This is a genomic window from Nocardia pseudobrasiliensis NBRC 108224 (assembly GCF_001613105.1).
GTDB lineage: Bacteria > Actinomycetota > Actinomycetes > Mycobacteriales > Mycobacteriaceae > Nocardia > Nocardia pseudobrasiliensis.
Genome location: NZ_BDBS01000053.1, coordinates 1 through 55621, shown reverse-complemented (window position 1 = coordinate 55621; position 55621 = coordinate 1). Strand labels below are relative to the sequence as shown.

59 protein-coding genes, 1 tRNA gene and 2 pseudogenes (1 of these 62 cut by a window edge) are annotated in these 55621 nt (G+C 66.7%); 18 read left to right on the top strand and 44 right to left on the bottom strand.

Annotated features, from left to right (window positions below):
- Window positions 1-70 carry the 3' portion of a substrate-binding domain-containing protein gene (locus tag NP4_RS33915; protein ID WP_068006643.1) on the top strand. Its footprint begins 1001 nt before the window's first position, so 70 of the gene's 1071 nt are visible here — the last part of the coding sequence; its start codon lies beyond the left edge, outside the window; its stop codon occupies window positions 68-70.
- A gap of 19 nt (window positions 71-89) precedes the next feature.
- Here the strand turns inward: NP4_RS33915 and purQ are convergent, their stop codons facing one another.
- Window positions 90-767, bottom strand: a complete 678-nt coding sequence (gene purQ, locus NP4_RS33910) for a phosphoribosylformylglycinamidine synthase subunit PurQ (protein ID WP_068006642.1) — start codon at window positions 765-767, stop codon at window positions 90-92.
- A 76-nt stretch (window positions 768-843) separates the two neighbouring features.
- The gene (gene purS / locus NP4_RS33905) at window positions 844-1080 is read right to left on the bottom strand and encodes a phosphoribosylformylglycinamidine synthase subunit PurS (protein WP_068006640.1); all 237 of its coding nucleotides are present in this window, start codon (window positions 1078-1080) and stop codon (window positions 844-846) included.
- A gap of 89 nt (window positions 1081-1169) precedes the next feature.
- Between purS and NP4_RS33900 the strand changes: the two genes are divergently transcribed.
- Window positions 1170-1814: an MBL fold metallo-hydrolase gene (locus NP4_RS33900; RefSeq protein ID WP_068006639.1), complete on the top strand. Its 645-nt coding sequence runs from the start codon at window positions 1170-1172 to the stop codon at window positions 1812-1814.
- On the opposite strand, the gene NP4_RS33895 is transcribed toward NP4_RS33900, so the two are convergent.
- The 4 genes and pseudogenes from NP4_RS33895 to NP4_RS33885 all read right to left on the bottom strand — a co-directional run bounded on the left by NP4_RS33895 (window position 1811) and on the right by NP4_RS33885 (window position 4612).
- Window positions 1811-3181, bottom strand: a complete 1371-nt coding sequence (locus NP4_RS33895; protein ID WP_068006637.1) for a dipeptidase — start codon at window positions 3179-3181, stop codon at window positions 1811-1813. The two genes, NP4_RS33900 and NP4_RS33895, sit on opposite strands and share 4 nt — an antisense overlap.
- A gap of 6 nt (window positions 3182-3187) precedes the next feature.
- A complete protein-coding gene (locus tag NP4_RS41830; protein ID WP_068006635.1) occupies window positions 3188-3385 on the bottom strand; it encodes a hypothetical protein in 198 nt (65 codons plus the stop codon).
- 16 nt (window positions 3386-3401) lie between these two features.
- A pseudogene (locus NP4_RS40435) lies at window positions 3402-3635 on the bottom strand (amino acid permease); the annotation flags it as partial.
- 89 nt (window positions 3636-3724) lie between these two features.
- Window positions 3725-4612 (bottom strand): LysR family transcriptional regulator ArgP, encoded by an 888-nt coding sequence (locus NP4_RS33885; RefSeq protein WP_068006633.1) that lies wholly within the window; start codon window positions 4610-4612, stop codon window positions 3725-3727.
- Window positions 4613-4685: 73 nt separating this feature from the next.
- Between NP4_RS33885 and NP4_RS33880 the strand changes: the two genes are divergently transcribed.
- Window positions 4686-5303 carry a LysE/ArgO family amino acid transporter gene (locus NP4_RS33880; RefSeq protein ID WP_068006631.1) on the top strand — a complete coding sequence of 206 codons (618 nt, stop codon included), beginning with the start codon at window positions 4686-4688 and terminating at the stop codon, window positions 5301-5303.
- 3 nt (window positions 5304-5306) lie between these two features.
- Here NP4_RS33880 and NP4_RS33875 read toward each other — a convergent pair whose 3' ends face one another.
- On the bottom strand, window positions 5307-6008 hold the full coding sequence (locus NP4_RS33875; RefSeq protein ID WP_068006630.1) for a DUF2334 domain-containing protein: 702 nt from the start codon (window positions 6006-6008) through the stop codon (window positions 5307-5309).
- Window positions 6009-6127: 119 nt separating this feature from the next.
- Between NP4_RS33875 and NP4_RS33870 the strand changes: the two genes are divergently transcribed.
- On the top strand, window positions 6128-6424 hold the full coding sequence (locus tag NP4_RS33870) for a hypothetical protein (protein ID WP_068006628.1): 297 nt from the start codon (window positions 6128-6130) through the stop codon (window positions 6422-6424).
- On the opposite strand, the gene NP4_RS33865 is transcribed toward NP4_RS33870, so the two are convergent.
- The gene (locus NP4_RS33865; protein WP_068006626.1) at window positions 6421-8556 is read right to left on the bottom strand and encodes a S9 family peptidase; all 2136 of its coding nucleotides are present in this window, start codon (window positions 8554-8556) and stop codon (window positions 6421-6423) included. The two genes, NP4_RS33870 and NP4_RS33865, sit on opposite strands and share 4 nt — an antisense overlap.
- A 72-nt stretch (window positions 8557-8628) precedes the next feature.
- Window positions 8629-9255 (bottom strand): hypothetical protein, encoded by a 627-nt coding sequence (locus tag NP4_RS33860; protein ID WP_147287964.1) that lies wholly within the window; start codon window positions 9253-9255, stop codon window positions 8629-8631.
- A gap of 134 nt (window positions 9256-9389) precedes the next feature.
- Here NP4_RS33860 and NP4_RS33855 point away from each other — a divergent pair, with 134 nt between their 5' ends.
- Complete coding sequence (locus tag NP4_RS33855) at window positions 9390-9605, top strand: DUF397 domain-containing protein (protein WP_062507960.1); 216 nt, start codon at window positions 9390-9392, stop codon at window positions 9603-9605.
- 133 nt (window positions 9606-9738) lie between these two features.
- Here NP4_RS33855 and NP4_RS33850 read toward each other — a convergent pair whose 3' ends face one another.
- From NP4_RS33850 to NP4_RS33830, 5 genes are all read right to left on the bottom strand, one after another.
- Window positions 9739-10698 carry an alpha/beta hydrolase gene (locus NP4_RS33850; protein ID WP_068006623.1) on the bottom strand — a complete coding sequence of 320 codons (960 nt, stop codon included), beginning with the start codon at window positions 10696-10698 and terminating at the stop codon, window positions 9739-9741.
- A 135-nt stretch (window positions 10699-10833) separates the two neighbouring features.
- Window positions 10834-11265 carry an HIT family protein gene (locus NP4_RS33845; protein ID WP_068006620.1) on the bottom strand — a complete coding sequence of 144 codons (432 nt, stop codon included), beginning with the start codon at window positions 11263-11265 and terminating at the stop codon, window positions 10834-10836.
- Window positions 11266-11273: 8 nt separating this feature from the next.
- Window positions 11274-12695 carry an adenylosuccinate lyase gene (gene purB, locus NP4_RS33840; RefSeq protein ID WP_068006618.1) on the bottom strand — a complete coding sequence of 474 codons (1422 nt, stop codon included), beginning with the start codon at window positions 12693-12695 and terminating at the stop codon, window positions 11274-11276.
- An 11-nt stretch (window positions 12696-12706) separates the two neighbouring features.
- Window positions 12707-13351 carry a TetR/AcrR family transcriptional regulator gene (locus NP4_RS33835; protein ID WP_068006616.1) on the bottom strand — a complete coding sequence of 215 codons (645 nt, stop codon included), beginning with the start codon at window positions 13349-13351 and terminating at the stop codon, window positions 12707-12709.
- A 175-nt stretch (window positions 13352-13526) separates the two neighbouring features.
- Window positions 13527-14693, bottom strand: a complete 1167-nt coding sequence (locus NP4_RS33830) for a pyridoxal phosphate-dependent aminotransferase (RefSeq protein WP_211335870.1) — start codon at window positions 14691-14693, stop codon at window positions 13527-13529.
- Window positions 14694-14816: 123 nt separating this feature from the next.
- Between NP4_RS33830 and NP4_RS33825 the strand changes: the two genes are divergently transcribed.
- Entirely contained in the window at window positions 14817-15806 is a 990-nt protein-coding gene (locus tag NP4_RS33825; protein WP_068006611.1) for a M23 family metallopeptidase, read from the top strand.
- Window positions 15807-15821: 15 nt separating this feature from the next.
- Here the strand turns inward: NP4_RS33825 and purD are convergent, their stop codons facing one another.
- A complete protein-coding gene (gene purD / locus NP4_RS33820; protein WP_068006609.1) occupies window positions 15822-17099 on the bottom strand; it encodes a phosphoribosylamine--glycine ligase in 1278 nt (425 codons plus the stop codon).
- 145 nt (window positions 17100-17244) lie between these two features.
- On the opposite strand from purD, the gene NP4_RS33815 reads away from it, so the two are divergent.
- Entirely contained in the window at window positions 17245-17670 is a 426-nt protein-coding gene (locus tag NP4_RS33815) for an HIT family protein (protein WP_062507946.1), read from the top strand.
- Between the two features lie 29 nt (window positions 17671-17699).
- Here the strand turns inward: NP4_RS33815 and NP4_RS33810 are convergent, their stop codons facing one another.
- The 5 genes from NP4_RS33810 to NP4_RS33790 form a co-directional block, all read right to left on the bottom strand.
- Window positions 17700-19148 (bottom strand): sensor histidine kinase, encoded by a 1449-nt coding sequence (locus tag NP4_RS33810; protein WP_068006607.1) that lies wholly within the window; start codon window positions 19146-19148, stop codon window positions 17700-17702.
- Window positions 19145-19879 (bottom strand): response regulator transcription factor, encoded by a 735-nt coding sequence (locus NP4_RS33805; protein ID WP_169813845.1) that lies wholly within the window; start codon window positions 19877-19879, stop codon window positions 19145-19147. The genes NP4_RS33810 and NP4_RS33805 overlap by 4 nt, the downstream gene beginning before the upstream one ends.
- Window positions 19880-19961: 82 nt before the next feature.
- Window positions 19962-20036 (bottom strand) — tRNA-Thr (locus NP4_RS33800).
- A gap of 107 nt (window positions 20037-20143) precedes the next feature.
- Complete coding sequence (locus NP4_RS33795; protein WP_019931522.1) at window positions 20144-20386, bottom strand: MbtH family protein; 243 nt, start codon at window positions 20384-20386, stop codon at window positions 20144-20146.
- A gap of 111 nt (window positions 20387-20497) precedes the next feature.
- The gene (locus NP4_RS33790; RefSeq protein WP_068006605.1) at window positions 20498-21337 is read right to left on the bottom strand and encodes an alpha/beta fold hydrolase; all 840 of its coding nucleotides are present in this window, start codon (window positions 21335-21337) and stop codon (window positions 20498-20500) included.
- A gap of 194 nt (window positions 21338-21531) precedes the next feature.
- Between NP4_RS33790 and NP4_RS41825 the strand changes: the two genes are divergently transcribed.
- Both NP4_RS41825 and NP4_RS33785 read left to right on the top strand, forming a co-directional pair.
- Window positions 21532-21699: a hypothetical protein gene (locus NP4_RS41825; protein ID WP_169813844.1), complete on the top strand. Its 168-nt coding sequence runs from the start codon at window positions 21532-21534 to the stop codon at window positions 21697-21699.
- Window positions 21700-21790: 91 nt separating this feature from the next.
- Window positions 21791-23290, top strand: coding sequence for an alpha,alpha-trehalose-phosphate synthase (UDP-forming) (locus NP4_RS33785; protein ID WP_062507932.1), 1500 nt, complete (start codon window positions 21791-21793; stop codon window positions 23288-23290).
- Here NP4_RS33785 and NP4_RS33780 read toward each other — a convergent pair whose 3' ends face one another.
- The 13 genes from NP4_RS33780 to NP4_RS33720 all read right to left on the bottom strand — a co-directional run bounded on the left by NP4_RS33780 (window position 23291) and on the right by NP4_RS33720 (window position 36179).
- On the bottom strand, window positions 23291-24658 hold the full coding sequence (locus NP4_RS33780) for a DoxX family protein (protein ID WP_245997867.1): 1368 nt from the start codon (window positions 24656-24658) through the stop codon (window positions 23291-23293).
- Between the two features lie 91 nt (window positions 24659-24749).
- The gene (locus NP4_RS33775; RefSeq protein ID WP_068006603.1) at window positions 24750-25238 is read right to left on the bottom strand and encodes an Rv1363c family protein; all 489 of its coding nucleotides are present in this window, start codon (window positions 25236-25238) and stop codon (window positions 24750-24752) included.
- A complete protein-coding gene (locus NP4_RS33770; RefSeq protein ID WP_068006601.1) occupies window positions 25235-25957 on the bottom strand; it encodes an Rv1363c family protein in 723 nt (240 codons plus the stop codon). The genes NP4_RS33775 and NP4_RS33770 overlap by 4 nt, the downstream gene beginning before the upstream one ends.
- Window positions 25954-27357: an MCE family protein gene (locus NP4_RS33765; protein WP_068006599.1), complete on the bottom strand. Its 1404-nt coding sequence runs from the start codon at window positions 27355-27357 to the stop codon at window positions 25954-25956. The genes NP4_RS33770 and NP4_RS33765 overlap by 4 nt, the downstream gene beginning before the upstream one ends.
- Window positions 27354-28586, bottom strand: a complete 1233-nt coding sequence (locus tag NP4_RS33760) for an MCE family protein (protein WP_068006597.1) — start codon at window positions 28584-28586, stop codon at window positions 27354-27356. The genes NP4_RS33765 and NP4_RS33760 overlap by 4 nt, the downstream gene beginning before the upstream one ends.
- Window positions 28583-29821 carry an MCE family protein gene (locus NP4_RS33755; protein WP_082876458.1) on the bottom strand — a complete coding sequence of 413 codons (1239 nt, stop codon included), beginning with the start codon at window positions 29819-29821 and terminating at the stop codon, window positions 28583-28585. Before NP4_RS33755 ends, NP4_RS33760 begins: the two co-directional genes overlap by 4 nt.
- Before the next feature lie 14 nt (window positions 29822-29835).
- Window positions 29836-30894 carry an MCE family protein gene (locus tag NP4_RS33750; protein WP_068006593.1) on the bottom strand — a complete coding sequence of 353 codons (1059 nt, stop codon included), beginning with the start codon at window positions 30892-30894 and terminating at the stop codon, window positions 29836-29838.
- Window positions 30891-31922 carry an MCE family protein gene (locus tag NP4_RS33745; protein WP_068006591.1) on the bottom strand — a complete coding sequence of 344 codons (1032 nt, stop codon included), beginning with the start codon at window positions 31920-31922 and terminating at the stop codon, window positions 30891-30893. The genes NP4_RS33750 and NP4_RS33745 overlap by 4 nt, the downstream gene beginning before the upstream one ends.
- Entirely contained in the window at window positions 31919-33136 is a 1218-nt protein-coding gene (locus NP4_RS33740) for an MCE family protein (protein WP_082876457.1), read from the bottom strand. Before NP4_RS33740 ends, NP4_RS33745 begins: the two co-directional genes overlap by 4 nt.
- Window positions 33137-33141: 5 nt before the next feature.
- Entirely contained in the window at window positions 33142-33993 is an 852-nt protein-coding gene (locus NP4_RS33735) for an MlaE family ABC transporter permease (protein ID WP_068006589.1), read from the bottom strand.
- 4 nt (window positions 33994-33997) lie between these two features.
- The gene (locus tag NP4_RS33730) at window positions 33998-34762 is read right to left on the bottom strand and encodes an MlaE family ABC transporter permease (RefSeq protein WP_068006588.1); all 765 of its coding nucleotides are present in this window, start codon (window positions 34760-34762) and stop codon (window positions 33998-34000) included.
- Between the two features lie 278 nt (window positions 34763-35040).
- Window positions 35041-35946 carry a 3-oxoacyl-ACP reductase gene (locus tag NP4_RS33725; protein WP_068006586.1) on the bottom strand — a complete coding sequence of 302 codons (906 nt, stop codon included), beginning with the start codon at window positions 35944-35946 and terminating at the stop codon, window positions 35041-35043.
- Between the two features lie 44 nt (window positions 35947-35990).
- The gene (locus tag NP4_RS33720) at window positions 35991-36179 is read right to left on the bottom strand and encodes a ferredoxin (protein ID WP_068006583.1); all 189 of its coding nucleotides are present in this window, start codon (window positions 36177-36179) and stop codon (window positions 35991-35993) included.
- A 174-nt stretch (window positions 36180-36353) separates the two neighbouring features.
- On the opposite strand from NP4_RS33720, the gene NP4_RS33715 reads away from it, so the two are divergent.
- The gene (locus NP4_RS33715; protein ID WP_068006581.1) at window positions 36354-37547 is read left to right on the top strand and encodes an acyl-CoA dehydrogenase family protein; all 1194 of its coding nucleotides are present in this window, start codon (window positions 36354-36356) and stop codon (window positions 37545-37547) included.
- 21 nt (window positions 37548-37568) lie between these two features.
- Window positions 37569-38672, top strand: coding sequence for an acyl-CoA dehydrogenase family protein (locus NP4_RS33710; RefSeq protein WP_068006580.1), 1104 nt, complete (start codon window positions 37569-37571; stop codon window positions 38670-38672).
- 50 nt (window positions 38673-38722) lie between these two features.
- On the opposite strand, the gene NP4_RS33705 is transcribed toward NP4_RS33710, so the two are convergent.
- Together NP4_RS33705 and NP4_RS33700 are read right to left on the bottom strand one after the other, a co-directional pair.
- Window positions 38723-39094 (bottom strand): type II toxin-antitoxin system death-on-curing family toxin, encoded by a 372-nt coding sequence (locus tag NP4_RS33705; protein ID WP_245997880.1) that lies wholly within the window; start codon window positions 39092-39094, stop codon window positions 38723-38725.
- Window positions 39091-39288, bottom strand: a complete 198-nt coding sequence (locus tag NP4_RS33700; RefSeq protein WP_068006576.1) for a plasmid mobilization protein — start codon at window positions 39286-39288, stop codon at window positions 39091-39093. The genes NP4_RS33705 and NP4_RS33700 overlap by 4 nt, the downstream gene beginning before the upstream one ends.
- A gap of 116 nt (window positions 39289-39404) precedes the next feature.
- On the opposite strand from NP4_RS33700, the gene NP4_RS33695 reads away from it, so the two are divergent.
- Window positions 39405-39821 (top strand): VOC family protein, encoded by a 417-nt coding sequence (locus tag NP4_RS33695; RefSeq protein ID WP_068006574.1) that lies wholly within the window; start codon window positions 39405-39407, stop codon window positions 39819-39821.
- Here the strand turns inward: NP4_RS33695 and NP4_RS33690 are convergent.
- From NP4_RS33690 to NP4_RS33670, 5 genes are all read right to left on the bottom strand, one after another.
- On the bottom strand, window positions 39818-40783 hold the full coding sequence (locus NP4_RS33690) for a sigma-70 family RNA polymerase sigma factor (protein ID WP_245997866.1): 966 nt from the start codon (window positions 40781-40783) through the stop codon (window positions 39818-39820). The two genes, NP4_RS33695 and NP4_RS33690, sit on opposite strands and share 4 nt — an antisense overlap.
- A gap of 114 nt (window positions 40784-40897) precedes the next feature.
- Window positions 40898-41881, bottom strand: coding sequence for an aldo/keto reductase (locus NP4_RS33685; protein WP_174556200.1), 984 nt, complete (start codon window positions 41879-41881; stop codon window positions 40898-40900).
- A gap of 84 nt (window positions 41882-41965) precedes the next feature.
- The gene (locus tag NP4_RS33680) at window positions 41966-43618 is read right to left on the bottom strand and encodes an acyl-CoA synthetase (RefSeq protein ID WP_068006565.1); all 1653 of its coding nucleotides are present in this window, start codon (window positions 43616-43618) and stop codon (window positions 41966-41968) included.
- A 179-nt stretch (window positions 43619-43797) separates the two neighbouring features.
- Window positions 43798-45339, bottom strand: a complete 1542-nt coding sequence (locus NP4_RS33675) for an acyl-CoA synthetase (protein WP_068006564.1) — start codon at window positions 45337-45339, stop codon at window positions 43798-43800.
- A gap of 31 nt (window positions 45340-45370) precedes the next feature.
- A complete protein-coding gene (locus NP4_RS33670; RefSeq protein ID WP_068006563.1) occupies window positions 45371-46408 on the bottom strand; it encodes an LLM class F420-dependent oxidoreductase in 1038 nt (345 codons plus the stop codon).
- A gap of 109 nt (window positions 46409-46517) precedes the next feature.
- Between NP4_RS33670 and NP4_RS33665 the strand changes: the two genes are divergently transcribed.
- The 4 genes from NP4_RS33665 (at window position 46518) to NP4_RS33650 (ending at window position 50217) form a co-directional block, all read left to right on the top strand.
- Window positions 46518-47480, top strand: coding sequence for a Zn-ribbon domain-containing OB-fold protein (locus NP4_RS33665; protein WP_068006562.1), 963 nt, complete (start codon window positions 46518-46520; stop codon window positions 47478-47480).
- A 29-nt stretch (window positions 47481-47509) separates the two neighbouring features.
- Window positions 47510-48529 (top strand): thiolase family protein, encoded by a 1020-nt coding sequence (locus tag NP4_RS33660; RefSeq protein ID WP_068006648.1) that lies wholly within the window; start codon window positions 47510-47512, stop codon window positions 48527-48529.
- Window positions 48526-49692 carry a thiolase family protein gene (locus NP4_RS33655; RefSeq protein ID WP_068006561.1) on the top strand — a complete coding sequence of 389 codons (1167 nt, stop codon included), beginning with the start codon at window positions 48526-48528 and terminating at the stop codon, window positions 49690-49692. Before NP4_RS33660 ends, NP4_RS33655 begins: the two co-directional genes overlap by 4 nt.
- A 108-nt stretch (window positions 49693-49800) precedes the next feature.
- Window positions 49801-50217, top strand: a complete 417-nt coding sequence (locus NP4_RS33650) for a nuclear transport factor 2 family protein (RefSeq protein WP_068006560.1) — start codon at window positions 49801-49803, stop codon at window positions 50215-50217.
- A 55-nt stretch (window positions 50218-50272) separates the two neighbouring features.
- Here NP4_RS33650 and NP4_RS33645 read toward each other — a convergent pair whose 3' ends face one another.
- Entirely contained in the window at window positions 50273-51523 is a 1251-nt protein-coding gene (locus tag NP4_RS33645) for a cytochrome P450 (protein ID WP_068006559.1), read from the bottom strand.
- Between the two features lie 157 nt (window positions 51524-51680).
- Here NP4_RS33645 and NP4_RS33640 point away from each other — a divergent pair, with 157 nt between their 5' ends.
- Together NP4_RS33640 and NP4_RS33635 are read left to right on the top strand one after the other, a co-directional pair.
- The gene (locus NP4_RS33640) at window positions 51681-52844 is read left to right on the top strand and encodes a steroid 3-ketoacyl-CoA thiolase (RefSeq protein ID WP_068006556.1); all 1164 of its coding nucleotides are present in this window, start codon (window positions 51681-51683) and stop codon (window positions 52842-52844) included.
- Window positions 52845-53201: 357 nt separating this feature from the next.
- Entirely contained in the window at window positions 53202-53618 is a 417-nt protein-coding gene (locus NP4_RS33635) for a helix-turn-helix domain-containing protein (RefSeq protein ID WP_068006554.1), read from the top strand.
- 160 nt (window positions 53619-53778) lie between these two features.
- Here the strand turns inward: NP4_RS33635 and NP4_RS33630 are convergent, their stop codons facing one another.
- The 3 genes and pseudogenes from NP4_RS33630 to NP4_RS41820 all read right to left on the bottom strand — a co-directional run.
- Complete coding sequence (locus NP4_RS33630) at window positions 53779-54801, bottom strand: hypothetical protein (protein WP_068006552.1); 1023 nt, start codon at window positions 54799-54801, stop codon at window positions 53779-53781.
- A 37-nt stretch (window positions 54802-54838) separates the two neighbouring features.
- On the bottom strand, window positions 54839-55351 hold the full coding sequence (locus NP4_RS33625) for an ImmA/IrrE family metallo-endopeptidase (protein WP_062508870.1): 513 nt from the start codon (window positions 55349-55351) through the stop codon (window positions 54839-54841).
- An 11-nt stretch (window positions 55352-55362) separates the two neighbouring features.
- Window positions 55363-55621 (bottom strand): annotated as a pseudogene (locus NP4_RS41820) (cell surface protein); the annotation flags it as partial.

Sequence of the window (55621 nt, the reverse complement as noted above, 5' to 3'; positions counted from 1 at the left end):
CCAGCAATTCACCGCGCTGATCGCCCGCGCCGACGGAGTGGACCTGCAGATAGTCGATACGGTCCGATAGCCCCTAGGGTCGAAACCCCCTAGGCCGAGACCAGACTGTCGATCACCGACAGGAAGATCCCGAGACCGTCGTCGCTCGGACCGGTGAGCGGTTCGGTGGCGTGTTCGGGATGCGGCATCAGACCGACCACGCGACGGTCCGCCGAACAGATGCCCGCGATCCCGCGCTGCGAACCGTTGGGATTGTCGCCGGAGTAGCGGAACACCACCCGACCCTCGCCCTCGAGTTCGTCGAGCACGGGCGGCGCGGCCTGGTAGCGACCCTCGGCGTTCTTGATCGGGATGAGGATCTGGGCGTCGGCGTCGTAGCGGGAGGTCCACGCGGTATCGGTGCGCTCGACGGTCAGCCACTCGTCGCGGCAGATGAAGTGCAGACCCTCGTTACGCGTCAGCGCGCCGGGCAGCAAACCGGCCTCGCACAGCACCTGGAAGCCATTGCAGATACCCAGCACCGGCATGCCCCGCCCGGCCGCCTCGACGACCTCGCCCATCACGGGCGCGAAGCGGGCGATCGCGCCCGCGCGCAGGTAGTCGCCGTAGGAGAAACCGCCCGGCACCACGACCGCGTCGACATTCTTCAGATCGGCGTCGGCGTGCCAGAGATCGACCGCCTCGCCTCCGGCCAGCCGCACCGCACGGGCGGCGTCGACGTCATCGAGGGTGCCCGGAAAGGTGATGACACCGATGCGCGCTGTCATGCCTCCACCTCGCTGACGCTCGGCTCCGGCATGACCGCGCGGGCGGCTGTGCTTATGGTTCGCTCGCTACGCTCGCTCACGGCAGCCGAACCACTTTCCAGTCCTCGATGACCGTATTGGCCAGCAGGCTCTCGGCGATCTTCTCGAGTTCGGCGTCGCTCACGCTGTCGTCCACGTCGAGTTCGAATCGCTTGCCCTGCCGGACATCCGAGACGCCGGGAAGGCCCAGACGTCCGAGCGCACCGACGATGGCCTGACCCTGCGGATCCAGGATCTCGGCCTTCGGCATCACCTCGACCACGACTCGTGCCACGCGCTTGCTCCTCACGCTGTGCTGGGGGATTACCTGATCAGCCTAGTTGGAGCGGTCGGACTCCGCCGACCCGGGTATACCGTGAACGTATGCGCATAGCCCACTTCGGACATTCCTGCGTTCTCGTCGAGTTGCACGGCACCAAGATCCTGTTCGATCCGGGCAACTTCTCGCACGGCTTCGAGGGCATCGAAGGACTCGACGCGATCGCCGTCACCCATCAGCATCCCGATCACATCGACGCCAATCGCATCGATGCGCTGGTGGAGAAGAATCCGAACGCCCGGCTGCTGGCCGATCCGCAGACGGCCCAGTTGCGCGGCGGCCCTTGGGAACCCGTGCACGCGGGCAATGTGCTCACCGTCGGCAAGGTGCAGATCACCGGGGGCGGCGGGCGGCACGCGGTGATCCATCCGGAGATTCCGGTGATCGACAACACGGTCTTCCAGCTCGGCACCCCGGACGATCCCACCGAATTCGTCCATCCGGGCGATTCGCTGTGGGTGCCGCCCACCAGCGTGGGCGTGCTGGCCCTGCCCGCGGTCGCGCCGTGGATGCGGATCAGCGAGGCCGTCGATTATCTGCGGGCGGTCGCGCCCCGCACGGCGGTGCCGATCCACTACGGGATCATCGCCGACGCCGCGCAGGGCATCTACTTCGGCCGCCTGACCGAAATGCGTCCGGCCGATACCGAATTCAAGGTCATCGAGCCGGAGGACCACGCCGAGTTCTAACCCCGGTAGGTCGTCAGGAACACCGCCTCGGTGAGGGCGATGCGCTCGATCTCGGTCGGATCCACACTCTCGTTGGGCGCGTGGATGAGGCATTTCGGTTCCTCGACACCGAGCAGCATGATCTCCGCGTTCGGATAGGTGTCGGCGAAGGTGTTGCACAGCGGGATGGAACCGCCCTGCCCCTGGGTGGTCGCCGCGCGGCCGTAGGCGGCCTGGAAGGCGTGCTCCATGGCCGTGCGCGCGGGCCCGCCCGTGCCGGAGCGGAACGGGGCGGCCAGGCCCTCGCATTCGAGGGTGGCCTTCGCGTGCCACGGGACGTTCGATTCCACATGGGCGGTCAGGGCCTCGAGCGCCTGCTCCGGATCGATACCCGGCGGAATGCGCAGATTGATCCGGGCCCGCACCTTCGGCTGGATGGCCGAGGAGGAGCCGACCACCGGCGGCACATCGATGCCGATCACGGTCAGGGCCGGTCGCGCCCAGATCATGTCGGCGACCGTGCCGTCGCCGACCAGGTCCACCCCGTCGAGCACATCGGCGTCGGCACGGAACTGCTCGGGCGGATACTGCTCGCCGTCCCACTCCTGATCATTGGGCAGGCCCGTGACGGTGGTGTTGCCGCGCTCGTCGCGCAGCGAGGCGAGCACCTGCACCAGCGCGGCCAGCGCATCCGGCGCGGCTCCGCCGTACATACCCGAATGCAGCGGTCCCGCAAGGGTTTCCACCGTCAGCACCGCCGATACCATGCCGCGCAGGGTCTGGGTGAAGGTGGGCGCGCCGACCGCGACATTGCCGCAGTCGCCGATCACCAGCGCATCGGCACGCAGCAGATCCGCGTTGTGCGGGACGAAGGCCTCCATCCCGCCTGTGCCCTGCTCCTCCGAGCCCTCGGCGACCACCGTGATGCCGACCGGAAAACCCGTGCCGCCCATGGCCTCCCGCACCGCGCGCAGGGCGGTCAGATGCGCGACGAGATTACCCTTGCAATCCGCCGCGCCGCGCCCGTACCAGCGGCCGTCGCGCTCGGTGAGTTCCCAGACCGGCGAGTGCCAGGCCGCCTCGTCCATCGGCGGCTGCACATCGTAGTGGCAATACAGCAGCACCGTCGGCGCACCGGCGGGCGCGGGATATCGGGCCACCACGGCCTGACTGCCGTCGGGCGTCTCGTACAGGTCCGCGTCGGTCAGGCCGACCTCTTTCAACGCCTCCAGCGCCCACCGCGCGGCCTTGTGACACTCCTCGATCGGGAACACTCGCGGGTCGTACACCGACTTGTACGAAACCAGTTCCGTCAGATCGCTTTTGGCCCTCGGCATCAGCGCACGCACCTGGTCGCGCAGCGCATCCACCCCGGAAACTTCGCTCATATCAACTCATTTCGTCGTATCGCCCAGCTTCAATGTATCGACTTGGCGAAGATATGCCGGCAGATTGTCGGGGCAATAGGTTTCGATGGCCAATTCGGTGCCGGTGATCACCGCGCGGTCGGCGATGATCGGCCGGTTGCCGGGTCCGCCCGCCCCGGTGCTGATCGCGGCCAGATAGCGCGAGTTCGGTGGCCCGCGCGCCACGGCGCCACACCGCCAGGAAACCCAGCGGTTTCGCCAAACCCTCCCCCACCCACTTGTAGACGCCGCCGTCCCAGCCCGATGCGAGTTCGGCCGCCACGAACGCCGTCGGCAACAGGAACAGCAGCGCCGGAAGCAGATACAGGAATACGCACGCCAGCCCGTATACGGCCATGGTCGGCGCGGAACGCAGACTCGCCACCGAACTGGTGGTCATGAGGGCCAGGGTGATCCAGGACAGGTAGTTCCTCACGCCCCTCCTCCCGCCGAATGCCGTCGCTGCCTACTGTGCCACGCCGAGGGCCGTTCCAAGATCATTCGTTAATGAGCCGCAATCTCGAATCAGCCCAGCGCGCGGGCGGCCTCGGCCGCAATCGTGGCCGCGACGGCACCCAGCGCCGGGGAGTCCAGCCGCCACTGCTGCCAGTACAGCGGCACGTCGATGTGCAGGCGCGGATCGAGTACGACCAGGCGTCCGGATGCCAGATCCCCGGAACCCTGCTGGTCGGGAAGCATTCCCCAGCCCAGACCGTGCCGGACGGCCTCGGCGTAGCCGGACGAGGAGGGGATGTAGTGCCGCGGCGGATCGAGCGGCCGCCGGGCGCGGCGGCGCATCAGGCGGTCCTGCAGATCGTCTTTGCGATCGAAGATCACCACCGGCGCGGCGTCGAACGCGCGCGCGGTCGCACCCTCGGCAAACCATGTGCGAACGAACTCCGGCGTGGCCACCGGGCGGTAGCGCATCGCGCCGAGTCGCCGCGCGGTACAGCCCTGCACCGGCTGCGCGGCGGCCGTGATCGCGGCCATGACCGTACCGTCGCGCAGCAGGCCGATCGTATGTTCCTCGTCCTCCCGGTGGATCTCGAAATACACCCCGGCGGGCGCGGCGGCGAGGGCGGGCAGCACCCAGGTCTCGAGCGAATCGGCGTTGACGGCCAAAGGTATTCGCACCCGATCGTCGGCTTCCATTGCCGCCGCGCCCAATTCCCGCGCGGTATCCCCGGTGAGCAGCTCGATCTGCCGGGCCAGCCGCAGCACCGCCAGCCCGGAGTCGGTGGGCCGCACCGGTTTCGTGCGCTGCAGCAGAATTCGGCCCACGGCCGCCTCGAGCGCCTTGATGCGCTGACTGACCGCCGACGGCGTGACGCGCAGCCGCCGAGCGGCCGCCTCGAACGTGCCCTCGGCCACGGCGGCGTCCAGGGCGCGCAGCTGGTCCAACTGCAGATCCATATTAAGAAACTGTAATGGTGGTTGAAAATCTTTAGCTTGTCTGTCTGAAAAACCGCCCATAACGTCGAAGAATGTGAATGTCTCCTCGGCCGCGCTCGCGGCACTGTCGGGTCTGGGTTTCGGGCTGTCGTTGATCGTGGCCATCGGTGCGCAGAACGCGTTCGTCCTGCGCCAGGGCATCCGCGGCGAACATGTGCTCGTGGTGGTCTCGGTCTGCGCGGTGTCGGATATCGTGCTGATCGCCGCCGGGGTGGGCGGCTTCGGCGCGATCGTCACCGCGGCCCCGATCGTGCTCACCCTCGCCCGCTACGCCGGTGCGGCCTTCCTGCTCGGCTACGCGGCGCTGGCTCTGCGCCGCGCGATCACATCCGGCTCGCTCGCGCCCAACACCGCCGACACCTCGATGGCCGTCGGCGCGACCTTCCTCACCTGCCTGGCCCTGACCTGGCTCAATCCCCATGTCTACCTGGACACTGTGGTACTGCTCGGCTCCTACGCGAGCAGTTACGGCCCCAACCGCTGGTATCTGGCCGCGGGCGCGATGCTGGCCAGCATCCTGTGGTTCCTCGGCCTGGGTTACGGCGCGCGCCTGCTGAGTCCGCTGTTCGCGCGGCGCACGGCCTGGCGCGTCCTCGATACGCTCATCGCCGCGATCATGATCGCCCTCGGCGTCACCCTGCTGCTGAAGTAGGGATCAGGCCGCGCGGGTCGCGGCGAACGGCTCCCAGCGGTAGACCGTGGGGACGGCCTCGTGGAACAGGGCCAGATCGATCGCGTCGAGCATGGCCTGATGCGGACCCGAGCGGGCCAGCTGGGCGGCCGAGACGGCCAGGCGCAGCAGCCCGCCACGGCGGGCCGTGCGGGCCGCGCTCATCACCAAGGCATGACACCACCAGGGCTCGGCCCGGAAACCCTCGCCGACGCCGTGCACCCAGGAGCGTTCGGAGACGCCGCGCTCGAGGTCGTAGATGGCGGTCAGACCCAGGGCCACTCGGAAGCCCACCTCGGGCAGCGCGGCCATCGCGCCCTCGGAGGCATTCCAGCGCGGCGCGGCGAACAGCCGGGTGCGCAGGCCCACCCGCTCCATCACGCGATCGGCGGCCATGAGACGCAGGCGCGCTTCATGTTTGGGCAGCGCGGCGAATTCGGACCGACGGCTCTTGGTCGCGGCCTGGTCGTACCCGTGCAGCACGATCGCATCCCCGAGTTCGCGGCGCTCGCGCAGCCACTGCTGGGTCTCGGCATCCTCGGTCAGCCGGTACTTCCCCTTCAGCCGCGGCGCGACCAGCAGCGACAGCGGAACCTCACGCCGGTCCATCTCCGCGGCGAAGGCCGTTGCCGCCGCCCGGGTGGTGTCGCGGATACCGGACACCGAGACGATCAGTTGCCCACGCATGAGCGACCCCCTGTTCGTGCTGTTCACAGGCGCTGCGCTGGTCATATACCCACTGTGCGGGCACGAGATGTCCACCTCGTGCCGACCCGGTGACAGGATGACGAACTAGGATCGGCCGGATGAAGGCAGCACTGTTCAGCGCTCTCGCCGTCCCGCTGTTGATCGCAGCCCCGGCGATCGCCCACGCCGACGAGGGCGATCCGCCGCCGATCTTCACCCCGCAGGAGCAGTGCGACACCACCAAAGCGCTCGTCGACACCATCCGCAAGCAGAATCCGGACGCCACTCCCGAGCAGATCGCCGACGCCTATCTGCGCATCATGGATTCCAAGGGCGCCTACCGGGGTATCGAATCCGCCCGCGAGCGCGACCGGCAATTCCTGCTGGAGAATATCGCCGCCTGCGGCCTCGGCTAGGCCGCGCCGAGTCCCAAAGTGTCCAGCACCCAGGCGTATTCGAAGGCGACCTCTCGCCACTTCTCATAGCGCCCGCTGACGCCGCCGTGACCGGCGCTCATCTCGGTCTTCAGAAGTAGCTGGGAGTCACCGGTTTTGGTGGCACGCAGCTTGGCGACCCATTTGGCCGGTTCGACGTAGAGCACCCGGGTGTCGTTGAGACTGGTGATCGCCAGGATCGCCGGGTACTGCTTGGCCTCGACGTTCTCGTACGGCGAGTAGGACTTCATGTAGTCGTAGACCTGCTTGTCCGCCAGCGGATTTCCCCACTCGTCCCATTCGATGACGGTCAGCGGCAGCGACGGATCGAGTATCGAGGTGAGCGGGTCCACGAACGGCACATTGGCGAGTATGCCCGCGAACAGCTCCGGCGCGAGATTGGCCACCGCGCCCACCAGCAGGCCGCCCGCGCTGCCGCCGTCGGCGATCATCCGCTCGGGCGTGGTCACCCCGGAATCGACGAGATGCCGCGCGCAGGAGACGAAGTCGGTGAAGGTGTTCTTCTTGGTGAGCGTCTTGCCGTGCTCGTACCACAGCCGGCCCATCTCACCGCCGCCGCGCACATGCGCGATCGCGAACACCGCGCCGCGGTCCAGCAGCGACAGCCGCGACACCGAGAAGCCGGGATCGATACTGGCCTCGTAGGAGCCGTATCCGTAGAGCAGCAACGGTTTCGGCCCGGCAGGCAGGTCCTTGCGCCGCACGATCGAGATCGGCACCCTGGTGCCGTCCTCGGCGACGGCCCAATCCCGGTGCTGCTCGTAGTCGTTCGCGTCATAGCCGCCGAGTACCGGCTGTTCCTTGCGCAGCAGCAGTTCACCGGTGGCGGGCACATAGTCGAACACCTGCATCGGCGTGATGAACGAGGTCACCCCGATGCGCAGGGTCGGCTGCTCCCATTCCGGATTCGAGCCGACGCCCGCCGAGAACAGTTCCAGCCCGAATTCCAGTTCCTTCGGCTCGCCGTATCCCTCGGAGGTCAACGGCCACACCGCGACTCGCGGCAGCGCCTCGCGCCGGTACGACAGCACCAGATGATCGGCGAAGCAGTCGATATCCTCGAGCCGGACATCGTCGCGATGCGGGATCAGCATGGTCAACGCCGCCGGATCGTCCACCGGAGCCTCGGCCAGCACGAAGTTCTCCGCCTTGACCCCGTCCACGACATCGTTGTGCAGCACCAGGAATCGGTCCTGCCCGCCGATCACGGCGTGCTCGACCGAATACTCCACACCCTCGCGGCGCGGCAGCAGCACCCGGAATTCGCCCTCGGGATCATCGGATTCGAGGACCCAGCCCTCGCTGGTGATCTTCGAACCCACCCAGATCATCAGGTATTTCTCCGACCGGCTCGCGCCGATGCTCACCCAGTAGCGCTCGTCGGGCTCGTGGAAGACCTTCACATCGGCGTCGGTGGCGCTGCCCAGCCGGTGTCGCCACACGGTGTCGGGCCGCCAGGACTCGTCGACGGTCTGATAGAAGACGTGCGTGCCGTCCAGCGACCAGGTCGCGCCGGGCGCGGTGCCCGGGATCTCGTCTCCGAGCAGCTCGCCGGTGCGCAAATCCTTGAACCGCAACACATATCGCTCATCGCCGACGGTATCGACGGAATAGGCCAGCAGATTGCCGTCGTGGCTGATCGAGAACGCGCCGAGGGCGAAGAAGTCGTGACCCTCGGCCAGGACGTTGCTGTCGAGCAGGATCTGCTCGCCGTCGACCGCGGTGTCGGTGTCCAGCCGCGGCGGGTTCCAGTCGTTCGGATCCTCGATCCGACGGCGGCAGTGCACGCCGTACTGCTTGCCTTCGAAGCTGCGCGAGTAGTACCAGTAGTCGCCCATTCGGGCCGGGACCGACAGATCGGTCTCGAGGGTCCGCGATTTGATCTCGTCGAAGATCTTGTCCCGCAGTGGCTGCAAATGGGCGGTCTGCGCCTCGGTGTAGGCGTTCTCCGCCTCGAGGTAGGCGATCACCTGCGGGTCGTCCTTGTCGCGCAGCCACTCGTACTCGTCGACGAAGGTGTCGCCGTGATGTACGCGCTGAGTGGGGACCTGCTTGGCCACCGGGATCGTTCCGGTACCGCTGTCGAGAGCCATGCGCTCCACCGTAACCGGCCCGGCGCGACGGGCGTGGTCAGGTCGCCCGAGTCGCGACCGAGCCGCCGGACACTACGACAGACCGGTCGAGTTGCGCGATGCGGAGCGACCGGCATCGCGGCCGTTCTGACGCGGCGTGCGGCGTGAGTCCATGAGGAAGAACAGGGCGGCCTTGCGCCGCGGACATTGATCCCGGGGGCAGCTGCTGTGGATGTGCAAGATGTTGTGAGCTTGCTCGACGGTGAGGTGCCGGGGCACCACCGCGCAACTGTCGAAGACGAGTGCCATGCGGTGCTCCATCCTGGTCGTGCGTACAGTGTGGCGCGTCACATAATTTCCGGACGCCGGATCGGAGAGACCCAACCGGTCCGCTCGACGCCGTAAATCAGCCACAGTGGTGTGTGTTTCCGATTCGGTAGCCGGGTAAACCACGAGAATTGTCGCGATCGCGAGGTAAATGCCGTCGATGCCGCTCGCCGAAGCCGGGACCGGGCGGTTCGAAGCCGCTTCGCGAATCCGCCGGCACGACGGCTCGACCAGGTCGGAGCTGGTTCGGGGGGTCGAGCGGTTCGCGCGCGAGGGTACCGGACGATGTTCGGGGGTCTCGACACGATCGTCGCTGTGGCCATCGCCACAGCGCTTCAGCGCGGGCGGCTCACCGCTTGCCGCGGATGTGGTTCGGATCAATTCGACGGACATTTCGGAATGGTCGCGAAAATGCGTGAAACCGGATAACCGAATGCGGGCGAATATCTCGATTCCGGAACGCCCGCGCGCCCGGTTTCGCATGACTACTGTCGTGTCCGAGACGATCCGAGCGAGGAGGGGCACGCGTGGAAGAGAAGAATCGTGAGATCGAGCCCGACGCGGTGTGGCAGCGCACCGGCGCCGGCGCGGGCGGCGTCGAGGTGGCATTCCTCGCCAGCGGCAATATCGGCCTGCGTGACGCGAAGAACCCGGACGGCCCTACCCTGATCTTCACCCCGGGCGAGTGGCGCGCCTTCGTCCTCGGCGCCAAGGACGGCGAGTTCAACCGGCCTGGGACATAAGGGGCTTTTGCCCTTGGTCGGCCAGGGCCTCACCTTTTGCCCTTGGTCGGCCAGGGCCTCACCTTTTGCCCTTGGTCGGCCAGGGCCTCACCTTTTGCCCTTGGTCGGCCAGGGCCTCACCTTTTGCCCTTGCTCACGCCCCCAGGGCGGGAGCGAGGGCACCCCACGAAACATGCAGCGTGTCCTGCCAATACGACCACGAATGCGTCCCCACCGGATTGTGGTCGACCCGGGCCGGGATGTTCATCGTCCGCAACCGCTGCTCGAACGCCGTGACGCAGGCATCGACGCCCGCCTCGATCGGCCCGCCGAAGAAGATGTTCTCCGGCAGTTGCGGCTTGATCTCGGCCTCGTGCGGGCCGGGAATGCCGGTTCCGGTGGACAGGTAGATCGTCTTGCCGCGCAAGCGATCCGCGAGCAGCGCGGGATCGTGTTCGGCCCACGCCGGATCGCCGGGCAGACCCCACATACCGGCCGGATTGCCGCCTCGATTGGCGATCGAGAACAGCATCGAACCCTGCGCCAACCCGAGATCGGGACAGGCGCTGTAACCCGCGACCGCGCGGTACAGCTGTGGATCACGCACGGCCAGAACGAAAGCCGCGATACCGCCCATGGACAGTCCGCCGATCGCGTTCACCCCGTTGCCCGCGAAGGCGGCGTCGATGATCGGGGGGAGCTCACTGGTCAGGAAGGTCTCCCAGCGATAGCGCCCGAAGCGCGGATCGTCGTCGCGCCAATCGGTGTAGTAGCTGGCCTGGCCGCCCAGCGGCAGCACCACATTGACGTTCTTGCCCGCGAAGAAGTTCTCGGCGTCGGTGGCATTGGTCCAGGTGCTCTGCCGGTCGCCGGGATCCAGGCCGTCGAGCAGATAGTAGGTCGGCCGCGGCCCGCCCCCGCGCGGATGCAGCACCTGCACCTGCACGGTCCGGCCCATGGCGGGCGAGTCGATGAACACCGCGGATCGTGTCGGCCCGAGCTCATCGATACCGACGATCCTGGCCGCATCGGCCGCTGGCATCCGACCGGTCAACGGAACCGTGACGCCGAGAACAACTGCCAGCACCGCAACAGCAACGGTCCTGATTCGCATCTCCCCACCTCCATCAGACCCACGCAACCACGCATTCCAACGTAGCTCAGGTCCAGATGGGCGGCTTCGGATTGACCGATTAGCGCCTGTTCAGCAAACCGTTCGGTTCGTATCAGCTGACCAGTTGGCAAGCGCTCAGCGTTCGGCGCGCTCCAGCGCACCGCGGATCGATCCCGCCAGATAGTCCAGATCCTCGCGCGCCGGGCTGGTGGGTCTGCCGCGCAACCCGAAGCCGTCGCCCGGCGTGCGCGGTATGACGTGCAGATGGACGTGGAAGACCTCCTGCCCGGCGGTCACCCCGTCTGCCAGGAAGAGGTTCACCCCGTCGCAGCCGACCTCCGATGCCCGCAGCGCCGCCGCGAGGCGCTGGCCCACCTGGAACAGCTTGCCGCCGATCGCGGGATCCAATTCGGCCAGGCTGCGCGCGGGCGTCTTCGGGACGACCAGCAGATGCCCGGGCGTCATGGGCCGAATATCCATGAACGCCAGCACATCCTGGTCCTCGTACACCTTCGACGAGGGAGCCCGACCGGCGATGATGTCGGCAAAGACCGTGTACGGGTTCATCTTTCGCGCTACAGGATCGGGGCTGGGGTGTAGCGGGCGGCCTCGGGATTCGCCTCGGCCACCTTCTGCACCTGGGCGATCACCTCGGCGACCTGAGCCTGCGCCGCGCCGATGAAGGCCGACCTGTCGGCAAGGGCCGCATCGAGATCCGCGCGCGAGAGCGGCAGCCGATCGTCGGCGGCCAGGCGGTCCAGCAGATCGGGTTCGCGGCCCTGTTCGCGCATGGCCAGCGCGACGGCCACCGCATGCTCCTTGATGACCTCGTGCGCGGTCTCGCGGCCCACCCCGGCACGCACGGCGGCCATCAGAATGCGGGTGGTCGCCAGGAACGGCAGGTAGCGGTTGAGCTCACGCTCGATGACCGCCGGATAGGCGCCGAATTCGACCAGCACCGTCAGGAAGGTCTCCATCATGCCGTCGACGGCGAAGAAGGCGTCCGGCAGCGCGACCCGGCGCACCACCGAGCAGAACACATCGCCCTCGTTCCACTGCGCCCCGGCCAGCTCCGCGGCCATCGACGCGTAGCCGCGCAGCACCACCTGCAGGCCGTTGACCCGTTCACACGAGCGCGTATTCATCTTGTGCGGCATGGCCGAACTGCCGACCTGGCCCGGCTGGAAACCCTCGGTCACCAGTTCGTGCCCGGCCATCAGCCGCACGGTGTGCGCGAAAGACGAAGGGCCCGCGCCGATCTGGACCAGCGCGGAGAGCACGTCGTGATCGAGCGAGCGCGGATAGACCTGCCCCACACTGGTCAGCACGTTGGCAAAACCCAAGTGCCGCGCCACCTTCTGCTCCAGCTGCACCAGCTTGCCCGCATCGCCGCCGAGCAGATCGAGCATGTCCTGCGCGGTGCCCATCGGACCCTTGATGCCGCGCAACGGATATCGATCGATCAGCTCGCGCAGCCGGGTCAGCGCGATGAGCACCTCGTCGGCGGCCGAGGCGAAACGCTTGCCCAGTGTGGTCGCCTGGGCGGCCACATTGTGCGAGCGGCCCGCCATCACGAGAGTCTGATATTCGGCGGCGCGCTCGGCCAGCCGCGCGGCCACCGCGATCCCGTGCGAGTAGACGTGTTCGAGCGAGAGCCGGATCTGCAGCTGCTCCACATTCTCGGTGAGATCGCGGCTGGTCATGCCCTTGTGGATGTGCTCGTGCCCGGCCAGGGCATTGAATTCCTCGATGCGGGCCTTCACATCGTGGCGGGTGACCCGCTCGCGCTCGGCGATCGAGGCGAGATCGACCTGCTCGAGCACGCGCTCGTAATCCTCGACCACGCCCGCGGGAACGTCCACACCCAGCTCGGCCTGCGCCCGCAGCACCTCGAGCCACAACCGACGCTCGAGCACGATCTTGTGTTCGGGCGACCACAGCCGGACCAATTCCGGACTGGCGTAACGGGTGGCGAGGACATTGGGAACCAGGGTCACGAGCAGCCAGTTTAGTGCCGCAGACTCTCCACGCTGACACCGACCGGTTCGGGGCCGCGGGCCGGGGGCGCTATCACGTCGATCAGCTCGAGCAGCGCGCCCCGCGCGACCCGCCGGGGCTGGGGATCCTGTTCGGTCAGGGCGGCCACCACCGCCCCGTCGACCACCGCCACCAACCGGCGCAGCTGTTCGATCCGTACCACCCGATCGGACCGGCGCAGCACATCGGCCAGCAGCTCGTCGAGCTGACTGCGTAGTCGTAGCTGCACATCGCGTAGTTCGGGATGTCGGGCCGAGGCCACCGAACGTTCGTAGCGCGCGATCAGGCGGCCGCGCTCGTCGTGACCGTCCGTGCCGACCAGCAGGTCCAGCACCAGGTCGACGGTCGCCTCGGCGCCGCGGCGGCGATGGGTCACCTCACCCACCCGTCGGCGCATGGCCTCGAGTTCGGCATTGCCGCTGAACTCGACCGCGCGCGCGATCAGATCCTCCAGCGACTCGAAGTAGTAGGTCGTCGACGCCAGGGGCAGATCGGCGCGAGTGGCCACCGAGCGGTGCCGTACAGCGTCGAAACCACCTTCGAGCAGTAATTCGGCGGCGGCCGCGACCAGGGCCTGGCGACGCCGTTCACCTTTCGGGGTCGTCGCGGTGATCACCGTGTCATCGTGCCAGTCGTCATCGGTTCATCCGTACCAAATCGGTGCGATCAAATGAGAAATCCAGTTCGCTCGAGCACACATCGAAGCGGGTTGAAATAACAACCTACGTTTTTCTACCGCATTCCGGCGCGCTGGGTGGGCCAGAACGGAAAGTCTTGCCGGACAATCCGGCTCAGGACTCGAGATACCGGCCCAAACGGACCAGTGCCTCCTCGATATCGGCCGTCGCGCCCGCGAACGAGATGCGGACCGTGTGGTTTCCATTGCGGGTGTCGAAGTCGATGCCCGGCGCCAGCGCCACACCGGTATGCGCCAGCAGATCCGCGCACCAGCGCGTCGAATCGTCGGTGAGATGCGCGATATCGGCGTAGGCGTAGAAGGCGCCGTCGGCCGGGGCCAGGTCGGTGATGCCCAGTTTCGGCAGGCCCTCGAGCAGCAGCGCCCGATTCTCGGCGTAGCGGCGGACATGGCCGTCCAGTTCGGTTTTCGCCTCGGGGCCGAAGGCGTGCAGCGCGGCGTACTGCGAGATCGCGGGCGGGCACACCGTCATGTTCGACGCCAGCCGCTGCAGGGCCGGGCGTAAGCCCGGCGGCGTCAGCATCCAGCCCATCCGCCAACCCGTCATGGAGAAGTACTTCGACACCGAGCCGATGACGACCGCCTCGCGCGAGGTCTGCCAGGCCGAGGAGGTCGGCTCCGTATCGATACCGGGATAGACGATGCCGTGGTAGATCTCGTCGGAGATCAGCAGGGTGCCGTGCTCGTCGCACCAGCGCGCCAGGGCGGCCAATTCGGCCGGGGCGATCATGGTTCCGGTGGGATTGGCCGGACTCGCCACGATCAGTCCCGCGGGCGGTTCGGATAGAGCCTCGAGCATCGCGACCGTCGGCTGGAAGCGGGTCTCGGGGCCGCAGTCGAGTTCGATCACCTCGCAGCCCAGCGCGGTCAGGGTGTTGCGATAGGCCGGATAGCCCGGCCGAGCGACCACCACGGTATCGCCGGGATCGAAGGCGGCCAGGAAGATCAGCGTGAACGCGCCCGATGAACCGGTCGTGATCACCACATCGTCGGGATGTACGTCGTAGCCGTAGGTGCGAATGTGGTGTTCGGCGATGACCTGCCGCAGCGGCAGGATGCCGAAAGTCTCGGTGTAGCCCAACAATTCGGCGTCCAGGGCGGCCTTCGTGGCGCGCAGCACCGGAACCGGTGCGGGGGTGGACGGCTGGCCCGCCGCCAGGACGATCACATCGCCGTGGGTGCGGGCGCGTTCGGCGGCGGCCTTCCAGACGTCCATGACATAGAAGGCGGGCACGGTCGATCGACGGGATTCACTGCGCACTGGAACGACGGTAGAACACCGGCCGCCGACGCGCCCGAGGTATTTCGGAGCCTTCCTGAGACCACGCTGAGTTCTGGCCGGGCGGACTGCCACTTGGGCAATCGTCCTGTTATCGTCGGCAGAATGCCTGACCAGGCACGCCTCGCGAAGCCGTACAAAGGGGGTTGGACGGTGATCCGGCCCGATTGGCGCAGCGAGCTGCGGCGGGACCGGAACTCCGGCCTCATCCGGGCGCGGCGGGCTCGTGAGCGAGCGCTGCGCGGGCTGGCGCGGGCCCGGAGCCAGGCCCGCCGGATCGCGAAAATCGATTGGCAGGCCTATCTACGGCGCGATTGGCGCGCCTATGCGCGGGAACAGTGGCCGTCGTTGCGCGCGTGGATGTTCCAGCATCGCGTGCTCATCGCGGGGATGGCGGCGATCGCCCTGTTCGCCGCGGCCGATGCCGTCGCGCCCCGCCCGCTGGACGGATCGCCCACGCCCGGAACGGGACAGCGCGTACCCGTCGCCTATCCGCTGCAGGTGGCCGGGCCGTCGGAATCGAGTAAGCGCTATCTCACGGCGATCAACAACGGTGAGCGACTGCGCGAGGCACAGGTCGTCGCCGCGGCCGCCCGCGCGACCCTGGACCGAGCCAAGGCCGAGGCCGCCGCGGCGGTGGCGGGCGATCCACAGCCCTGGCTCAACGGCCCGGTCACCACGCTGCCCGGCGGAATCCTGCCCGGCACAGGCGGTTTCGTACTGCCCGCCCGCGGCGCGTTCACCTCCGGCTACGGACAGCGCTGGGGCACATTCCATTACGGGATCGATATCGCCGCGCCCATCGGCTCACCCATCTACGCGGTGGCCGACGGCACGGTCATAGACGCCGGACCCGCACAGGGTTTCGGGCTGTGGGTGCGCATTCGGCACAGCGACGGTTCGATCACCGTCTACGGGCATATGTACGACTTCTCGGTCTCGGTCGGCGAGCGCGTGCGCGCCGGACAGCAGATCGCCCGCGTCGGCAACCGCGGCGATTCCACCGGGCCGCATCTGCATTTCGAGGTGCTGATCGGCGGACAGCATGTCGATCCGCAGCCCTGGCTGGCGCTGCACGGGTTGAGACTGGGCTGAGCGCCGCGCGATTCGTCAGACGCGAGCGGGAATCGAGATGCGGTCTTCCACGGCGGCCAGTGCGATATCGCCGCGATAGTGACTGCCGGGCAGTTTGATCTTGGCGATGCGCTCGTAGGCGCGGGCGCGGGCCTCGGTCAGATCGGCGCCGGTGGCCACCACGTTGAGCACCCGACCGCCGCCGGACAGCAGCGCGCCGTCCTCACGCAGCGATGTACCCGCGTGCAGCACTTCGGTATTCGCCTGCGTGGCGTCGACTCCGGAGATGACGTCGCCGGTGCGGGGGCGGGCCGGATAGTTCTCCGCGGCCAGCACCACCGTGAGCGCCGAACCATCCTTCCAGCGCGGGCGCTCGGCCCGATCCAGGGCGCCGGTGGCGGTCGCGTACAGCAGTGCGCCGAGCGGGCTGTCCAGTAGCGCCAGGACGGCCTGGGTCTCGGGATCGCCGAAGCGGCAGTTGAATTCGATCACCGCGGGGCCGGCCTGGCCGATCGCCAGTCCGGCGTAGAGCAGTCCGGAGAACGGAACACCGCGCCGAACCAGTTCCGCCGCAACGGGTTCCACCACCCCGGTGACGATCTCCTCGAGCGTCTCCTCGGGTAACCAGGGCAGCGGCGCGTAGGCGCCCATACCGCCGGTATTGGGTCCGGTGTCGCCGTCGCCGACGCGCTTGTGATCCTGCGCGGGCAGCAGCGGCACCACGGTCTCACCGTCGACCAGGCAGAACAGCGAGACCTCGGGTCCGTCCAGGAACGATTCGAGCAGTACCGGATGACCCTGCTCGAGCAGTTCGGCGCCGTGATCGCGCGCGGCCGAGCGGTCGGCGGTGACCACCACGCCCTTACCCGCGGCCAGGCCGTCGTCCTTGACCACCCAGGTCGGGCCGAAGCGGTCCAGTGCCGCATCGAGTTCGCCCGGATGATCGACCACCTCGCTGTGCGCGGTACGCACGCCGGCGGCGTTCATCACATCCTTGGCGAACGCCTTGGAACCCTCGATCCGGGCCGCCGACGCCGACGGGCCGAAGCAGGCGATACCCGCCGCGCGCACCGCGTCGGCGACGCCGAGCACCAACGGCACCTCGGGCCCGACCACCACCAGATCGGCCTCGATCTCGCGCGCCAGCCCGGCCACCGCGTCGCCATTGCACGGATCGACCGAGCGCAGCTGGGCATGCTGGCCGATCCCCGGGTTCCCGGGCGCGGCGAAGATTCCGCTCACCCCCGGATCCCGGCGCAGAGCTTCCACCAGGGCGTGTTCACGGGCTCCGGAGCCGATCACGAGTACGCGCACGCACGACAGCCTAAATCACTGTGTTTTCTGCCTCCGCTTCGCTCCGGCGGTTCGTGGCCCCTGAGTCTCGTCATTGCGCGGTCGAGACGGGCCACGAACGGTTGCCATCGGGCCGGTTCAGGAACGCGTACCTAGACTGGCCGCTATGGCTTCTGTTTTCAGCGCGATCATTGCCGGCCAGCTGCCGGGGCGGTTCGTGTGGGAGGACGACGAGTTCGTCGCCTTTCTGACGATCGCTCCGATCACCCAGGGGCATACGCTCGTGGTGCCGCGCAAGGAGATCGATCAGTGGCAGGACATCGAGCCCGAGACGTTCGCGCGGATCAACGGGGTCGCGCAGAAGATCGGGCAGGCGGTGCGGGCGGCGTGGGGCGCGCCGCGGGCGGGGCTGCTCGTCGCGGGGCTCGAGGTGCCGCATCTGCATCTGCATGTGTTTCCGGCGTTCGAGCTCGGTGATTTCAATATCTCCCAGGCCGATCCGGAGCCGAGCAAGGAATCCCTCGACGAGGCTCAGGAGAAGATCAAGCAGGCCCTGCGGGATCTGGGCTATGGGGCCAATGTTCCCGACTGACTCCGTCAGCGGGATCATCTGGGGCCGGGTCAGCGGGAGACGGCAGCGCTTCTCGGCAGTCGCACGGTGAACGTCGTGCCCTCGCCGACCACGCTCGACACCGATACCCGGCCGCCGTGCGCTTCGACGAGAGCCTGCACGATCGATAGGCCCAGGCCGGTGCCGCCGCTGTCGCGGCTGCGCGAGGTGTCGGTGCGGTAGAAGCGTTCGAAGATCCGCTCGGCCTGATCGCGCGGCAGACCCGGACCGGTATCGGCGACCTCGACCAGGACGTGGTTCTCGGCCGGGGTCAGTCGCACCGCCACCGAGGCGCTCGGCGGGGTGTGAATGAGGGCGTTGTTGACCAGATTGGCCAGCACCTGCCGCAGCCGCGCCTCATCGCCGGAAATCTCCAAAGTCCCACTGCCGGGCCGGATCTCCAGATCGATCGGCCGCCCCGGCCCCTCCGGACGCTGGGCGGCGTCGACCGCCCGGGCATTGTGCACCGCATCGCTGGCCAGCGCGAGCAGATCCACCGGCCGCCGGTCCAGCGGTCGTTGCGCGTCCAGCCGCGCGAGCATGAGCAGATCCTCCACCAGCAGGCCCATCCGATTGGATTCGCGTTCGATCCGGTTCATGAACATCGCCGGATCGGCCAGCGCCCCTTGCCGATACAGCTCCGCGAAACCCTTGATGGTGGTGAGCGGGGTCCGCAGCTCGTGACTGGCGTCGGCGACGAACCGGCGCATCTTCGCCTCCGAACGCCGCGCCGCCTCCTCGGAGGCCTCGGTGGCGGCGAAGGCGTGCTGAATCTGGGTGAGCATGCCGTTCAACGACTGTGACAGCCGATCCACCTCGGTTCCCGTGTCCTGCACCGGAACTCGCCGATTCAGATCACCCCCGGCAATGGCCGCGGCCGTCTTCTCCACCTCGCGCAGCGGGCGCAGACTGCGCCGGATCACGAACTGCGCCACCACCGCCAGCGCCGCGAGCACCAACGCGCCCACCACGACCTCGAGGCCGACGAGCCGATCGACGATATTCTCGGTCTCGTTGAGCCGTTGCGCCACAACGGCCGTCGTGCCCAATGGGGACACCAGCCGCACCACGCGCCAGTGCAGATCCGAATCGCCGATCGAACCGACCGTGCGCGGATGCCGGTCGAGATCGGCGGGCAGATCCGGCGCGAAGTTGCGATCGGGCGCCTCCAACCGGATCTGTTTGCCCGCTGCGTCTTTGACGTCGATGTAGAACGGGATGAAACCGCGATCGAAGGCGGGCCGAGGCGGCGGCGGCCGATTCGGATCGGCCATCCCGTGGGCGAGCTGGGTGATCTGCCGGTCCACGCTGTCGAGCAGCACACGATGCATGGCCGAGGTCACCGCGAGCCCGGACACCAGCAGTCCCAGCGCCGCGAGCGAGACCAGCGCGAGCACCAGCGTCACCCGCAACGGCACCGACGCCAAGCGATGCGCGATCGCCCGACGCGCACCGCTCATTTCGCGGTCGACCTGCTGCGACTGGGCGCGCGCATCACGTATCCCACCCCGCGCAGCGTGTGGATCAGCCGATCCGGCCCGGTGTCGACCTTCTTGCGCAGATACGACACGTAGGTCTCGACCACGCCGACCTCGCCACCGAAGTCGTAGCGCCAGACATGGTCGAGGATGCGTGGCTTGCTCAGCACCGTGCCCGCATTCACCATGAAGTACCGCAGCAGGGTGAATTCCGTCGGCGACAGGGAGACCGGCTCCCCCGCCTTCCACACCTCGTGGGTGTCGTCGTCCAGTTCGATGTCCTCGAAGGTGATCCGCGAGGACCTCCGTTCGGTCACCACGTGACCGGAGCGGCGCAGAATCACCCGCAACCGCGCCACCACCTCCTCGAGGCTGAAGGGTTTGGTGACGTAGTCGTCCGCGCCCAGGGTCAACCCCGTGACCTTGTCCTCCACCTCGTCGCGCGCGGTGAGAAACAGCACAGGCGCGTCGATCCCGTCCGCCCGCAGCCGACGCAGCAATCCGAACCCATCCATCCCCGGCATCATCACGTCGACGATGAGCGCATCGGGCCGAAACGATTTGGCCTTGTCCAGCCCCTCGGCCCCGTTACCCGCGCTGGCCACCTCGAATCCCTGATAGCGCAAACTGACCGAGAGCAACTCCACGATCATCGGCTCGTCGTCGACCACCAACACCCGAGCCTCGGGCGTCCGATCAGCCACACCATTCATGACGCCCATCGTCCACCTCCCGCCACCCACCCCGCTGAGCCTTGGCTGGGAGTTTCCTGGGAACGATGAGCCGGACCTGCACTGGAGCCCCCTGTCGGGATTGAACCGACGACCTTCGCTTTACAAGAGCGGTGCTCTACCACTGAGCTAAGGAGGCGAAAACGGAGCAATCATAGCCGGGGGCACCGGCTGTGCGGAAAAGTCGCAGCACTTCCGCACGGCCGGTGCTTGCCCGTGCTGGCGCAGTATCGGAGCTACTGCGGGTCAGGACTGCGCGGCCTGCCGGGCCGCGTCGTCGGCGGCCATCGCGTCACGCAGGCTCTTGGGCCGCATGTCGGTCCAGTTCTTCTCCACGTATTCGACGCAGGCAGCGCGGCTGTCCTCGCCGAACACCACTCGCCATCCGGCCGGGACCTCAGCGAAGGCCGGCCACAGCGAATGCTGTTCCTCGTCGTTGACCAGGACGAAGAAGCGGCCGTCCTCGTCGTCGAAGGGGTTGGTGCTCATTTCACCTCACTGGATACTGGCGCTGTAAACGGAAACGCTCGGGCGAGGCGGTCAGCCGGAGCCCGTCAGCGTTGTGTCGACCCTAGCAAGGCCGGCGTTACGCCAGGGCGGTTACCTGGACCCTGCGAAGAAATCGAGCAGAACCTTGTTCACCGCTTCGGGTCGTTCCAGATAGCCGTAGTGCCCGGCATCGGGAATCTCCTGATACCGCGCGCCCGGGATGGCCTCGGCCACCTCGCGGGCCAGATACGGCGGAATCATCCGGTCGTCGGCGAAACCGACCGCCAGACACGGCACCTTGATCCCGCGGTAGGCCTGCAACCGCTCGAAGTCGTGATCCATCCGTCGCTGCGCGCGGATACCGGGAGTGACCGGACCACCGGTGAATTCGAACAGATCCAGCCAGTCCCGCGCGGCATGCGGATCGGCCATGGTCGCCGGGGACAGGTTGAGCACCGCGTTGAGCGCCGCCTCGTACTTCGCGGGCAACTTCTGCCCGCTCGCGTCGAGTTCGTGCTCGCCCAGCGACAGCGTCTTCTGGAAGATGTCGAGCCGCCCGTGCCCGGCCATGAATACGGCTTTGCGCACCAGATCGGGCCGGGCCAGCGCCAGCTCCTGCGCCACCCGCGCACCCATCGAGGTGCCCGCCACCAGCGCGGGACCCTCGTCCAGGAACTCGATCAGCGCCGCGGTGTCGCGGACCATATCGTCGATGTGGATACCCGTCGCGGCCTCGTAGGTCGGCGCGATACCCCGATTGTCGAAGGTGCAGACCCGATAACCGGCCGCCAGCAGCGCGGGCACCTGATGCAGCTCCCACACCCGCCCCGGGCTGCCCGTACCCATGATCAGCACGACCAGCGGCGCCGCGCCCTTGGTGTCGGTGCCCTTGGCCTTGTCACCCTTCACCTGATAGTTCAGCGCGATTCCGTTCACCGTGGCCAACGGCATAATGCTGATCCCTTTCCCGCGACATTAGACTCCCTCCACGGTATAGCTTTGCCGCACGAGGACGTTTCCCCGGTGCCGAGAGGGTATTGCGGTTAGGGCGCGGTCGGCACCGAGGCGACGGCTCGGTGGACCACGCCCGATACCATTGACTTCTCGTAACCGTGACAAATCACCCGAGCCGAGAGGACACGATGATGGCCGCGAAGGGCGCCAACGACATCGCGGACGACGACCTGGAACCGCTCGCCGACGAGACTGCCCGGCAAGCCCAGCGAGTCGTCGCCGCCTACGCCACCGACGCCGACGAGTGCCGAATGCTGCTCTCGATGCTCGGCATCGGGCCGACCGGCCGGGGCGACTAGCCGGTCGGAGTTTCCACTACTACAGCGGGCCCGAGCGGAGGATCCAGTGACCGAACCCCAGACCGACAGACCCGAGCACGCTGTACCCGATATGGATTCCGAACCCAAGGGCTACCAGGGTGATGGGGCGGGCTCCGGATTCGTCGTGGTCGCCAACCGGCTGCCCGTGGATCTGGAGCGACTACCCGACGGCTCCAAGCGCTGGAAGCGCAGCCCGGGCGGGCTGGTGACGGCGCTGGAGTCGGTGTTGCGCAACAACAACGGCGCCTGGGTCGGTTGGGCGGGTGTGCCCGATGTCGACCTCGATCCGATCATCGAGGACGGCCTCGAGCTACATCCGGTACCACTGGCCGCCCAGGAGGTCGCCGACTACTACGAGGGTTTCTCCAACGGAACCCTGTGGCCGCTGTATCACGATGTGATCGTCCGCCCGGAGTACCACCGCGAGTGGTGGGCGGCCTACGTCAACGTCAATCGCCGCTTCGCCGAGCACACCGCGAAGGTCGCCGCCGAGGGCGCGACGGTCTGGGTGCAGGACTATCAGCTGCAGCTGGTGCCGAAGATGCTGCGCATGCTGCGGCCCGATCTGACCATCGGATTCTTCCTGCACATCCCGTTCCCGCCGGTGGAGCTGTTCATGCAGCTGCCGTGGCGGACCGAGATCGTGGAGGGTCTGCTCGGCGCGGATCTGATCGGCTTCCATCTGCCCGGCGGCGCGCAGAACTTCCTGTATCTGGCCAGACGCCTTGCCGGACAGCCGACTTCGCGCGGCAATGTGGGCATCCGTTCGAAACTCGGTGTGGTGCAGGTGGGTTTCCGCACCGTGCGGGTGGGCGCGTTCCCGATCTCGATCGCCTCGGCCGAACTCGACGAGCTGTCGCGCCGTCGCTCGGTGCGCGAACGGGCCGCCCAGATCCGTTCGGAGCTGGGCAATCCCAAGAACATCCTGCTCGGCGTCGATCGGCTCGACTACACCAAGGGTATTGATATCCGCCTGGCCGCCCTCGACGAGCTGCTCCAAGAGGGCCGCATCGATCCGAGCGAGACGGTGATGGTGCAGTTGGCCACGCCCAGCCGCGAGCGGGTCGAGAGCTACATCCAGATGCGCAGCGATATCGAGCGCCAGGTCGGACGCATCAACGGTGAATTCGCCCGGGTCGGCTTCCCGGTCGTGCACTATCTGCACCGGCCGATCCCCCGCGACGAGCTGATCGCCTTCTTCGTCGCCGCGGACGGCATGCTCGTCACCCCGCTGCGCGACGGCATGAATCTGGTCGCCAAGGAGTACGTCGCCTGCCACAGCGGCCTCAACGGCGCGCTCGTGCTGAGCGAATTCACCGGCGCCGCAGCCGAATTGCGCCAGGCCTACCTGTGCAACCCACACGATCTGGACAGCGTGAAGGATGCCATCACCCACGCCCTGTCCGACGATCCGGATACTCGCCGCCGCCGCATGCGCGCGCTGCGCCGCCAGGTCCTCACCCACGACGTGGACCGCTGGGCTCGCGCCTTCCTCGACGCGCTGGCCCAGGATCGGGTGGCGGGCAGCGCGCTGCTGTCCGATGACGACATCGATCCCGAGGCGAGCTGATCAGCGGTTGTAGGGCCGCTCCTGCACCCAGCTGAAGCCGCGCTCGGTCAGCGGGAACGCCTTCGGATCCAATTTGGTGAACCAGGCGTGAATGCGATGTCCCGCATAGTCGTCCGCATCGATGACCAGCCGCCCGGCCTCGGGCCACCAGTAGCTCAGCCGCACCCGGACCGGGGCCTGCCGGTAGGTGCCGAGTTCGAGCGCATGCTCGAGATCGATGTAGTGTCGCGCGGGATCGATTGTGCCGCCGTACATTTCGAACGAATCGTCCATGTGCTGAATGGTCAGCACGACCGGATCGGTGACGTGGAAGGGTCGATCGACGACCACATGCCGCCACCGCAGCTCGTCGGTGAGCAGCGGATCGCGCCGGTAGCCCTCGGCGGAGAACCCGTCGACCCGATAGATGCCGTACAGCTCCGGTGCGGGCCTGTGCCACTGCTGCCAGTTCTGCGCGCCCGTCACACCCAACAGCAGCAGGCCGACGCCGAGCTGCACGCCCAGCGCGATCCGATTCGCCCGCCGGGTCGCGAACAGCGCCGCCGGACGGGCCGCGGGCGCCGCCCGATCGGAGAACAGGACCGCGCCGAGCCGCCGCGCGTGCGGAGCGAGCAGAAACAGGCTGAGCAGCAACAACTGTGACGACACCGTCTTCAGTCGGATGTCGTAGGTCAGGTTCAGAAGGAACACCTGGGTCATATCGACCGCGCACAGCAGCGCGCCCGCGGCCGTGGCCCGCGGGACCAGCAGCAGCACCCCGCCGAGCAGTTCGGCCGCGCCCAGCGCGATCTCGTACGGCTGGGAAATCCCGACTTGCGACCACAGCACCCCCTCCGGGCTGAAGTTGCCGAACGGTTCCACCAGCCGACTCAATACGAACGGCATCTGCGTCGGAATCGCCTTGGCCATGCCGAAATAGAACATCGCCGTGGCCAGCACGAACCGCAGATACACCCGGAACCAGGCCAGCAGCCGCGGATATCCACCGCGCCGACGATCCAGCACCGACCACACCACCGTGACCACCGCGGCGGCCACCACCATCGAGAACAGCACGGTCCACTGGAAGGCGCTGTCGCTACCGACCTGCGTACTCTCCACCCGCAACCCGAGCACCCGGCCACCGACCCACTCGATCGGCGGCCGCACCCGATCCAACACCCGCGACACCGACAACCAGGACAGGTGCAATCCCGCCCCCGCCAACAGGATCGGCGTCAACCCCAGCACGGCCGCCAGCCCGAACGACCCGAAATAACAGAACCCGAATCGAAATCCGATGCGAGTCCACAGGTTCCAGCGCGTCTCGGTCCTGGCTTCCGCCGGTTCGATACCGGATTCCGCCGCACCCGACGCGGTCGCCACCATCGCCCCTCCCGGCGTCGCCGAACACTGTGCCTCGAATGTAGAGCGCAGTCCTTAAGGGGGACAGGGTCTTCCGCTTAACGACCGGATTCGCTCAGACCGGCGTCACCTGCGCCACCAGCCAGTGCCCGTCCTCCTTGTCCAGGGTGACGCGCACCCGGCTCGGAGTGACCGTGCCCTGCGGGGCGTCCTTGCTGGTGGTGATCTGGTTCAGATAGAGCAGCACCACCGCGTGCGAGCGATCGGCGGAGACCACACCGCTGGCCTGGGTATTGGCCTTGACGGTGAGCTCCTTCTCCTTGGCGCCCTTGGCGATGACATCGTTGACCAGCTTGAGGTAGTCCTTGCGGAACTCCGGGGTGAGATTGTCGGCGGCCCTGGGTAGTTCGGTGTCGACGGTGTGGAAGTCGTAGCTGAACATGGCCTGTACGGTCCGGCGCGCGGCCGTTGTCGAATCGCCGCGGGCCTGCTCGGCCTGCCGGTCCGACCAGATGCCCCAGCCGACGAACCCGCCCACCGCCACGGCGGCCACGAACAGGATCGCGGCCCCGGCGAACAGGTACGGGCGCAGTTTGGCGGTCATGGCACGAACTCCACTTGTGAGGCGGTGAGATGTCCGTCGTCACCGTGGCCAACGGTGATCCGGAAGCGGTAGTACCGCTGCTGCGGATCGGCGGAGGCCGCATTGGTCAGTGTCTGCTTGGCGGCCACCAGAACCCGGGCGGTGTCGTCGTCGTCGCTTTCGATCGCCGCGTCGATGATCTCGCCGGTGGCCCTGACCTTGGCCTGCTGCACGACCTGCGCGTAGGCGTCCTTACGGGAGGCGTACTCCTCCTTGAGCTGGCCCGAGGCGACCGAGAGCACCCGATCGATGTCCTGCTGCGCGGTGTCGTCCTTGATATTGGTGAGGTTGAGCACCGCCTGCTTGGCGGTCTGCACATAGTCGGCCCGCCGGGTGTCGAGCGCGTTCGCGTGCCGGTCGTGATAGATGTACAGGCCGCCGGATCCGATCAGTGCCAGCGCCGACAGCACCGCGATCACCGCGGCCGCCCAACCGAGCGCTCCCAGGCGGCCGGACTTCGCGGGGCCGTCCCCACCGGCCGCCGCGTCCGGGGCCGCCGATTCGATTGCCGCGACGGCCGGTTCGGACACAACCGTGGGCTCGACCACCGGGGCGTCGAATTTCGCCGTGACCGCGGACCGCTCCACGATCGGCTCCACCTCGGTGGCACCCTCGGCCGGTCCCGCCGACCGCACCGCGCGCCGCCGTCCCCGCCCCTCGGTGTCTTTGGTTTCGCTCATCGTTGCTGCTCCTCGAGCATCGTCTGCCAGCTCGACGGTACCGTTCCCGAACCACCCGCTGCGACGTCGCCTTCCCGATAGGTTCGGCCGTCGGGACCGAGAAATGTGCCGGTGCCGGGATCGTACTGCCTGTTCACGGCCGCAGGATGGGTCTGTGCCTCGGCGGGTCCGCCCGCCGCGGGCACCGGATTGGGCTTACCGCTGGGCGGATTGTCGCCCTGGGGAACATAGCCGCGCGGATCGTGGCAGATCTCCGGGGTCGGCGCGCGCTTACCGGGCACGTCCTCGCACGGGAAGTTGCGGATACCGCGCACCGAGGTCTGCGAGTTCTGCGGAATCTTGCAGTACGACTCGGGTGTGTCCGGGGTGCTGAAATCGGCCGGGGAGCGCCACTGCTCCGGCGGCAGGAAGCCCGTGGTGCAGCCCGGCGGATCGTTGAGGCCGAGCGCGAAGTCCACGACCGCACCGTATTTCGACGGCGCGGTACTCGCCGAGGTCATCAGCGCCGCGATCAGCGGCGGGAAGACGACCAGAATCTGTTCCAGCCCGGCGTGATAGGTCACGCCCACCTGCCCGACGGTCACCAGATTCGACAGCAGTAGCGGCAGTGTCGGTTTCAGATCCTGGAACGTCGAGCTCACCTTCTGCGCGGCCGAGGGCGTGCGGTCGAGCAGTTGTCCCAGCGAGGGATCGTGCTGGCGCAGTTGATCGGTCAGCGTCGCCAGATCCCGGGTCCAGGAGCGCACGGCGGCATCGGAGCGGTTCTGGGTGTCCAGCAGCGGCCCGATCTTCTCCAGCAGATCCTTGGTCTGCCCGGTATTCGCCTTGGCCTCCTGCACCAGCAGCGACGCGGAGTCGATGAACTTCTGCAGATCCGGCCCGGCCCCGTTGAAGGCGATGAACGCGTCGTCGATGAGCTGCCGCAGTTTGGTATCGGCCACCGTGGACAGCAGTCGGTCGGCCTGATCGAGCATGGCGCCGACATCCTGCGGAAGTTTGGTGCGCTCCACCGGAATCACCGAACCGTCGCCCAGATTGCCGCCGTGCGGCGAGGCCGTGGGCACCAGATCGACGTACTGCTCGCCGACCGCCGATACGCTCTTGACGTAGGCGTCCACATCGGCGGGCACCTTGTAGTCACTGTTGATCGACAGCTTCGCGTCCACCCCGTCGGGGGTGAGCCGCACCTCGTCGACCTTGCCGATATTCGTGCCGCGATAGGCGACGTTCGCGGTCGGATACAGCCCGCCCGTGGCCACCAGTTTCACCGTCACGGTGTAGCGACCGACGCCGAACATCGCGGGCAGATGGATATAGCTCGCGGCCATCACCACGACGCCGACCACCGTCAGCACCGAGAAGATGATCAGCTGGGTGCGTACGAACCGGGTGAGTTTCATTGCCCCGGACCTCCTTGCGGCGCACCGGGAACCGTCAGGCCGGGGATGGCGGGCAGGCCCGGAATCGGCGGCAGCCCCGGAATGCTCGGCGTCGGTTGCGGCGGCTGCAGCGGGCCCTGCACCGGATCGCCCTTCACACCGGCCGTCCCCGCGATCGTGCCCAGCGCCGCCTCGACGCCGTATTTGGCCTGCACGCCGCCGAACGCCCCGCCGAGCGGGGTGCCGGTCAGCCAGTTGGAATCCATGCGGGCGCCGGTCAGGTCGTAGGTGACGAACAGGTTCATGTAGTCGCCCTTGACCGCCTTGTTGATGCCCTTGATCGGGAATGGAAAGGTCAGCAGCAGCTGCAGCGAATTCGCGAGGCGGTCACCGGTATCGGCCAGCGACTGCAGCGTGGGCCACAGATTGGCCAGATTCGCCTTCAGATCGTGGCCGCCCTGCGCGATCACCCGCTGCACGACCTCGCTCAGATCACCCAGCGCGGTAATGGTTTTGGTGATGTTCTCGCGCCGATCCGCCAGCACCGTCAGCGCCGGGTGGATGTTCTGGATGGCCGCGGCCACCTGATCCTTCTGCTGGGCCAGCTGCCCGGCGAACCGGTCCAGCCCACCCATGGCGGCGATGATGTCACCGGTCTGCTGATCGAGAGTCGTTGTCAGCTGGGTCAATTGGGGAAGCAGATCGCGAATCGCGTCCTGACGGCCGGTGAAGGTCGCGTTGAGCTCATGGGTGATGGTCTCGAGCTGTGAGATACCGCCGCCGTTGAGCACCACAGACAGCGACGACAGCGTCTGCTCGGTGCTCGGGAAGGTTCCGGCGCGATCCAGCGGGATGGTGTCGCCGTTTTTCAGTTGCCCCTGCGGCTGCACGCCCTGGGGCGCGGCCAGTTCGACGTGATTGCTGCCCAGCAGGCTGGTCTGCCCGATCCGCGCGATCGCGTTGGCGGGCAATTTCACATCCCGGTCGAGGCTCACGGTGACCAGCGCGTGCCAGTTCTCCACCTCGATCCCGGTCACCGTTCCCACGGTCACGTCGTCCACCTTGACCGGCGAATTACGGGTCAGCGTGGTCACATTCGGCATCTGGATGCGCACCCGCCACGAACCCGCACCGGTACCCGCCGCGCCCGGCATGGGCAGCGAGTTCAGGCCGTCCCACTGACAGCCGGTCGCCCCCAGCAGTACCGCCAGCCCGATCGCCACACCCGCGACCCGCAGTCTTCTTTTCATCGCCCGCCTCCCGGAAGTGCGAGTCCGGCGATGCCGTTGGGCACCGAGACCGGAGGAGCCTGCGCCCCGGCCCGGTCGGCGAGTTCCGGGGTGCTGTAGACGAGCTGACTGGGGAACGCCGTCTGGGTGGACGCCGGATTCACCAGCAGCGGTGGGTAGTTCATCATCAGCGAGTTCAGCACCGGGCTCAGATACTGCCGGCACAGCGCCGCGGATTTGTCGGAGTCGTCGGCCTGGATGCCCTCGACCGCACCGCACAGGAATTGGACGGGATTGGCGAAGTTCGTACCGACCAGCGCGCCCGCGAGCGAACCCTGGGCGGGCTTGTAGATCTGATAGAAGTTCACCAGCCCGTTCGGGCCCGCGTGCAGCACTCGCTCGAGTTCGGGTCGCTTGTCGGCGAGCAACTGGGTGACATCGGTGAGCCGCTGCACGCTCTCGGTCAGCGCGCCGCCACGCTCGTCGAGGAATCGCTTCACATCGGCCACCGCGGAATCCAGATTGTCCAGTCCCGCACCGAGATCCGAGGAGACGCCCGCCAGCACCGAGGACACCGAGGCCAGCCGCCCGCCGAACTGCACGATCTGCTCATTGCTATTGGACAGCACATCGACGAACTGCTGCAGATTGCGAATCGTGCCGAACAGATCGGTGCGACCGTCCGACAGCGTGTCGAGCGTGGCCGACAGTTCCCGCAGGGTGTCCCGGAAGGACTGGGCATTGCCGTTGCCGAGATTGTCCGCGGCGGTGCCGACGAAGCGGCCGAACGAACCCTGCTTGTCGTCGCCGACCGGCCCCAGAGCCTGTGACAGCTTGGTCAATTCGGCCTTGATGTCGTCCCATTCCACGGGCACCGCGGTGTGCTCGATCGGGATCTCGGCATTGTCGTGCATCTTCGGGCCGCCGACATAGGCGGGCGCCAACTGCACGAACCGGGCCGACACCAGCGAGGGCGAGATGGTCACCGCGCGGGCGTCGGCGGGGATGTCGATGCCGCGATCGACGGTCATCGCCACCTTCACCCGGTCCTGGCCCGGCTCGATCGAGTCGATCCGCCCGACCTTCACCCCGAGGATGCGCACGTCATCCCCGGCATACAGTCCGGTCGTGGACGGGAAATACGCTGTGACGTGGGTCTTTCCAATATTGGTCACCGCGCTGTAGCCGATCCAACCGGCCAGCGCCACCACCAGCGCGGCGGCGATCAGGCGGGCCCAGCGCGGCACCGAGGTCATCCGGCGTAATGCGTTCATCGCGGCGGCTCCCGATCGGCAGGACTGGTGGTCGGCAGGCCGAAGGCGTCGGACAGTGCCTGCGGCAACCGATCCGGCCAGACCATCGCGTCGACCAGCGCGCGCAGCGGAATGCTCTCGACATTGGACAGATAGGCCTGGAAGTAGGGCCCGCTGCCGACCTGTTCGCCCAGCGCCGCGGCATAGGGGCCGAGCGCGTCGAGCGCCTTGCCGAGATTGTCCTTGTTGCGCTGCAGCAGTCCCAGCACCGAATTCAGCTTGTCCAGCGCGGGTTTCAGCTCGGCCTCGTTGTCGTTGACGAAGCCGGTCAGCTGCTGGGCCAGGCCGTTGACGTAGACGATCAGCTGACTCAGCGCCGCGCGCCGGGCGTCCAGCTCGCCGAGCAGATCGTTGCCGTCCAGCAGCAGCGCGTTGATCTGATCGGCCCGGTCCGACAGCACCTTGGTGACGTTCTGGGCGTGCCCGAGCAGTTCGGTCAGCGCCTTGTCGCGGGCGTTGAGGCTGCGCGAGAGCGCGGTGACGCCGTCGAGCGCGGAACGCAGCGGAGCCGGGGTGTCGGCGAAGGTCTGCGACAGCGTGTCCAGGGTGGTGTTGACCCGGTCCAGATCCAGGCCCTGCACGGTTTTGGTGAGATCGCCCAGCGCGTCGTTGAGCGAGTACGGAGAGGTGGTGCGCTCCAACGGAATCGGATCGTCGCGCCGGATCACCCCGTCGCCCTGCGGCACCACCTCGAGGGTTTTGCGGCCCAGGATCGTATTGGTCTTGATCGCCGCGGTGGTGCGACGGCCCAGCGGGATCGACTCGTCGAGGATGAAGCGGACCCGCACCTTGGCCCCGTCCAGGCGCACATCCTCCACGCGCCCGGAGCGCACCCCGGCGACCTGCACCGGATCGCCCACCGTCAAACCGCCCGCATCGGCGAAGAAGGCGCTGAACTCGGCGCCGCTCCTGACGAACGGCAGCCGATCGAACTGCAGGGCCGACAGCGAGATCGCGACCGCGACCACGATGCCGACCACGCCGATCGAAATGAGAGGAGACCGTTCGCCGTTCACTCGCTGGCACACCTTCCGGTCGTCTGGTTGCCCTTCAGGTGCACTTCCATGGGCTTACCGTCGGGACCGTCGGCGAGCATGGTGACGCCGCAGACGTACATGTTGAGGAACGACCCGTAGGAACCGACCCGGACCAGCTTGCGATAGGTCTCGGGCAGCTGCTGCAGAATCCATTCGACATCGCCGGAGTGGTCGTCGATGTTCTGGGACAACCGCCCCAGCTGAGCGAAGTCCTGTTTCAGATCGGGCCGGGCCTCGCGCAGCAGATCGGTCAGATCCCCGGTCGCGCCGGCCAGATGCGGCAGCGCCGCGCCGATCGGATCCTTGTCCGCGGCCAGCCCGCTCACCAGGCGCTGCAGTTCGGTCAGCGTGGTGTCGAATTCCTTGCCGCGGTCGTCGATCGTGGCGAGGACGGTCTTCAGATTCTCGATCACGCTGCCGATCAGGGCATCTCGATCGGCGAGGGTCTTGGTGAACGAGCCGCCGCTGTTGAGCAGCGCCACCAGCGCGCCGCCCTGCCCCTGGAACACCTGTAGCAACGCGCTGGTCAGATCGTTCACCTGCGCCGGATCCAGCCCGCGCAGCAGGGGTTTGAAGCCGCCGAGCAGCAGGTCCAGATCGAGGGCGGGCTTGGTCTTGTCGGTTCCGATCGTGCCGCCCTTGGCCATACCCTGTGCGGCGCCGGGCCCCTCGAGCAGTTCCATGTACCGGTCGCCGACGAGGTTCTCGTAGCGGATGGCCGCCTGGGTGCTGGTGTAGAGCCGATATTTGGTGTCGACGTCGAAATCCACATGGGCGAGATGGTCTTTGCCGACGTACACCCGCTTGACCGAGCCGACCGGCACCCCGGCGATGCGTACCTTCGAACCGGGCAGCATGCCCGAGGAACTGGTGAAGATCGCGTGATATCCGGTCTCGCGGGAAAAGCGCATCTGGCTGAAGACCACGCCCAGCAGGGCCAGGACGAGCACCATCACCAGCGTGAAGATCGATAACTTCACGGTCGCGGCGTGCGGTTTGAACCTCATGGGTTGGGCACCCCCGGCAGCCCGGCGAACATCAACTGGAACACCCTGGGGCCGTTGAGATGTGTGTGCAGTTCCGGTGTCCACACCTCGCCCTCGGAGGTGTCGGTCACCAGATAGGGCGCGTGACTGCCGGGCTCGCGCACATTGGTTCCGTCGCAGTGCGGGCCCCCGGTGGCGTTCACCTTCGGCAGATCCTGCGGATAGCGATAGGGTTCGCCGCCGGGCATGAAGCCCGCGTTCAGCAGCACGCCCGCGCCGCTGCCGCCGAAGATCTGGTTCATGATGTCGACGCGGCTGCCGATGCCCTCGATCACGCAGTTGAGTCCCGTGCGGTACTCGTTGAGCAGAGCGGTGGTGGGGCGCAACAGATCCAGGGCCGTCACCAGCGACTGCTCGTTATCGCTCAGAATGGGTCGCGTGGTGTCGGCCAGGCCGATGAGATTCATCAACACGGCGTCGAAACTTTCTTGCTTCCGCACGATCGTGCCGCCCGTCACCGCCGCATTGTCGGTGGTGCGCAACAAATCCGGGACGGTATCGGCATAAAGATTCGTCACCCCGACCGAGGTCTGCAGATCGCGTTGCAGATCCGGCAGGCTCGGATTGATATCTCGCAGATATTGATCCGAATCGGCGAGCAGCTGACCCAACTTGTCGCCGCGGCCCTGCAGGGCGGTGCCGAGCGCGGTCAGGGTCGCATTCAACTTCTCGGGTGCGATCTTCGCGAGCACATCGGACAGATGCTGAAACAAGGTGTTGAACTCGACGGTCACCGACCGCGCGTTCACCGTCACGCCGGGGTCCAGATGTTTCGCCGAAGGATGCTGGGGCAGCGTGAAATTCACGTATTTCGCGCCGAAGACGGTGGTGGAGCGGATATCCACGCCGACGTTGGCGGGCAGCAGCTTCATCTGATCGGGCTGGATGGCCAATTGCAGCCGGGCATTGTCGCCGGTGTACGAAATCGCCTTCACCCGGCCGATTTCCACGCCGCGCAGCTTCACCTTGGCGTCGGGGTCCAGTACCAGACCGGCGCGCTGGGCATCGATATAGACGGTCTCGGTCGAGGTGAATCCACCGGCGAACATCGTGAGCGCGACCGCGACGACGGCCGCCAGACTCAGCACCATCGCCAGCCCGGCCAGTTTGACGCCCCACCCGGCGCCGAAGATCTTTCCGGCGCCGTCCTTTTCGACCAGCTTGTTTGCCGCCATACCGCCTACCCGGAGAGATGGAAATTGCCGGAGGTTCCGTAGATGGCCAGCGAGACCAGCAGGGTCACGGTCACCACCGCGACCAGTGAGGCGCGTACCGCGTTGCCCACCGCCACGCCGACGCCGACGGGACCGCCGGAGGCGTGGTAGCCGTAATAGGTATGGATCATCATGACCGCCAGGGCCATGAAGATCGCCTGCACGAACGACCAGAGAATGTCACCGGGGATCAGGAACGTCGAGAAGTAGTGGTCGTACACACCGGCCGACTGTCCGTAGATCACCACGGTCGCGAACCGGCTTGCCACGAATGACGCGATCACCGCCAGCGCGTACAGCGGCACGATCGCGATCATCCCGGCCAGCACCCGCGTGCCGACCAGGAACGGCACGGGCCGGATCGCCATCGACTCGAGCGCGTCGATCTCCTCGGCCACCCGCATCGCGCCCAGCTGCGCGGTCGAACCCGCGCCGATGGTGGCCGCCAGGCCGATACCGGAGATCACCGGCGCGGCGATGCGGACATTGATGAAGGCGGCGAAGAACCCGGTCAGCGCCTCGACTCCGATATTGCCCAGTGAGCTGTAGCCCTGCACAGCGATCGTGCCGCCCGCGAACAGGGTCAGGAATCCGACGATCACCACCGTGCCGCCGATCACCGCGAGTGCGCCGGTGCCCATGCTGATCTCGGCGATCAAACGGATTGTCTCGGTGCGATAATGCGTGAGCGCGCGCGGTATCGCGGCCAGCGACTGCGCGTAGAAAAGGGCATGTCTTCCGACATTGTCGAGCGAGTCGGACGTCCGGCGCACGCGTCGAACAGTACGCGGGAACCGGGATTGGATCACGAACGCCATACCGTCACCGAGCCGTGAACTTGATCCCAACGGCGGTGACCACGACATTGACCACGAACAGGGCCATGAAGGAGAACACCACCGTCTGATTGACCGCGTCGCCGACGCTCTTGGGCCCGCCTCGCACATTCAGGCCCAGATAGCAGGCCATCAGCCCGGCGACCACACCGAACAGCGTGGCCTTGACCTCGGAGATGACCAATTCCGGCAAATGGGTCAACAGCGTGATGCCGTTGACGAACGAACCGGGATTGACGCCTTGCAGAAATACGGAGAACAAAAAGCCGCCGACGATACCGATCGTGCAGACCAGCCCGTTGAGCAGCGCCGCGACGAACATCGAGGCCAGTACGCGCGGCACCACCAGCCGATGGATCGGGTCGATTCCGAGCACCCGCATCGCATCGATCTCCTCGCGAATGGTGCGCGCGCCGAGATCGGCGCAGATGGCGGTGGCGCCCGCACCGGCCACGATCAGCACCGTCACGATCGGGCCGATCTGGGTGACCGCGCCGAAAGCCGCACCCGCACCGGACAGATCGGCCGCACCGATCTCGCGCAGGAGGATATTGAGCGTGAAGGTCACCAGCACGGTGAACGGAATGGCCACCAGCACGGTCGGAGTGATCGAAACGCGGGCGACGAACCAGGACTGGTCGACGAATTCGCGTCGTTGAAATGGGGGCCGCACCGTGGCCCTGGCCACGGCGGCGGTGAGTTCGAAGAACCCGCCGACCGCCCGCATCGGCACGGCAAGAACCTCGTTCATCCGCGATTCCTCCTTGCCCTGCCTAACGGTACAGCCTGCGACGGCGCGCATCCGAAGCCCCGCCCGTCTCGAAGATTAGAACACGTTCCTGGTACTCAGGTTCACATATTGACCGATTTTGAACTGCAATTTTCTTCCAGAACTGTCTTGGAAGCTAGAACGTGTTCATAGCGGATATGAATCGCCTTTGTGAGGCAAAGCACAACCGACCCCCATGTCTACCAACTACCGGACCACCGATCAACAGATTGTCGCGGTCAGTGGACGCGCGTCGCGACTCAGCCGAGATCGTGTAGCGATGACGCGGAAAACGTACGCCCGGAAGGCCGCTGCGCGAAATAGTTTCCGAGCGTGTCGGCCAGATCGGCCGGCGCCCACTCCGGACCACCGGCGTCGAAGCGCCGCTCGACCTCGGGCGCGGCCATGAGCGCGACCATCGGCCCGTAGACGACGAACACCTGGCCGGAGATCGCGTCGGCGGCCGGTGCGGACAAATAGGCGACCAGCCGGGCGACATGATCGGGCGAGAGCGGATCCACCTCGTCGGCGGGCGCGTCGGCGAAGACGCTCTCGGTCATGGCCGTGCGCGCGCGGGGGCAGATCGCGTTGGCGCGCACGCCGTATCGGGCCAGTCCGCGCGAGGCCGACAGGGTCAGCGCCGTAATACCCGCCTTGGCCGCCGCGTAGTTGGGCTGGCCCTCGGGCCCGAGCAGTCCCGCCTCGGAGGAGGTGTTGATCAGCCGCCCGTATACCGGGCCGCCGGCCTCCTTGGATTTGGCCCGCCAGTACGCGCCCGCGTTGCGGGTGAGCAGGAAGTGCCCGCGCAGATGGACCGCGATCACCGCGTCCCACTCCTCGTCGGACATATTGAAAAGCATGCGGTCCCGGACGATTCCGGCATTGTTGACCACGATGTCGACGCCGCCGAACGCCTCGTCCGCGGTGCGGATGAGGGCATCGGCGGTCGCCCGTTCGGCCACTGAACCACCGACGAACTCCGCCTTCGCACCGAGCGCCCGGATATCGGCGAGCGTCGCCGCGACCGCCTCATTCTCGGCCAGATCGTTGACCACCACCGCGGCCCCGGCGCGAGCGAGGGCGAGCGCCTCGGCCCGCCCCAACCCCGCACCGGCCCCGGTCACAATCGCCACTCGACCGGACAGACTCAGTTCGTTGTCTCCCACGCCGCGACTCTAGAACGTGTTCCAGTTCACTGGCAAGAGCCGGATCACTCCAGCTTCAGCGCCGCCTTGGGACACTGGGCTACCGCGGTGCGCACATCGTCGAGCCGATCCTCCGGCACTTCGGCGACCGACAGGTGCAGCTGATCCTCGTCGTCGAGTTCGAAGACGTCCGGGGCGATTCCGACACAGATTCCGTTGGCCTCGCACTGGTCGAAATCCACACTGAGCTTCATCGATGACTCCTTTGCCGCTGATATCGCGAGACTAACAACCCGGCACCGGCCGCGGCGGCTGAAACGGCTCGATCCCCTGTCCATACTGGAACATGTTTCACTTCGTATGCAATGATCGAGACAACCCTCCAGCTCCATGTCGGCTGGCTATCGAACAACAACTGAGGTGCAGTAATGCGGATTGCCTTTACCCCGCAACAGGAGCAGCTGCGGGCCGAGTTGCGCGAATACTTCGCCGAACTGATCACGCCGGAGCGGCGCGAGGCGTTGAGCGCGCAGACCGGCGAGTACGGCCACGGCACCGTCTATCGCGACGTCGTGCGGCAGATGGGCCGCGACGGCTGGCTCGCACTGGGGTGGCCCACCGAATACGGCGGGCAGGACCGGCCGATGCTGGATCAGTTGATCTTCACCGATGAGGCCGCGGTCGCGGGCGCGCCGGTGCCGTTCCTGACCATCAACTCCGTGGCCCCGACGATCATGCACTACGGCACCGAGGAGCAGAAGAGGTTCTTCCTGCCCAAGATCGCCGCGGGTGAGCTGCACTTCTCCATCGGCTACTCCGAACCGGGCGCGGGCACCGATCTGGCGTCGCTGCGCACCAGCGCGGTGCGCGACGGCGACGACTGGATCGTCAACGGGCAGAAGATGTGGACCAGCCTCATCCAGTACGCCGACTACATCTGGCTGGCCGCGCGCACCGATCCGAATGCCAAGAAGCACAAGGGCATCAGCATGTTCATCGTGCCGACCACGGCCGAGGGCTTCTCCTGGACCCCGGTACACACGATGGCCGGACCGGACACCAGCGCCACCTACTACCAGGATGTGCGCGTCCCCGCATCGGCCATGGTCGGGCCGGAGAACGGCGGCTGGTCGCTGGTCACCAATCAGCTCAATCACGAACGGGTGGCGCTCACCTCGGCCGCGCCGCTGCAGCTGGCGCTGACCCAGACCGTGGACTGGGCGCGTAACAACAAGGACTCCAACGGTTCCCGGGTGATCGACAGTGAGTGGGTGCGGATCACGCTGGCGCGCGTGCACGCCAAGGTCGAATATCTGAAGCTGCTCAACTGGGAGATCGCCGCCCGCGCCGATGCCGGCGGCGACGCCGCGCCGCGGCCGTGGGACGCCTCCACCTGCAAGGTGCTCGGCACCGAATTGGCCACCGAGGCCTACCGGTCGCTGATGGAGGTATTGGGTCCACAGGCCTATCTGCGCCAGGATTCCCCGGGTGCGGCCCTGCGCGGGCGGCTCGAGCGGATGCATCGCGCCTGCCTGATCCTCACCTTCGGCGGCGGCACCAACGAGGTGCAGCGCGACATCATCGCCATGACCGCCCTGAAGCAACCCGCCGCCGCGCGCTGATTCGAAAGCTGGTTACTCACAATGGATTTCACTGCGACTGAAGCGCAGCAGGATCTGTCCCGGCTGACCGGGGAGGTGTGCGAGAAGCTGGTCACCGCCGATCGCCTGCGGGAATTGGATCGGGCCGAGGTCCGCTTCGACGAACCGCTGTGGCGCTCCCTGGCCGAGACCGGCGTGCTGGCCGCGACCCTGCCGGAGGCGGTCGGCGGCAGCGATCTGGGCCCGCTGGAGCAGACCGCGGTGCTGCGCGAACTGGGTAAGGCCGTCGCGGCGGTGCCGTATCTGTGGTCGGTGGTGCTCGGCGCGGGCGCGCTGGCACGCTTCGGCTCCGCGGCGCAGCGCGAGCTGGCCGCGAAAGCCGGTGCGGGCGAGGCGATTCTGACCGTGGCACTGGCCGAGGAGCGCAACTGGGAGCCCGACCACCCGGTGACGACCGCGAGCGACGACGGCGGCTGGCGGATCACCGGGGCCAAGACGATCGTCGCGTTCGCCGCGCAGGCCGATCGAATCCTGGTGCCCGCCACGGTATCCGGCTCCCCCGCTATCTTCCTGGTCGATCCGTCCGACGCGAGCGTGCGAATCTCGGCCCAGCAGGTCGTCGACCGCACCCCCGATGCCGAACTCGAATTCGACCGCACGCCGGCCGAATTGGTGGGCACGGTCGAATCGGGCGCGGAGATCCTGACCTGGCTGCTCGAGCGCGGCTGGCTGGGCCTGGCCGCCCAGCAGCTCGGCACCCTCGAGCGCGCCATCGACCTGGTCGCCGAATACGGCCGCGAGCGTGAGCAATTCGGCCGCAAGATCGGCGGCTTCCAGGCCGTCGCCCAGCGCCTGGCCGACGGCTATATCGAACTGCAGGGTCTGCGCCTGGCCGTCACCCAGGCCGCCTGGCGTCTCACCGAGGGCCTGCCCGCCGCCCGGGAGATCCACACCGCCAAGTTCTGGGCCGCCGAGGCGGGCCACCACATCGCCCACACGGTCGTCCACGTCCACGGCGGCGTCGGCATCGACCGCGACCACATCGTGCACAACTACTTCACCGCGGCCAAACACAACGAATTCGCCCTCGGCGGCGCCACCGACCACCTGCGCGCCCTGGGCGCGCTGCTGGCCGATCCTCATTAGCGGCGAGTCGCCCGCTCGGGCCTTCCGTTCATCGGTTGGCCTGAGCGGGACTACTCCGCGAATCCGGTTGATCGTTCCGCGATCGATGGCACGTCCAACATGCCTTGACAGACGTCGAGGACGAACCGTTCCGCCTCGTCGACATCGAAGTTATCCGGCAGCCGATGTCCATTCAGGTGCAGAAAGACCCACGTGCCGTACCACGCGAGTCGCTTGTTGCCGTCGACCAGGCCGCGGTTTCGGGCAAGGGACTCCATCAGAGCGGCGGCCTTCTGCCACACATCCGGATAGGCATCCTGGCCGAAGACACTGGCCTGCGGGCGCGCCAGCGCCGAATCGAGAAGTCCGTAGTCCCTGACATCCGGAGTACCAAGTCGCTCTGCGAGATTCAGCAGTTCCTGCAGAGTGAGGTACTGCATCAGGCCAGTCTCCGGTTCAGCTCCTCACTGACCCGTAGGACATGTTCGGCAGCCTCGTTGAACAGCCGCGACCGCTCGTTGATCGCGGTGATGACGGCATCGTGCACGAACGATTGCATGCTTACCCCCTCGGCTTCGGCACGCTCACGCAAGGCGGCCAACTCATCCTCGGTGAACCTGACGTTGAGACCTGCCATAACTAGATGGTACCGGACGGTACCACGCAGTGCGGACGAGCCGCGATGAGTTTGGGCGGCCCGATTCGTCGGTATCGATGTACACGTAGCCGACTGCGCAGTCGAGAGGACCGGATATGGCCAGCAAGATGATCTTTTTGAATCTTCCCGTCGATGATCTGGAGCGGTCCAAGAGGTTCTACGAGACGTTGGGGTGGAAGGTGAATCCGGCATTCACCGACGAGAACGCGGCCTGTGTGGTGGTGGACGACAACATCTGTCTGATGCTGCTGGTGAAGCCGTTCTTCTCGACGTTCACCGAGCGGCCGATCGCCGAGACCGACGCGACGACCGGATCGCTCTACGCGCTCGCGCTGGGCAGTGCGCGCGAGGTGGACGAGCTCACCGCCGCGGCCGTGCGGGCGGGCGGGACCGAATTGGTCAACGAGGACAAGCGCGCCCAGGAGGCCGCGGTCGGCATGCACGGGCGTGCCTTCCGCGACCCGGACGGACATCATTGGGAGCCGTTCTGGATGAATTATTCGGTGCGCTAGGAGGTCCTCAGCTCGGGCGCGAGCCCGAACAGCGGGAACAGCCGCTCGGTGTCCAGGAAGAAGTTCAACCCGTTGATCTCGCCCTCGTCGAACTCCAGCACGATGATGGCCCACGGCGTGTAGACGCCCGGCACGTCGGAGGGCTTGTACTGGCCGAAGGCGGGCAGGCCGTTGGCGCCTTCCAGCGGGACCAGCCGCGAGCCGCGGCAGGCCGACGGGCCCTCCGACAGCATGAACTCGGCCACATTGGCCGGGCCGGAGACCCACAGTTCGATCGGCGGCATGGACAGCGCCACATCCTGTTTCAGCAGGGCGGTCAGCGCGTCCATATCGTAGGCCTCGAAGGCCTGCACGAAACCGTCGACGAGTTTGCGCTGCTGCTCGTCGTTCTCGTCGTAGGAACCCGATTCGCTGGGCTGCACCTTCGACATGGTGGCCCGGGCCCGTTGCAGCGCGCTGTTCACCGAGGCCGGCGACATCATCAGCATGTCGGCGGTCTCGTTGGCCGAGAAGCGCAGCACCTCGCGCATGATCAGGATCGCCCGCTGGGTGGCGGGCAGATGCTGCACCGCGGCCACGAAGGCCAGACGCAGCGAATCCTTGGTGGAGGTGTGCTCGGCCGGGTCGGCGCCGAAGGCCAGCCCGTTGGGGATCGGCTCGATCCACACGTAGTCCGGCTGCGGCGGGGGCAGCGGCGTATCCGGGGTCGACGGACCGTGCAGATCCATCGGCCGCGCCCGCCGCTGCGGCCCGTCCAGCATGTCCAGGCAGACATTCGTCGCGATCTTGTACAACCAGGAACGCACACTGGCCCGGCCCTCGAACGAGTCGTAGGCCTTCCATGCCCGGGTGAACGTCTCCTGCACGGCGTCCTCGGCCTCGAACGAGGACCCCAACATCCGGTAGGCGTAAGCGCACAGCTCCCGCCGGTACCCCTCGAACTGCGCCAACACTTCATCCACGGCGCCGGCTGAACCGCCCGACTTGCTCATGTCGAACACAATGGCACAGGGCACCGACAAGAAACAGCCCGAAATCGGTGGGCCACACCGCGTCCTACCAGGCGGAATATTCCACTACGCAGATGTGCGGCCGGTGCCGTGCGCGGCGAAGGACCGCCGGTCCCCCGCCCACCCGTCCGACGGCACGATCCGCTCGAGCTCCGCCAGCTGCGCGGCACTCAACTCCACCGCCGCGGCGGCCGCGTTCTCCCGAATCCGCACCGCGCGGCGCGTACCCGGAATCGGCACCACATCCGACCCCCGCGCGAGCAGCCAGGCCAGCGCCAACTGTCCCGCCGAGATGTCCAGCCCCGCGGCGAATTCCCGCAGCGCCGTCACCTGTGCCAGATTATCGGCCAGATTCTCACCCTGGAAACGCGGATCATTGCGCCGGAAGTCGCTGGCGGCCACCGTATTCGCGTCCAGGGTCGCGGTGAGCAGCCCGCGCCCGAGCGGACTGTAGGGCACCAGTGCGATCCCGAGCTCCCGCGCGGCCGGGACCACATCGCGTTCCGGTTCCCGCCACAGCATCGACCATTCGAACTGCACGGCCGCGATCGGATGCACGGCCGCGGCCTGGACCAGCTGCTCCGGCGTCGCCTCCGAGATACCGAGATGACGGACCTTGCCCGCACTCACCAATTCGGCCATGGCCCCGATGGTTTCGGCCACCGGCACCTCGGGGTCCACTCGATGCAGGTAGTAGACATCGATGACATCGCGCTCGAGCCGGGCCAGCGACTCCTCGCAATACCGCCGCACATGTTCGGGCCGACCATCGAGCCCCACACCATCTTCCGTGCGCACGATCCCGAACTTCGTTGCCACCCGCACATTTTCGGGAGCATCCCGCAGCGCCCGCGCGAGCAACCGCTCGTTGTGACCACGCCCGTAACTCATCGCGGTATCGAAAAGCGTGATTCCCGAATCGAGCGCGACCCGAATCGCCGCCACCGACTCGTCATCGTCGACCGTGCCGTATCCCTGCGAAAAACCCATACACCCCAGTCCGACCGCGGATACGGCCGGACCGGCATTCCCGAGACTGCGTTGCTGCATGATCGACATCGTCGGCCACGAACGCCGATCCCGCCAATAATGTTTTCGATCGGATCCATCGGTGTACCAATGGATCCGGCGAACCTATTTGGCCGCGGGCGCGGGCGCGTCCTCATCGGCCGGACACGATTCGGCATGCGCGTGGGCCCACTTGTAGTCGGGCTTACCGGCCGGGGAGCGCTTGATCTCGTCGACGTACCAGAGCGTGCGGGGCAGCTTGTAGGAGGAGATCTCCTTGGTCAGCACGGGCCGCAGTTCCTCGAGAGTGGGACGCTTGTCGCCGCGGCACTGCACCACTGCGGCCACCCGATGACCCCAGCGCTCGTCGGGAACACCGATCACCAAGGCGTCGAACACATCCGGATGCGCCTTGAGCGCGCCCTCGACCTCCTCCGGATAGATCTTCTCGCCGCCGCTGTTGATACTCACCGAACCCCGGCCGAGCATGGTAACGGTACCGTCCTCCTCCACCCGCGCGTAGTCGCCGGGGATGGAGTAGCGAACTCCGTTGAACTCCTTGAACGTCGCGGCCGTCTTCACCGGGTCGTTGTAGTAGCCGAGCGGAATATTGCCCTTGCGGGCAAGGAAGCCGACCTGACCGGAACCGGGCACGACCGGATTGCCGTCGTCGTCGAGCACCTCGGTGGAGCCGTCGATCTTCACCCGCGGCCCGCCGGTATGCGTCGCACCCTTGGTGGCCACGGCCAGCCCGCCGAAGCCGGTCTCGGTGGCGCCGATCGTATCGATGATCAACGTGGTCGGCATCAGGTCGATGAACTCGTCCTTGAGCGCGGGCGAGAACAGCGCCGCACTGCTCGCGAACGACCACAGATTCGAATACTTGTACGGCTCACCGGTTTCCGGATTCCCGGCCTTCAGCGCGTCCAGCATGGGCCGCGCCATCGCATCACCCGTTATGAAGATCATGTTCACGCCGTGCCGGTCGATGGCCTGCCAGACGCCGTGCCCGCTGAACTCCGGCAGCATGATCGCCTTACCGCCGTCGAACAGGCTGTGGAACGTCGCGGTGAACGAACCACCGTGGATCATCGGGGGAATCGGGTAGCGCACCATCGGTGCGTTGCCCGCGCCCTTCTTGGCCTGCTCCCACTCGTCCTGGATGAATTCACCGTTGTAGAAGTTGATGCCGCCACCGAGGACCCGCCACCAGTCCTCCTGACGCCACATCACGCCCTTGGGCATACCGGTGGTGCCGCCGGTGTAGATCATGAGGATGTCGTCGGGCGAGCGATCGCCGAAATCCCGGTCGCCCGACGAGGCCGCCAGCGCCGCTTCGTATTCCGCCGAATCGGCCGCGGTCGGGAAGCGATCTTCGGTACCGTCGTCGATTACGACGACCGTCTTCAGCTTCGGGACCTTCGGGCGTACATTGGCGACCTTGTCGCTGTATCGACGCTCGTGAATCAGCGCGACCATATCCGAATTGTCGAAGATGTATTGCAACTCGTTCTCGACATATCGGTAGTTGATGTTGACCATTACCGCCCGCGCCTTGAAGATCGCCACCATGACCTCGACGGCCTCGATGGTGTTACGCGAGTACAGGCCGACCTTGTCACCCGGCTGCACACCCTGTTCCCGCAGGTAGTGCGCGAGTCGGTTGGCCCGGACCTCCAGCTGCGCGTAGGTGACCGAGCGGGTGTCGTCGGCCAGCGCGACACGATCCGGCACGAGGTCGATGGTGTGTTCGACAAGATCCGCTATGTTGTAGCTCACAGGTCAAAAATAGAACGTGTTCTCGGGACTGACAAGACTCAATTTACACCGTTTACGAATCCCATCAGACGAACATAACCGTTGACAGTCCGGGCCGGGGCGAAATCGTGAAAACATTTGCGCCCGAACGACGAATGCCCGCCTGGCATGCTGCCAGGCGGGCCGTAATCGGATCACCCCTAGGCTGTCACATATCGCTCACGTAGCTTGCGCTTGTACAGCTTCCCGTTCGGATCCCGCGGCAGCTCGTCCAGATAGTCGATGCTGCGGGGTAGTTTGTACTTCGCCAGACGGGATGCGGCGAATTCCATGAGCTCCCGGGTGAGTTCGTCGTCGGCCTCGACCCCCGCGGCCGGTTGGACGACCGCCTTGACCTCCTGGCCCCAATCCGGGTGCGGGATGCCGAAAACCGCGACGTCGGCGACCTTGGGGTGGGTGACGAGTTCGCTTTCGATCTCGGCGGGATAGATGTTCACGCCGCCGGACAGGATCAGGTCCGAGCGCCGATCGTGCAGGTAGAGATAGCCGTCCTCATCCATATGGCCGATGTCGCCGACGGTGAACAGCTCACCGACGCGGGCATCGTCGGTCTTGGCCTTGTCCTTGTGGTATTCGAAACTGGACGCGCCCATCTTCATGTAGACCTGGCCGATCTCGCCGGGCGGCACCTCCTCGCCGTCCTCGCCGAGCACCTTGACCACCGAATACGGCCACGCCTTGCCGACCGATCCGGGCTTGCGCAGCCATTCCGCGCCGGTGATCATCGTGCCGCCGCCCTCGGTCGCGGCGTAGTACTCGGTGACGACCGGACCCCACCACTCGAGCATCTTGCGCTTGGTCTCTTGCGGACACGGCGCGGCGCCGTGGATCATGCAGCGCAGCGACGAGACGTCGTACTTCGCGCGCACTTCTTCCGGCAGCGCGAGCAGTCGGTGGAACTGGGTCGGCACCACATGGCTGTGGGTCACCCGGTACTTATCGATCAGCCGCAGCATCTCCTCCGGATCCCACTTGTCCATCAGAACCACCTTGTGCCCCAGCTGAATCGAGATGGCCGAGTGGTTCAGCACCGCGGTGTGATAGAGCGGCGAACCGCAGATGTGCACATGATCGTCGTAGGGCTTCAGGCCGAACAGGCCGAAGTATCCGGTCGCCGCCTGGGCAACCACATCCGGATCCGCGCCGGTGAGCGGGCGGCGAACACCCTTGGGGCGACCGGTGGTTCCGGAGGTGTAGAGCATCGGCGCGCCCGTGGTGCGGATGTCGGGACGACCGGTTTCGCCCGCGCCCAGTTCGGCCAGCGGATTGAAACTCTCGACCGTGCCAACCGAATAGCGGTCCGCGGCGGGCACTTTCGCCTCATCCGCCGCGATCCGGGCGGCCTCGGCGAAGCGCTCGTCGGCGATGAACACCTTGGCCTCGCTGTTGTCGAGGATGTAGGCGACCTCCGGCCCGGTCAGATGCCAGTTCACCGCGACGATGTACAGCCCCGACTCGAAGGCCGCGAAGTACACCGCCAGCGCCTCGGCGCAGTTGTGCACCATCGACACCAGCACATCGCCGGGCCGTAAGCCCTTGGCCTGCAACCCCCTTGCGATGCGATCGGCCTGTCCGGCCAATTCTCCGTAGCTGACCTCCTGACCCGATGGATCGACGACCGCGATCCGTTCGGGTTCAGTGGCAGCGATATTCCACAGTCCCAGCTGTTGCGCCGGCTCCATCGAAGTCACCCTTTCGAATCTAGAACGCGTTCTACATCTGAACAAGGGGGGCGAGCTGCCGCAACTGCTCGACCGAGTGAGCGGACACCAGCAGCTGGGTGACGCCCGCCTTCTCCCACACCCGCAGCTGCGAGCGGACCTGCGCCCGATCGCCGATGATCGCGGTGTCGAGAATCAGTTCGTCCGGCACCGCCGCGGCGGCCTTGTCCTTGCGACCGGTCCGGAACAGCCGGGTGATCTCGTCGACCACCTCGCCGTAGCCCATGCGCCGATACACCTGCGCGTGGAAGTTGAGCTCCTCCGCGCCCATGCCGCCGATGTAGAGCGCCATCACCGGCTTCATCCGATCGAGTTCACCGCGGGCGTCGTCGGTGATCACGACCTGACAGCTCGCGGCGATCTCGAAATCCGCCCGCGAACGCCGAGCGCCCGGTCGGGCGAACCCCTCGTCGAGCCATTCGTCGTACATCCCGGCAAGTCTCGGCGTGTAGTAGATCGCCAGCCAGCCGTCGGCGATCTCGGCGGTCAGAGCTACGTTCTTGGGGCCCTCGGCACCCAGCCAAATCGGAATATCCGCACGTCGGGGATGGGTTATCGGCTTGAGCGGCTTACCGAGTCCGGTCGAGCCCGGTCCGTTGTACGGCAGCGGATAGTGCGGTCCGGCGCTGGTGACCTTGCCCTCGCGGGCCAGTACCTGCCGGACGATGTCGACGTACTCGCGGGTCCGCTGCAACGGCTTGGCGAACGGCTGCCCGTACCAGCCCTCGACCACCTGCGGACCCGAAACACCCAGGCCCAGAACCGCCCGGCCCGCGCTGAGATGGTCCAGGGTCAGCGCGGCCATCGCGGTCGCGGTGGGCGTGCGCGCCGACAGCTGCACGACCGAGGTGCCCAACCGCACCCGCCGGGTCGCCGAACCCCACCACGCCAGCGGGGTGAACGCGTCCGAACCCCAGGATTCGGCGGTGAACACCCCGTCGAAGCCGATCTCCTCGGCCGCGGCCACGAGTTCCGGCACATTGGCGGGCGGCCGCGCACCCCAATAGCCGAGCTGCAATCCGAATCTCATTCGCTGTCCTCCGCCCATCTCCGACGTCCGGCGGACTGCCGGACGGTACGGTCTCTTGCCACCAGAATAAGAACCTGTTCTACTCGATATCGTGACTCAGGGAAACACCATGACCGGCACAATTCCCGATGTACTCGCCGCGGAACTGCGCATGAAGTTCGATTACACCCGCTCGGTCGGACCGACCATCGGTCGCTTCCTCACCGGGCTGCGGGCCGGGCGCATCGTCGGAATACGCGGCTCGGATGGGCGGGTGCTGGTGCCACCGGCCGAATTCGATCCGCAGACCTCCGAACGGCTCACCGAATTCGTCGATGTCGCCGACGTCGGCACGGTGCGTACGTGGTCCTGGGTGCGAGATCCACTGCCGGGCCAGCCCTTCGACCGCCCGTTCGCCTGGGCGCTGATCGAACTCGACGGCGCCGACACCGGCCTGCTGCACGCGGTCGACGTGGCATCCCCCGACGATATCCACACCGGAATGCGCGTGCGGGCCCGCTGGGCGACCGAGCGCACCGGAACCATTCACGACATCGCCTGCTTCGAGCCGGGCGAAACCTCCGCGGCCCCGGCCGAATCCGAACCCGGCGAGCCCGTGACCGGCATCGTCACACCGATCGACCTGCGCTACAAGCACACCGCCGCACCGCAGGAGACGGTTTTCCTGCGGGCCATCGCCGAGGGTCGGCTGCTGGGCGCCCGCGCCGCCGACGGCAAGGTCTATTTCCCGCCGCGTGGCGCGGATCCGCGCACCGGCGAGCCGACCGAGGACTATGTCGACCTGGCCGATACCGGCATCGTCACCACCTACTGCATCGTGAACGTGCCGTTCCAGGGCCAGCGCATCAAGCCGCCGTATGTGGCCGCCTACGTGCTGCTCGACGGCGCGGACATTCCGTTCCTGCATCTGGTGCTGGGCTGCGAGCCGAGCGAAGTGCGAATGGGTATGCGGGTCAAGGCCGTATGGAAGCCGCGCTCGGAGTGGACCTACGACGGCTTGGACAATGTGGCGCATTTCGAGCCCACCGGCGAGCCCGACGCCGACTACGACACCTACGCGCACCACCTCTAGAGAGGCGCTGAAATACCTTGAGCGACAACATAACCGATATCGCGGTGGTGGGCTTCGCGCACGCACCGCACGTACCGGAGACCTACGGCACCACCAACGGCGTCGAGATGCTGGCCCCGTGTTTCCGGCAGCTGTACGACAAGCTCGGCATCGGCGTGTCCGATATCGACTTCTGGTGCTCCGGCTCATCGGATTATCTTGCCGGGCGCGCGTTTTCGTTCATCTCGGCGATCGATTCTATCGGCGCGGTGCCGCCGATCAACGAATCGCATGTGGAGATGGACGCGGCCTGGGCGCTGTACGAGGCGTATGTGAAAATCCGCTCCGGACAAGCGAAGACGGCCCTGGTGTACGGCTTCGGCAAGTCCTCGGCGGGCACGCTGCGGCAGGTGCTCACCATGCAGACCGATCCCTATCTGGTCGCGCCGCTGTGGCCGGACGCCGTATCCATCGCCGGACTGCAGGCTCGCGCCGGACTCGATGCCGGAACCTGGACCGAGCGCGATCTGGCCGCGGTCACCGCGACCGATGAGGCCGAACTCGAAAAGCGCTTGGCCGCACCATATGTCGCCGATCCGCTGCGCGCGCACGATATCGCGCCCATTACCGACGGCGCGGCGGCCATCGTGCTCGCGGCCGGTGATCGGGCCCGCGAGCTGTGCGAGAATCCGGCCTGGCTGACCGGCATCGCCCATCGCATCGATACCCCGGTGCTCGGCGCTCGCGATCTGACCACCTCGCCGTCGGCCGCGTCGGCCGCGCGCGATGTCACCGGCGGCGATGCGAGCGGATTCGATATCGCCGAACTGCACGCCCAGTACAGCCACGAGCAGCTGATCCTGAAGCAGGCCATCGGTCTGGGCGCGAACACCCGAATCAACCCGTCGGGCGGCGCATTGGCGGGCAACCCCATGTTCGCCGCGGGCCTGGAGCGAATCGGCTTCGCCGCCACCGAAATCATGAACGGCAATGCGCGGCGCGCCCTCGCCCATGCGGCGAGCGGCCCGGCGCTGCAGCAGAACCTGGTAGCGACATTGGAGGCGCGATGAGCAACCCCACCGCGGTGCTCGGCACCGGACAAACCCATCACGTGACGAAACGATCCGACGTCTCGATGGCCGGGATGGTTCGCGAGGCGATCGATCGTGCGCTCGAGGATGCCGAGCTGCGGATGACCGATATCGATGCGGTCGTCGTCGGCAAGGCGCCGGATCTGTTCGAGGGCTCGATGATGCCCGAGCTGTTCCTCGCCGATGCCCTGGGCGCGAGCGGCAAACCGCTGCTGCGCGTGCACACCGCGGGTTCGGTCGGCGGTTCGACCGGCTGCGTGGCGGCCAATCAGGTGCAGGCGGGCGTGCACGGCAAGGTGCTCGCGGTGGCGTGGGAGAAGCAGTCGGAATCCAATGCCATGTGGGCACTGTCGAATCCGGTGCCGTTCACCAAGCCGGTCGGCGCGGGCGCGGGCGGCTACTTCGCCCCGCACGTGCGCGCCTACATCCGCCGCGCCAACGCGCCGCTGCATATCGGCGCCATGGTCGCGGTGAAGGATCGCCGCAACGGCGCGCGAAATCCGCTGGCCCACTTGCAGCAGGCCGATATCACCATGGAATCGGTGTTGGCCTCCCAAATGCTCTGGGACCCGATCCGTTTCGACGAGACCTGCCCCTCCTCCGACGGCGCCTGTGCGATCGTGCTCGGCGACGAGTCGGCCGCGAAGGCCGTGGAATCGGCGGGCCGCAAGGTCGCCTGGGTGCACGGCACCGCGATGCGCACCGAACCGCTCGCCTACGCCGGACGCGATCAGGTCAGCCCGCAGGCGGGCCGCGACGCCGCCGCGGCGCTGTGGCGGCAGGCCGGGATCACCAATCCGCTCGAGGAGATCGACGCGGCCGAAATCTATGTTCCCTTCTCCTGGTTCGAGCCCATGTGGCTCGAGAACCTCGGCTTCATGCCCGAGGGCGAGGGATGGAAGCTCACCGACGCGCGCGAGACCGAGATCGGAGGCAAGCTGCCGGTCAATCCGTCCGGCGGCGTGCTCAGCTCCAACCCGATCGGCGCCTCGGGCCTGATCCGATTCGCCGAGGCGGCCAAGCAGGTGATGGGCCGGGCAGGTGCGTATCAGGTCGACGGTGCGCGCAAGGCGTTCGGTCACGCATACGGCGGCGGCTCACAATACTTCTCCATGTGGGTGGTCGGTAGCGAACAGCCGTAGTTTCAGACGGAATCGACTGAGGGAACCCGCAATTCGAATTCGCCGCCGACATTGATGGAAAATTCAAGCACATTTGCAAAATCATCAGCAAACTCATTCGAGGCCGCCATGACTACCACCACCGAACATCCCGCACGACTGGCCGGGGCCGCATCACAAGCCGCGGTGCGCGCCCGCGACAAGGAGGCCTGGCTCGACCTGTTCGCGGCCGACGGCATCGTCGAGGATCCGATCGGACCCTCGGTCTTCGATCCGGAGGGGCGCGGCCACCGCGGCCGCGAGGCCATCGCGGCGTTCTGGGACAGGGCGATCGCGCAGACCGAATCCATCGAGTTCATATTCACCGACTCCTTCGCCTGCGGTAACGAGATCGCCTTCACCGGCCTCATCCGCACGCGGATGGGTGGACATGTCATCGATGCCGAGGGCGTGTTCACCTATCGGGTCGACGAGCAGGGCAAGATCGCCGCGCTGCGGGCGTTCTGGGAGACCAATCGGGCCATGAAGACGATGAGGAAGGCCTAGGTACCAACGCCGAAGGGCGGGCACCGGATCGGTGCCCGCCCTTCGGATGTCGCGGCTAGGAGCCGGTCTTGTAGTCGACCGGGAACTCCTTGATCCCGTTGAGCCAGCCCGAGGGCAGCCGCCGCGGATCGCCGATTCGGGTGATGTCGGGCAGGTGATCGGCGATCGCGTTGAAGATCAAATCAATCTCCAGCCGAGCCAGATTCGCGCCGATACAGAAGTGTGCACCGGTACCGCCGAATGAGAGATGCGGATTCGGATCGCGCAAAATGTCGAATTTGTACGGATTTTCGAAGACATCCTCGTCGAAGTTGGCCGAGCGGTACACCATCAGCACCCGCTGACCCTTCTTGATCTGCTGCCCGCCGATTTCCACATCCTCGAGCGCGGTCCGCTGGAACGAGCTCACCGGGGTGGCCCAGCGAATGATCTCATCGGCCGCGGTCGCTGGACGCTCGCGCTTGTAGAGTTCCCACTGTTCCGGATTCTCCAGGAACGCGATCATGCCGTGGCTGATGGCATTTCGGGTGGTCTCATTGCCCGCCACCGCCAGCAGGATCACGAAGAAGCCGAACTCCTCCGAGGTCAGCGCCTCGCCGTCGATATCGGCATTGACCAGTTCGGTCACGATATCGCTGGCCGGTGATCCCTTGCGCGCCTCGGCCATCTGGTACGCATAACCGAGGATCTCCATCGAGGAGGCCAGCGGGTCGATGTCGACCATATCCGGATCGTCGTAGCCGGTCATCTCGTTGGACCAGCGGAAGACCTTCATTCGGTCCTCCTGCGGGATGCCGATCAGCTCGGCGATGGCCTGTAGCGGCAGTTCACAGGCCACCTGGGTGACGAAGTCGCCGGAGCCCGCGGCCGCGGCGGCCTCGACGATCGAGCGAGCCCGGGCCGACAGTTCGTCGCGCAGGCTGTTGATCGCGCGCGGGGTGAAGCCCTTCGAGATGAGCTTGCGCAGTTTGGTGTGTTCGGGGGCGTCCTTGTTCAGGATCACCAGGCGCTGCATCTCGATGTTCTCGCGCGAGATGTCGTCGTTGAACCGCGGGATGGCGGTGTTCTCGAAACTGGAGAACACCTCGCTGCGCCGCGAGATCTCCTTGACGTCGGCATGTTTGGTCACCACCCAGAAGCCGTCGTCCTGAAAGCCGCCGACCTCCGGCGATTTGGGGTTCCACCAGATCGGCGCGGTCCGGCGCAGCTCGGCGAGCTCCTCGACCGGGACCCGCCGCCCCCACAGCTCCGGATCGGTCACATCGAATCCGTCCGGAAGTTGGGGCTCGCTGCGAGTGTCTACCACCAGCTGTCTCCTTCGACCACTGAACACGTCCTCGAACGCATACTGGAACACGTTCTACCTTCATTGCAACATAGGTGGTATCACTAGTAAAGAAGCCGTCTCAGGCAGTCTCAGAACATAGAGAACTTGTTTCATTTCTTGGTCGGAAGGATGGACCATGGGCACTCCCGTCATCGTCGAGGCCGCGCGCACCCCGATCGGCAAGCGCGGCGGCTGGCTGGCCGGCCTGCACGCCGCCGAGATCCTGGGGGCCGCGCAGCGCGGCGTCCTCGAGCGCGCGCATCTCGACCCAGCCCTGGTGGAGCAGGTGGTCGGCGGCTGCGTCACCCAGGCCGGGGAACAGTCCAACAACGTCACCCGCACGGCGTGGCTGCACGCCGGACTGCCCTGGCAGGTCGGCGCCACCACTATCGACGCGCAGTGCGGTTCGGCGCAGCAGGCCAATCATCTGATCGCCGGGCTGATCGCGGCCGGGGCCATCGAGGTCGGAATCGCCTGCGGCGTCGAGGCGATGAGCCATGTGCCGCTGGGTGCGAACGTCGGCGAGAACGCCGGTCCGCGGCGGCCCGCGAGCTGGGATATCGACCTGCCCAACCAGTTCGAGGCGGCGGAGCGAATTGCCAAGCGGCGCGGGATCACCCGTGACGATATCGACGAATTCGGCGCGCGCTCACAGCGTCTGGCCGCACAGGCCTGGGCCGAGGGCCGTTTCGACCGCGAGGTGCTGACCGTCACCGCGCCACAGGTGGATAAAGAGGGCAAATCGACCGGCGAGAAGCTCGACGTCAATCGCGATCAGGGCCTGCGCGAAACCACGCGCGAGGGCCTGGCGAAGTTGAAGCCGGTACTCGAGGGCGGCATCCACACCGCGGGCACGTCCTCGCAGATCTCCGACGGGGCCGCCGCGGTACTGCTGATGGATTCCGAGGCGGCCGCCCGGGCCGGACTGCGGCCGCGGGCCCGAATCGTGGCGCAGTGCCTGGTCGGTTCGGAGCCGGAGTTCCATCTGGACGGACCGGTTCAGGCGTGCACCCGACTGCTGGAACGTTCGGGCATGAGCATGTCCGATATCGATCGGTTCGAGATCAATGAGGCCTTCGCGTCGGTGCCGCTGTCGTGGGCGTCGGTGCACAAGCCCGATCTGGATCGCGTGAATGTCAACGGTGGCGCGATCGCGCTGGGCCATCCGGTCGGCAGCACCGGATCCCGGCTCCTCACAACCGCTTTGCACGAACTCGAGCGTTCGGATTCCTCGATCGCAATGGTCCTCATGTGCGCCGGTGGCGCACTTGCGACCGGCACGATCATCGAACGACTGTGAATACCAGCGTTTTCGGCCCGAGTTGAACGTTCATCTCTGAGACCGGCGAACGTGGCGTACACCACACAAAGCGCGGTACAGACAGGAACATGAGACGTCAGCTATCTTACGGTTATCGCCAGCCCGTCGAACAAGACGCTTTCGACGGGCCAGAACCGCTCTGCGCCAGCGCTTCCCAACAACCGGTGCGGTGGCCCGCAAACGTACCGGCCATCTTCCGTTCCCGAACCGGGCGCCTGGAAGCTTCAAGGAAATCACGAATCAGGCGTAGGTTTTCAGTTACTTAGCCGCTAATATCAATGATACGTATCCGAGATAACGACTGTTAGTACAGCGAAGGGAATTGGGCGGCTCACAATGGCTGATTTCGCGGCGCGGCTGAACAAGCTGTTCGAAACCGTGCATCCCCCGGGGCGTAAGCCGCATACCAACGCGGAGGTGGCTGCCGCGTTGACGGCAGCTGGGCATCCGATCTCGAAACCGTACCTCTCGCAGTTGCGGTCGGGACAACGGACGAACCCGTCCGATGAGACGGTGGCTGCGCTGGCGAAGTTCTTCAAGGTCAAACCGGACTACTTCTTCAACGACATCTATGCCGCCAAGATCGACCACGATCTTGAGCTTCTGTCGCAGCTGCAGGGCTATGGGCTGCGGCGCTTGTCGAGTAGGGCGTTCAACCTCTCCGAAGAGTCACAGAACCTGCTGACCTCGATGGCCGAGAAGCTACGAGCAAGCGAGGGTCTGCCCGAGATTCCACCGGACGGCACGGAATAGGAAGTACCCCAAGGCAACACAGTGCGGCCTCTCGGAACCGCACTGTGTTTGTTTTAAGGTTTGGACCGAAGCGTGGGGCCGCTTCGGTCCGCTTCCATGTCCGGATGTGACCTACAACTCCATACCGGGCGGTTGGGCGAATTCTCGGCGTCCTGTGACGTCAACGACTATGGGTGGCCGGATGCCGGTCGGCGCCACTGTCTTCGAAGGCCCGCGCGATCGCCTGGACCCAGCCGCGCGGACTCAATCCCTCGGGCGGAGCGATCCACCGCGCGTCGACGATCACATCGCCGAGCGGATTGCGGGCCCAGCGGGCGACCCGATCCGCGCGCTCGACTACCGAGGCGGGCGGCGACCCCGCGGCGGCGAGTTCGACACCGCCGCCGGACTGCAGATACAACGCGTCCATGATCTGCGCGACCTGATCCGAGGCCTTGAGCTGAGTGGCCGAACCGGTCTGATCGTGCGCCACTACCTCCGGGAAGCGTTTGGTCATCACCCGGTGCAGCAGTCGAATCTGCCGCAGCAGCAGTCGAGCTCGCGCCCACAGCTCGATCACGATCCATACCGCGCCGATCGCGATCAGCAGGCTCGCCACCTGCCAGGCCGGCCAGAACCAGCCCGGCTCCCCCGGCCGTGCCGCGGGCTGTTCGACGATCAGACGCCGAATCGACAGCACCGAGAGCAATCCGACCAGGATGGTTCCCGAGGTGTAGAGCGCGATTCCGCGGCCCAGGGCGGTCCAGTCCAGATTCCGAAGTCCGGTCACCGCGATGAACACGCAGCCGAGCAGTACGGCCACCCAGCCCAGCGTCGTGGACCACGCGAGGGTCGCGGCCACGACGATCAGTCCGGCCGCGTAGATCATCGCCGCGATCTGACGCAGATTGCGGCGCGACACCACCGGCCAGGCCGCCGCCGCGACCACCGAGGTGGCCACCACGAACAGCAGCCACGCGGCCGTCTGCGCCTTGTCGGCCAGCGCCTGGCCCCGAATCCCGTGCGGCATGGTGTGATCCAGCGCGACCCCGACCTCCGGAATGGCGATCGTGGCCGCGGCCGCGACGGCGGCGACGGCCACCACGATCGCGACCCGGGCGGTCGTGGCGGGCTTGACCAGTACGCGTCCGACACGCGCACCGGCCGCCACCCAGATCAGCAGGGCAGTCAACCAGAACGTCATGCTGTGCCCTCCATGTCGGCGCTCCCCTTCGGATCGCTCATCCGAGTGCCTCGTCGAATCGCAGCACCGAGACGCCCGCGCCCCGGTTGTTGAAAACTCGCAGCCTGGTCATCAGCATGTTCGCGAAAGTCTCTGCCTCCCACTCGCATTGATCGTCCTCGCCGTCGTCGACGATCTGCTGATGCGCGCGCTGGCTCAGCATGTAGGCGATGAGATCGTCGCTGGCCTCGAGGGTGACCTCGGCGGCCGGCTCGCCCGGATGGTCGAAGACGATATGGCCCAGTTCGTGTGCGAGCGTGTGCTCGCGGCTGGGCAGCGCCGAGGCGATCACGATCACGTCCTTCTCCGGGAAGCTGCGGCGCTGGCCGCACACACCCGGCCCGAGATGGGCGCTGGCGATCTCGATGGGGCGGCGGCGCTCGGCCGAAATCGCCTGCACCACTTCGTCGAGCGTGGTGGCGTCGAAATCGGCGGCCACCGCGCAGACCGCGTCCACGGCGGCGGCGACGCGGCGGTAGGAGCGACTACTCTGGGCACGGCTCTCGGTCATCTCGTCACCCCCTATGCCCTCGGTCCGAAGAACTCCGCGCGCGCGGCATCGATACGCGCCTGCGCGGCCGAGGCGCTCTGGAAGCTCACCGCGCCGGATGCGGCCGCCGCCAACGCCATTGCGGCCAATCCACCGGCCAGGGTCAGCACCTTCACCGGCGGCAACGGACTACTGGCCGAGGTCGGCTGCACGGCCGGATTGGGCGGCTGCGCGATCACGGGTGGCGGTGGCGGCGGCGCGGGTGGAGCCGGGGGCGCGGGTGGCGCGGGC

Excerpts from the sequence above, each read along its gene's own strand:
- NP4_RS33775 (WP_068006603.1), bottom strand. The coding sequence starts at position 25,238 with ATGACCGCCAAACTGCGCCCGTACCTGTTCGCCGGGGCCGCGATCCTG.
- NP4_RS33745 (WP_068006591.1), bottom strand. The coding sequence starts at position 31,922 with ATGAGGTTCAAACCGCACGCCGCGACCGTGAAGTTATCGATCTTCACG.
- NP4_RS33900 (WP_068006639.1), top strand. The coding sequence starts at position 1,170 with ATGCGCATAGCCCACTTCGGACATTCCTGCGTTCTCGTCGAGTTGCAC.
- NP4_RS33845 (WP_068006620.1), bottom strand. The coding sequence starts at position 11,265 with ATGAACCCGTACACGGTCTTTGCCGACATCATCGCCGGTCGGGCTCCC.
- NP4_RS33695 (WP_068006574.1), top strand. The coding sequence starts at position 39,405 with ATGGCCAGCAAGATGATCTTTTTGAATCTTCCCGTCGATGATCTGGAG.
- NP4_RS33850 (WP_068006623.1), bottom strand. The coding sequence starts at position 10,698 with ATGCGAATCAGGACCGTTGCTGTTGCGGTGCTGGCAGTTGTTCTCGGC.
- NP4_RS33785 (WP_062507932.1), top strand. The coding sequence starts at position 21,791 with ATGGATTCCGAACCCAAGGGCTACCAGGGTGATGGGGCGGGCTCCGGA.
- NP4_RS33810 (WP_068006607.1), bottom strand. The coding sequence starts at position 19,148 with ATGAGCGGTGCGCGTCGGGCGATCGCGCATCGCTTGGCGTCGGTGCCG.
- NP4_RS33735 (WP_068006589.1), bottom strand. The coding sequence starts at position 33,993 with ATGGCGTTCGTGATCCAATCCCGGTTCCCGCGTACTGTTCGACGCGTG.
- NP4_RS33790 (WP_068006605.1), bottom strand. The coding sequence starts at position 21,337 with ATGCCGTTGGCCACGGTGAACGGAATCGCGCTGAACTATCAGGTGAAG.
- NP4_RS33635 (WP_068006554.1), top strand. The coding sequence starts at position 53,202 with ATGGCTGATTTCGCGGCGCGGCTGAACAAGCTGTTCGAAACCGTGCAT.
- NP4_RS33650 (WP_068006560.1), top strand. The coding sequence starts at position 49,801 with ATGACTACCACCACCGAACATCCCGCACGACTGGCCGGGGCCGCATCA.
- NP4_RS33720 (WP_068006583.1), bottom strand. The coding sequence starts at position 36,179 with ATGAAGCTCAGTGTGGATTTCGACCAGTGCGAGGCCAACGGAATCTGT.
- NP4_RS33865 (WP_068006626.1), bottom strand. The coding sequence starts at position 8,556 with ATGGCTCTCGACAGCGGTACCGGAACGATCCCGGTGGCCAAGCAGGTC.
- NP4_RS33825 (WP_068006611.1), top strand. The coding sequence starts at position 14,817 with ATGCCTGACCAGGCACGCCTCGCGAAGCCGTACAAAGGGGGTTGGACG.
- NP4_RS33730 (WP_068006588.1), bottom strand. The coding sequence starts at position 34,762 with ATGAACGAGGTTCTTGCCGTGCCGATGCGGGCGGTCGGCGGGTTCTTC.
- NP4_RS33655 (WP_068006561.1), top strand. The coding sequence starts at position 48,526 with ATGAGCAACCCCACCGCGGTGCTCGGCACCGGACAAACCCATCACGTG.
- NP4_RS33895 (WP_068006637.1), bottom strand. The coding sequence starts at position 3,181 with ATGAGCGAAGTTTCCGGGGTGGATGCGCTGCGCGACCAGGTGCGTGCG.
- NP4_RS33665 (WP_068006562.1), top strand. The coding sequence starts at position 46,518 with ATGACCGGCACAATTCCCGATGTACTCGCCGCGGAACTGCGCATGAAG.
- NP4_RS33780 (WP_245997867.1), bottom strand. The coding sequence starts at position 24,658 with ATGGTGGCGACCGCGTCGGGTGCGGCGGAATCCGGTATCGAACCGGCG.
- NP4_RS33710 (WP_068006580.1), top strand. The coding sequence starts at position 37,569 with ATGGATTTCACTGCGACTGAAGCGCAGCAGGATCTGTCCCGGCTGACC.
- NP4_RS33700 (WP_068006576.1), bottom strand. The coding sequence starts at position 39,288 with ATGGCAGGTCTCAACGTCAGGTTCACCGAGGATGAGTTGGCCGCCTTG.
- NP4_RS33740 (WP_082876457.1), bottom strand. The coding sequence starts at position 33,136 with ATGGCGGCAAACAAGCTGGTCGAAAAGGACGGCGCCGGAAAGATCTTC.
- NP4_RS33675 (WP_068006564.1), bottom strand. The coding sequence starts at position 45,339 with ATGGAGCCGGCGCAACAGCTGGGACTGTGGAATATCGCTGCCACTGAA.
- NP4_RS33875 (WP_068006630.1), bottom strand. The coding sequence starts at position 6,008 with ATGCGTGGGCAACTGATCGTCTCGGTGTCCGGTATCCGCGACACCACC.
- NP4_RS33630 (WP_068006552.1), bottom strand. The coding sequence starts at position 54,801 with ATGACGTTCTGGTTGACTGCCCTGCTGATCTGGGTGGCGGCCGGTGCG.
- NP4_RS33715 (WP_068006581.1), top strand. The coding sequence starts at position 36,354 with ATGCGGATTGCCTTTACCCCGCAACAGGAGCAGCTGCGGGCCGAGTTG.
- NP4_RS33795 (WP_019931522.1), bottom strand. The coding sequence starts at position 20,386 with ATGAGCACCAACCCCTTCGACGACGAGGACGGCCGCTTCTTCGTCCTG.
- NP4_RS33805 (WP_169813845.1), bottom strand. The coding sequence starts at position 19,879 with ATGAATGGTGTGGCTGATCGGACGCCCGAGGCTCGGGTGTTGGTGGTC.
- NP4_RS33755 (WP_082876458.1), bottom strand. The coding sequence starts at position 29,821 with ATGACCTCGGTGCCGCGCTGGGCCCGCCTGATCGCCGCCGCGCTGGTG.
- NP4_RS33640 (WP_068006556.1), top strand. The coding sequence starts at position 51,681 with ATGGGCACTCCCGTCATCGTCGAGGCCGCGCGCACCCCGATCGGCAAG.
- NP4_RS33860 (WP_147287964.1), bottom strand. The coding sequence starts at position 9,255 with ATGTCCGTCGAATTGATCCGAACCACATCCGCGGCAAGCGGTGAGCCG.
- NP4_RS41825 (WP_169813844.1), top strand. The coding sequence starts at position 21,532 with ATGGCCGCGAAGGGCGCCAACGACATCGCGGACGACGACCTGGAACCG.
- NP4_RS33885 (WP_068006633.1), bottom strand. The coding sequence starts at position 4,612 with ATGGATCTGCAGTTGGACCAGCTGCGCGCCCTGGACGCCGCCGTGGCC.
- NP4_RS33870 (WP_068006628.1), top strand. The coding sequence starts at position 6,128 with ATGAAGGCAGCACTGTTCAGCGCTCTCGCCGTCCCGCTGTTGATCGCA.
- purQ (WP_068006642.1), bottom strand. The coding sequence starts at position 767 with ATGACAGCGCGCATCGGTGTCATCACCTTTCCGGGCACCCTCGATGAC.
- NP4_RS33765 (WP_068006599.1), bottom strand. The coding sequence starts at position 27,357 with ATGAAACTCACCCGGTTCGTACGCACCCAGCTGATCATCTTCTCGGTG.
- NP4_RS33685 (WP_174556200.1), bottom strand. The coding sequence starts at position 41,881 with ATGCAGCAACGCAGTCTCGGGAATGCCGGTCCGGCCGTATCCGCGGTC.
- NP4_RS33670 (WP_068006563.1), bottom strand. The coding sequence starts at position 46,408 with ATGAGATTCGGATTGCAGCTCGGCTATTGGGGTGCGCGGCCGCCCGCC.
- NP4_RS33770 (WP_068006601.1), bottom strand. The coding sequence starts at position 25,957 with ATGAGCGAAACCAAAGACACCGAGGGGCGGGGACGGCGGCGCGCGGTG.
- NP4_RS33815 (WP_062507946.1), top strand. The coding sequence starts at position 17,245 with ATGGCTTCTGTTTTCAGCGCGATCATTGCCGGCCAGCTGCCGGGGCGG.
- NP4_RS33625 (WP_062508870.1), bottom strand. The coding sequence starts at position 55,351 with ATGACCGAGAGCCGTGCCCAGAGTAGTCGCTCCTACCGCCGCGTCGCC.
- NP4_RS33760 (WP_068006597.1), bottom strand. The coding sequence starts at position 28,586 with ATGAAAAGAAGACTGCGGGTCGCGGGTGTGGCGATCGGGCTGGCGGTA.